40 protein-coding genes, 2 pseudogenes and 1 riboswitch are annotated in these 52867 nt (G+C 64.3%); of the genes and pseudogenes, 34 read left to right on the top strand and 8 right to left on the bottom strand.

Going from position 1 to position 52867, the window contains the following annotated elements; all coding sequences use genetic code 11:
- Positions 1-426 precede the first annotated feature (426 nt).
- Both Q0K12_RS06200 and Q0K12_RS06195 read right to left on the bottom strand, forming a co-directional pair.
- The gene (locus Q0K12_RS06200; RefSeq protein WP_297261080.1) at positions 427-2913 is read right to left on the bottom strand and encodes a hypothetical protein; all 2487 of its coding nucleotides are present in this window, start codon (positions 2911-2913) and stop codon (positions 427-429) included.
- A 95-nt stretch (positions 2914-3008) separates the two neighbouring features.
- On the bottom strand, positions 3009-3296 hold the full coding sequence (locus tag Q0K12_RS06195; RefSeq protein ID WP_297261078.1) for a hypothetical protein: 288 nt from the start codon (positions 3294-3296) through the stop codon (positions 3009-3011).
- 173 nt (positions 3297-3469) lie between these two features.
- Here Q0K12_RS06195 and Q0K12_RS06190 point away from each other — a divergent pair, with 173 nt between their 5' ends.
- From Q0K12_RS06190 to Q0K12_RS06075, 24 genes are all read left to right on the top strand, one after another.
- Positions 3470-4345, top strand: coding sequence for a hypothetical protein (locus Q0K12_RS06190; protein ID WP_297261076.1), 876 nt, complete (start codon positions 3470-3472; stop codon positions 4343-4345).
- 547 nt (positions 4346-4892) lie between these two features.
- Positions 4893-6935, top strand: a complete 2043-nt coding sequence (fusA, locus tag Q0K12_RS06185) for an elongation factor G (protein WP_297261073.1) — start codon at positions 4893-4895, stop codon at positions 6933-6935.
- 23 nt (positions 6936-6958) lie between these two features.
- Positions 6959-7771 (top strand): 16S rRNA (adenine(1518)-N(6)/adenine(1519)-N(6))-dimethyltransferase RsmA, encoded by an 813-nt coding sequence (gene rsmA, locus Q0K12_RS06180; protein WP_297261070.1) that lies wholly within the window; start codon positions 6959-6961, stop codon positions 7769-7771.
- Positions 7772-7889: 118 nt separating this feature from the next.
- Positions 7890-8165 carry an HU family DNA-binding protein gene (locus Q0K12_RS06175; protein WP_297261068.1) on the top strand — a complete coding sequence of 92 codons (276 nt, stop codon included), beginning with the start codon at positions 7890-7892 and terminating at the stop codon, positions 8163-8165.
- Positions 8166-8467: 302 nt separating this feature from the next.
- On the top strand, positions 8468-8671 hold the full coding sequence (gene rpsU, locus Q0K12_RS06170; protein WP_296305852.1) for a 30S ribosomal protein S21: 204 nt from the start codon (positions 8468-8470) through the stop codon (positions 8669-8671).
- Positions 8672-8784: 113 nt separating this feature from the next.
- Positions 8785-9243 carry a GatB/YqeY domain-containing protein gene (locus Q0K12_RS06165; protein WP_297261066.1) on the top strand — a complete coding sequence of 153 codons (459 nt, stop codon included), beginning with the start codon at positions 8785-8787 and terminating at the stop codon, positions 9241-9243.
- A gap of 117 nt (positions 9244-9360) precedes the next feature.
- The gene (locus Q0K12_RS06160; protein ID WP_297261063.1) at positions 9361-11778 is read left to right on the top strand and encodes a Smr/MutS family protein; all 2418 of its coding nucleotides are present in this window, start codon (positions 9361-9363) and stop codon (positions 11776-11778) included.
- Between the two features lie 131 nt (positions 11779-11909).
- Positions 11910-13550: a sigma 54-interacting transcriptional regulator gene (locus tag Q0K12_RS06155; protein ID WP_297261061.1), complete on the top strand. Its 1641-nt coding sequence runs from the start codon at positions 11910-11912 to the stop codon at positions 13548-13550.
- Positions 13537-14457, top strand: a complete 921-nt coding sequence (locus Q0K12_RS06150; RefSeq protein WP_297261059.1) for a helix-turn-helix domain-containing protein — start codon at positions 13537-13539, stop codon at positions 14455-14457. The genes Q0K12_RS06155 and Q0K12_RS06150 overlap by 14 nt, the downstream gene beginning before the upstream one ends.
- A 245-nt stretch (positions 14458-14702) precedes the next feature.
- Positions 14703-16013, top strand: a complete 1311-nt coding sequence (gene dsrA / locus Q0K12_RS06145) for a dissimilatory-type sulfite reductase subunit alpha (RefSeq protein ID WP_297261057.1) — start codon at positions 14703-14705, stop codon at positions 16011-16013.
- Positions 16014-16031: 18 nt separating this feature from the next.
- Positions 16032-17177, top strand: coding sequence for a dissimilatory-type sulfite reductase subunit beta (gene dsrB / locus Q0K12_RS06140; protein WP_297261055.1), 1146 nt, complete (start codon positions 16032-16034; stop codon positions 17175-17177).
- Positions 17178-17233: 56 nt separating this feature from the next.
- Complete coding sequence (locus tag Q0K12_RS06135; protein ID WP_297229766.1) at positions 17234-17467, top strand: dissimilatory sulfite reductase D family protein; 234 nt, start codon at positions 17234-17236, stop codon at positions 17465-17467.
- A gap of 707 nt (positions 17468-18174) precedes the next feature.
- A complete protein-coding gene (locus Q0K12_RS06130) occupies positions 18175-19638 on the top strand; it encodes a substrate-binding domain-containing protein (RefSeq protein WP_297261053.1) in 1464 nt (487 codons plus the stop codon).
- The gene (locus Q0K12_RS06125; protein WP_297261050.1) at positions 19635-20540 is read left to right on the top strand and encodes a hypothetical protein; all 906 of its coding nucleotides are present in this window, start codon (positions 19635-19637) and stop codon (positions 20538-20540) included. The genes Q0K12_RS06130 and Q0K12_RS06125 overlap by 4 nt, the downstream gene beginning before the upstream one ends.
- The gene (locus Q0K12_RS06120; RefSeq protein WP_297261048.1) at positions 20537-22585 is read left to right on the top strand and encodes a substrate-binding domain-containing protein; all 2049 of its coding nucleotides are present in this window, start codon (positions 20537-20539) and stop codon (positions 22583-22585) included. Before Q0K12_RS06125 ends, Q0K12_RS06120 begins: the two co-directional genes overlap by 4 nt.
- Positions 22582-24504, top strand: a complete 1923-nt coding sequence (locus Q0K12_RS06115; protein WP_297261046.1) for a substrate-binding domain-containing protein — start codon at positions 22582-22584, stop codon at positions 24502-24504. Before Q0K12_RS06120 ends, Q0K12_RS06115 begins: the two co-directional genes overlap by 4 nt.
- A gap of 291 nt (positions 24505-24795) precedes the next feature.
- Positions 24796-26478: a substrate-binding domain-containing protein gene (locus Q0K12_RS06110; protein ID WP_297261044.1), complete on the top strand. Its 1683-nt coding sequence runs from the start codon at positions 24796-24798 to the stop codon at positions 26476-26478.
- A gap of 30 nt (positions 26479-26508) precedes the next feature.
- Positions 26509-26835 (top strand): hypothetical protein, encoded by a 327-nt coding sequence (locus Q0K12_RS06105; protein ID WP_297261042.1) that lies wholly within the window; start codon positions 26509-26511, stop codon positions 26833-26835.
- Positions 26823-27350, top strand: coding sequence for a hypothetical protein (locus Q0K12_RS06100; RefSeq protein WP_297261040.1), 528 nt, complete (start codon positions 26823-26825; stop codon positions 27348-27350). Before Q0K12_RS06105 ends, Q0K12_RS06100 begins: the two co-directional genes overlap by 13 nt.
- A 295-nt stretch (positions 27351-27645) precedes the next feature.
- Positions 27646-29370 carry a DNA primase gene (dnaG, locus tag Q0K12_RS06095; protein WP_297261038.1) on the top strand — a complete coding sequence of 575 codons (1725 nt, stop codon included), beginning with the start codon at positions 27646-27648 and terminating at the stop codon, positions 29368-29370.
- Positions 29363-31123 carry an RNA polymerase sigma factor RpoD gene (rpoD, locus tag Q0K12_RS06090; RefSeq protein WP_297261035.1) on the top strand — a complete coding sequence of 587 codons (1761 nt, stop codon included), beginning with the start codon at positions 29363-29365 and terminating at the stop codon, positions 31121-31123. The genes dnaG and rpoD overlap by 8 nt, the downstream gene beginning before the upstream one ends.
- Positions 31124-31332: 209 nt before the next feature.
- Positions 31333-32142, top strand: coding sequence for a thermonuclease family protein (locus Q0K12_RS06085; protein ID WP_297261033.1), 810 nt, complete (start codon positions 31333-31335; stop codon positions 32140-32142).
- Positions 32142-32921: a 7-cyano-7-deazaguanine synthase QueC gene (queC, locus tag Q0K12_RS06080; protein ID WP_297261082.1), complete on the top strand. Its 780-nt coding sequence runs from the start codon at positions 32142-32144 to the stop codon at positions 32919-32921. The genes Q0K12_RS06085 and queC overlap by 1 nt, the downstream gene beginning before the upstream one ends.
- Positions 32914-33480, top strand: a complete 567-nt coding sequence (locus Q0K12_RS06075; protein ID WP_297261031.1) for a serine/threonine protein kinase — start codon at positions 32914-32916, stop codon at positions 33478-33480. The genes queC and Q0K12_RS06075 overlap by 8 nt, the downstream gene beginning before the upstream one ends.
- A 498-nt stretch (positions 33481-33978) precedes the next feature.
- Here Q0K12_RS06075 and Q0K12_RS06070 read toward each other — a convergent pair.
- Both Q0K12_RS06070 and Q0K12_RS06065 read right to left on the bottom strand, forming a co-directional pair.
- Positions 33979-34287: pseudogene (locus Q0K12_RS06070) on the bottom strand (flagellin); the annotation flags it as partial.
- Between the two features lie 1770 nt (positions 34288-36057).
- Positions 36058-36629 (bottom strand): annotated as a pseudogene (locus Q0K12_RS06065) (flagellin); the annotation flags it as partial.
- Positions 36630-37301: 672 nt separating this feature from the next.
- On the opposite strand from Q0K12_RS06065, the gene Q0K12_RS06060 reads away from it, so the two are divergent.
- On the top strand, positions 37302-39401 hold the full coding sequence (locus Q0K12_RS06060; RefSeq protein ID WP_297261029.1) for a methyl-accepting chemotaxis protein: 2100 nt from the start codon (positions 37302-37304) through the stop codon (positions 39399-39401).
- A 386-nt stretch (positions 39402-39787) separates the two neighbouring features.
- On the opposite strand, the gene Q0K12_RS06055 is transcribed toward Q0K12_RS06060, so the two are convergent.
- Positions 39788-40483 (bottom strand): GntR family transcriptional regulator, encoded by a 696-nt coding sequence (locus Q0K12_RS06055; RefSeq protein ID WP_297261027.1) that lies wholly within the window; start codon positions 40481-40483, stop codon positions 39788-39790.
- Between the two features lie 134 nt (positions 40484-40617).
- A riboswitch (cobalamin riboswitch) is annotated at positions 40618-40806 on the top strand.
- 51 nt (positions 40807-40857) lie between these two features.
- On the opposite strand from Q0K12_RS06055, the gene Q0K12_RS06050 reads away from it, so the two are divergent.
- Positions 40858-41577 carry a GntR family transcriptional regulator gene (locus Q0K12_RS06050; RefSeq protein ID WP_297261025.1) on the top strand — a complete coding sequence of 240 codons (720 nt, stop codon included), beginning with the start codon at positions 40858-40860 and terminating at the stop codon, positions 41575-41577.
- Between the two features lie 208 nt (positions 41578-41785).
- Here Q0K12_RS06050 and Q0K12_RS06045 read toward each other — a convergent pair whose 3' ends face one another.
- From Q0K12_RS06045 to Q0K12_RS06035, 3 genes are all read right to left on the bottom strand, one after another.
- Positions 41786-42487, bottom strand: coding sequence for a hypothetical protein (locus tag Q0K12_RS06045; RefSeq protein WP_297261023.1), 702 nt, complete (start codon positions 42485-42487; stop codon positions 41786-41788).
- 11 nt (positions 42488-42498) lie between these two features.
- Complete coding sequence (locus tag Q0K12_RS06040; protein ID WP_297261021.1) at positions 42499-43743, bottom strand: hypothetical protein; 1245 nt, start codon at positions 43741-43743, stop codon at positions 42499-42501.
- Positions 43744-44079: 336 nt separating this feature from the next.
- The gene (locus tag Q0K12_RS06035) at positions 44080-44964 is read right to left on the bottom strand and encodes an ornithine carbamoyltransferase (RefSeq protein ID WP_297261019.1); all 885 of its coding nucleotides are present in this window, start codon (positions 44962-44964) and stop codon (positions 44080-44082) included.
- Between the two features lie 182 nt (positions 44965-45146).
- Between Q0K12_RS06035 and Q0K12_RS06030 the strand changes: the two genes are divergently transcribed.
- The 8 genes from Q0K12_RS06030 to Q0K12_RS05995 all read left to right on the top strand — a co-directional run bounded on the left by Q0K12_RS06030 (position 45147) and on the right by Q0K12_RS05995 (position 52743).
- On the top strand, positions 45147-45818 hold the full coding sequence (locus tag Q0K12_RS06030) for an HAD family hydrolase (protein ID WP_297261017.1): 672 nt from the start codon (positions 45147-45149) through the stop codon (positions 45816-45818).
- 14 nt (positions 45819-45832) lie between these two features.
- Entirely contained in the window at positions 45833-46546 is a 714-nt protein-coding gene (locus Q0K12_RS06025) for a ferredoxin (RefSeq protein WP_297261014.1), read from the top strand.
- 76 nt (positions 46547-46622) lie between these two features.
- Positions 46623-47552 (top strand): homoserine O-succinyltransferase, encoded by a 930-nt coding sequence (gene metA / locus Q0K12_RS06020; RefSeq protein WP_297261012.1) that lies wholly within the window; start codon positions 46623-46625, stop codon positions 47550-47552.
- Positions 47553-47563: 11 nt separating this feature from the next.
- Positions 47564-47977 carry an Rrf2 family transcriptional regulator gene (locus Q0K12_RS06015; protein WP_297261010.1) on the top strand — a complete coding sequence of 138 codons (414 nt, stop codon included), beginning with the start codon at positions 47564-47566 and terminating at the stop codon, positions 47975-47977.
- Positions 47978-48112: 135 nt separating this feature from the next.
- The gene (gene nifU, locus Q0K12_RS06010; protein WP_297261008.1) at positions 48113-48949 is read left to right on the top strand and encodes a Fe-S cluster assembly protein NifU; all 837 of its coding nucleotides are present in this window, start codon (positions 48113-48115) and stop codon (positions 48947-48949) included.
- A gap of 2 nt (positions 48950-48951) precedes the next feature.
- Positions 48952-50106, top strand: coding sequence for a cysteine desulfurase NifS (nifS, locus tag Q0K12_RS06005; RefSeq protein WP_297261006.1), 1155 nt, complete (start codon positions 48952-48954; stop codon positions 50104-50106).
- 387 nt (positions 50107-50493) lie between these two features.
- Entirely contained in the window at positions 50494-50769 is a 276-nt protein-coding gene (locus tag Q0K12_RS06000; protein WP_297261003.1) for a metal-sensing transcriptional repressor, read from the top strand.
- Positions 50770-50868: 99 nt separating this feature from the next.
- Positions 50869-52743: a cation-translocating P-type ATPase gene (locus Q0K12_RS05995; protein ID WP_297261001.1), complete on the top strand. Its 1875-nt coding sequence runs from the start codon at positions 50869-50871 to the stop codon at positions 52741-52743.
- Positions 52744-52867: the final 124 nt, after the last annotated feature.

Raw genomic sequence — 52867 nt, 5'->3', positions numbered from 1 at the left:
AAAATGCTCTACGGAGCGGGCGGGGTGTTTTTTTGCGGGGGGAAAGGAGGGAGCTTTTTGCAAAAAGCCCCCTCCTTTCCCCCCTGCACCCCCCTTTCCTCCCGCAAAAACGTTTACCGGGGAGGGTGACAAGAAGACTTTTCCCGGCAGGCTCCCCCTCGACCGCAGGTCTCCCGGCTGCATACCGGCAAGGGACTGTCCTGCCCCCCCTCCTCCCTCCTGCTGGAGCCTTTTGCCTTTGAAAAAGGGAAAGCGTAAAGCGGCGGCGCCGGATATCCTCCAGATGCGGCTTCCCCGGCATCATGGCAGGAAAAACGGCGCTTCCCCAGGCGGGAAAGCGCCGTTGTACGTTTCTGGCAGGGATGGAGGACCTGCCCGCGGGCGCAGGGGATATCAAGAGCGGCGGTAACGCGACATGATCGCGGCTCAGTGTGCGGCGCTCACCCTGCTGGTGGCGGGAAGTGCGAGCGTCTTGCTGCCGGCCGGGGGAGAGAGCTTGCCGGCCCGGTAGACGGCGTGCCCCTTGTCCACGATCGTGCCCGCGCCGAGCCAGGTTGCGAGCGCGTCCGAGCTCAGCGTCGCCGTCTCGCCAAAGTCCAGGGTGGCGACGTTCTGTTCCTGCCCCGCAAGGATGATGTTGCCTTCATAAACCGTCAGGGCATCGATCTGCCCCACGTCGAGCCGGAGCGTCCCGCCGCCGTTGACCGTCGTGTAGAGCGTTCCCCTCATTTCGGCAGCCGCTGCGCTCAGGTCCAGCCTGGCGGCTTCCAGCACGAATTTGCCGAGCAAGACAGACAGATGCGACAGGCGTAGCGCCGAGCCGTCGTTCAGATGCAGACTGCCGCCATTTAAAGAGACGCTGCCGCCCTCCCCTTTCACTTTCGCCGCCAGCGTACTCGAGAGACTCAGCTTGCCGCCCTCCTCCAGCATGAGCGTCTTGCTCCCGGACTGTGTCCATTCGCAGGACACCTGCATCACGCCGCTGACGACACGGATGTCCGTCTCCAGCCTGCCGCCTGGAGAAGTGGCGTGCTCGCCGCCCAGCAGCAGCTGGGCTGTTGCGTTCCGGTTGGCGCTTTGGCTATCGTCAAGCGTCAGCCTGTCACCCAGCAACCTGGGCGTCTCCCCCTTCTTGCCTTTGAACTCGAGCATCCCTGATGCGAGCGTGACGGGCGAGCCGTTATTGTCCAACGTCAGCATGTCGGCCTCCACGCGGCAGTCAAAGTCAAAGCTCTCGCCCTTCAGGGTCAGATTACCGGTCCTGCAGGTAAGATAGTCACTCTTGATCCTGTCGTTGGAGCGCCAGCGCCTGACCATGTCCGCCGTCAGCGTCACGGTCTCACCAAGATCCAGGGTGGCTCCGGTCAGCGTCAGCTTCCCGCCGGCCGCCGTCAGGGCCTCTACCTGCTCCGGGTCGAGCCGGAGCGTCCCCTCATCTATCCTCGTGGCAAGAGCACCGTTCATGACGATCTTTGCCTTCCTCACATCAAGCCTGCCCTTGTACAGCTGGAACTCGCCGGCCCCGGACGCCTCCAGACGGGACAGGCTCGCCCTGGTTTTGGAAAGCAGGCGCATGTGGCCGCCGCCGAACCGCAGGACTCCGCCCTCGCCGCGCAACCCAGCCGTGAGTTTGCCATCACGCATGTCCACCATGCCGCCCTCACCAAGCGTGAGCAGCGCCTCAAAGGAATAAGGGCTGGCCAAATACCAGTCACCGCCATCCACGATGATCGAACCGTTGAAGACGGTGACGGGCAGAGGCAGCTTGCCGCCGTTCCCGCTCAGGCGCAGCACGGCAGCCGCCCCTTCCCCTTTGCTGTCAAGCGTGAGTCCCTGCCCATCAATCAGCGCAGGCTCGTCCCCCGTGCCAGTGAGACAGATCTCTCCCGAGGCAAGGGTAATCTTGTTCATCACTATCAGATTGTTGCACACCAGGCGGCTGCTGGGGTGAAAGCTGAGGCTGCTGCCGTTCAGCAGCAGCTTATCCGCCTTGTAGACGGCGTGGCCCTTGTCGGTCACGCGCTCAAGGCTCGCTGTCTTCACCCCCGTCGATCCCATATCCAGCGTGGCGGGAGCAGCGGCCGACCCGGCAAGGGATATATTGCCGCCGTGCATCATGGAGTCCGCTATCCTCTCGTCAAGGACAAGACTTCCGCCGGGCTGGACGGCATAGGATGCCGCCTGCTCCGCTATCGCAGGGGATGCCGCCCGCCCCCCTGCCACGTGCTTCACTGTGCCCCGAACCTCGATATGCGCCCCGGACACCTTGTCGTAGATGAACGATACGTCCATATCCGGCGCGACCGTCAGCGTGGCCCCGGTCAGCTCGCGGACCTCGCAGCGGGCCGTCTGACCGGGGGTTGCGCTTTGCAGGGTCAGGGCGCCGTCCCCTTCGATGCGCCCGGTAAGGCCCCTGTCGCTCGCGAGGATGTTTTCCTTGCCTCGCACCGAAAGGGTGCCGATCTGCGCCGCTCCGGCAACGGACAACCGGCCGCCGTCCAGCGTGATGCGGGACGTGTCGCCATCCGCGACCGTGCAGGACCGGACGTCCACCGTGGCGTTGCGCACGATCAATTCGCCCTCGCAAACAAACGAGAGCGCAGCGCCGGAAAGCATGCCCCCGTCGATCGTCATGCGCGCCCCCTTCTGGATGAGGATCCAGGTCGTTTCGACCTGCTCATGACGTTCGCCGGACAGCGTCCAGTGCTCGCCGGGCTCCAGGCTGACCGGCGCGGAAGAGTTCCACCACTCGCCGCCGGGGATCTCGGCCAGTGCGACGCCCGCTCCCCCCATGAGCAGCATGGCGGCCACGGAAAGAATGCCGAAAACAGAGGACAGACGGCGCTTGCGCGACACGGCCGGACGGGCGGCGCCGGCGTTGTCGAAAACTGATGCAGTGTTGCGTCCGATCATGTGACATCTCCCAAACAGGACGGCTGAACAAGAGATATGGACAGAAAGCGCCCGCGCAAACAGACGCGGGACCACCCCGCACCTGCACAGGCTGCTTAGAGCGTTTTGCCTTTGAAAAAGGTAAAACGCGAGGCGGCAGCACAGCGCCGCCCGGCCAAAAGTGAGCGGAAAAACCGCGCTTTTTCCGCGAAACGCCAGGCCGTATGGTTTGAAGCGCGAAGCGTTTCAAACGGAAAATGCTCTAGTGAAAACGGCGTTTTTCGCGAACCACGTTTTTGTAGCAAAAAGGAAGGCGGAACAACAGCTTTTTCCGTCAGAGCCGGAGAAGCCGCCGCGTCGCGGTGTGCTTTTTTCAAAGGCAAAACGCTCTTGCGCGCCGGCATGCCGGACGCATGCGGCAAGAAGGGACGCGCTGCGCTGCCGCTGCGGGGCGGATGCCCCGCCTCTGGCGCATGCGGCGCACTTTTGCTATATTGTCGTCCGACACATTGTCCTGCATGGCGGCAGTCCCGCTTTCCGCCGCCCCCTGCCGTACCCGCCAGACGAGAGAGGCCGTATGACTACTTGCAGCACCCTCCCCGACATTTTCGCTGACCCAGAGAGCTGTTGGCCGCAATGGCTGGATGCCTGCCGCGTGGGCGACGACGCCAGCGCCGCCGCCTATGAAGCCGCTCCGCCCGCCCAGCGGGCCGCCCTGAAAACCGGTCTGGCCCTCATGGCCCAGTATTTCGGCCGCCCCACCGCCCAGCAAAGCGGCGGCTGGCGCGACCCCTTCAGCGGTTTCTGGCAGGAAGAGCATCGTTGCCCCGCCCCGTGGGCCGTGGTGGCCTTTACCCCGGCCTATGCGGCGGCGGCCCGCCTCACCGCGGCCTGCCTGCCCGCCCTCCTGGCGCAAGTCCCCCTGCTTGGGGCCGTCTGCGTGGGCTCGCAGGGCCAGACGCCCACGCCGCAAGCCCTGCTGGCTCTGGAGCTGGCAGGCGTCGAGGACGTGTTCAGTCTGGATGAAGCCGCGCTCTGCCGCCTGCTGGAAGAGACCCAGCCCGGCCCCGGCCGCCTCGTGCTGCTGCACAAGGGCGAACTGGACATTGCCGCACAGACGGCGCGCCACCTCCATATCCCCTGTTACGAGGAGCGCTATGCCCCGGCGCTGGCCCTGCCGCAGCCCGATCTCTTCGATATGGAAGCCCTTGTGCTGGCCCACGGCGAAGGCTGCGTCAAACGGGCCCGTACCGCCGCTCTGCCCGAAAGCCCGGCAGCCATCTACACTACGCCGGAGGCCGCCCGCGCGCATTGCCACCTGAGCGCGGACCGTCCTTTCGGACGCGGCGCCGCCCCGCTGGCCCTGACGCCCGGCTGTGAAGGCTTCTGGCTGCACGACGGCCTGACGCCGGATTTCTTCGCTCTCCGGCGCGCGGCCTTCGGCCTGCTGTAGGGACGTTCAGGCAAATTTTACGCGGGGATCCGTCCCCGCGTCCCTTTTCCCGTATCACCGGGAGACCGGCGGACGAAGGGACGGTTTTTGTGTCGCGCCACCCGCCTCTCTTCCCCAAAAAACACACACTGGAGAGGAGGCGGACGGCAGGGGACGACAGCCTGGCGCGTCCTTCCCTGCATCCCTTTTCCGTATCGCCGGGGGACCGAAAGACGAGGGGACGGCCTGCGTGCCACTTTTCCCCTTCCATCCTCCCCAGTAAAAGCGCGCTGGGGAGGGGTTGGGGGGCCTGGGGGGAAGGGGGACCCCTCCCGCGCCGGCGGAGGGGTCCCCCTTCCCCCCAGACGGGCCATGTCCGTCGGACCTTCGGTCTTACGGGCATCGACAGCAGAGCGCGACCGAAAGGCGGCCGCAGGCCGTGCCCGTTAGGCGACGCAGGAGCCTTACGGGCATCGACAGCAGAGCGAGGGGGCCCCTTCCCCCAGACGACGACCACCCGTACCGGAGCATTTTGGCGGGAAATTTGAACCATCGTACAGGACAGCCCATGCAGGACATTCGCAATATCGGCATCATCGCCCACATCGACGCGGGCAAGACGACGCTTTCCGAGCGTATGCTCTTTTACAGCCACAAGATCCACCGCCTGGGCGAGGTCCATGACGGTACGGCCACCATGGATTATCTGCCGGAAGAGCAGGAACGGGGCATCACCATCACCTCGGCCTGTACGTCCTGTCAGTGGTCGGGGCACACCATCAACCTCATCGACACGCCGGGGCATGTGGATTTCACCATCGAGGTGGAGCGTTCGCTGCGGGTGCTGGACGGCGCTGTGGGGGTCTTTTGCGCGGTGGCCGGGGTGGAGCCGCAGTCGGAGACCGTCTGGCGGCAGTCCGAGCATTTTGCCGTGCCCAAGCTGGCGTTCATCAACAAGATAGACCGGCTGGGCGCGGACTTTGAGTCCGTGCTCATCGCGCTGCGGGAGCGGCTTGGGGCCAATCCCCTGCCGCTGACCGTCCCGGTGGGACAGGGGGAGGAATTCCAGGGGCTGGTGGATCTGCTGGCCGAGGAGTACCTGACGTTTTCGGCGGAAGATCAGGGCCGCACGGTGGAGCGCCGTCCCGTGGCGGAGGCCGGGACGCAGGCGGCGGAGTTGTGCGCCACCTGGCGGGAACATCTGCTGGAAAAGCTGGCCGAGGCCGACGACGATTTTCTGGAGAGCTACCTTGGCGGCGGCTACGGGCCGGAGGACATCAGCGCGGCCTTGCGCCGGGCGACGCTGGCGCGTGCGGTCACGCCCGTGTACTGCGGTTCCGCTCTGCGCAACAGCGGCGTGCAGCCGCTGCTGGACGGCGTTTGCGCCTGGCTGCCCTCGCCGCTGGACGTGCCCGCGCCCACGGGGACGGATGAGGAGGGGGAACAGGTCGTCATCCCCGCCGATCCGGCGGCCCCGGTGGCGGCGCTGGTCTTCAAGGTGCTCATGGAGAATGGCCGCAAGCTGAGTTTTTTGCGCCTGTACGCCGGGACGCTGCATGAAGGCGACAGCCTGCGCAACGTGAACCAGCATTGCGACGAGCGCGTAGGACGCATCTACCGCATGCACGCCGACCGCCGCGAACAACTCGAAAGCGCCGCCGCGGGCGACATCGTCAGCATCATCGGCCTGCGTTCGGCCCATACCGGGGAGACGTTCACGGGCCGGGAGCGGCAAGTGCGCCTGGAAGCCATCGAAAGTTACGCGCCGGTCATCACGCTTGCGCTGGAACCGCGCAATGCCGACGAGGGCAAGGTGCTGGACGAGGCGCTGGAGCGCTATGCCGCCGAAGATCCCACCCTGCTGGTGCGGCAGGATGAGGAATCCGGCTGCCGCATGGTCTCCGGCATGGGTGAGCTGCATTTGGACATCCTGCTGGAACGCATCCGGCGCGAGTACGGCATAAGCCCCCGGGCCGGGCATCCGCAGGTCATCCTGCGCGAATGCGTACGCAAGAGCGGCGAGGCCGACGTGACCTTTGAACGGGACCTCGGCAAGGAGCACCATCAGGGCCATGTGCGTCTTACGGTCGCTCCGCGTGAGCGCGGCACGGGAAATGCGGTCACGGTGGGCGACTTTTTGCCCGCCGACCCGCAGGAAGCGGCGCGGCTGCTGCCTCGTGCCCTGCTGGAGGCCGCCCTGTCCGGCGTGCGGGATGCCCTGCAGAGCGGCGAGCGTACCGGCTATCCGCTGGAAGATGTGGCCGTGCGGCTGGAACTGGTGGAACGCACGGAGGGGCTGACCACCGTACCGGGCACGCATCTTGCGGCCGGGCAGGCCCTGCGTGAGGCCGTGTCCGCCGCCTCGCCGGTGACGCTGGAACCCATCATGACCGTCAAGATCAGCGTACCGGACGATTTTCTGGGCGCGACCATCAGCCTGCTTGGCGCTTGCGGCGGCAAGGTGGACGATCTGCAGGACCGGGCGGGTCTCAAGCAGGTGCAGGCCACGGCTCCCCTGCGCAAGCTTTTCGGCTTTTCCACTCAGCTCCGTTCGGCCACACAGGGTCGGGCCGGGCTCATGCTTTCCTTTGACCGCTTCGACCTGCCCTGACGGGCGCACACGGGAGACAGAGCATGTCACGCCATCCCGGCGGCGCATCCGCCCAGCCCGCCGCCAAGAAAAGCCTTGGTCAGCATTTTCTGAAGCATGAACATATCTGCCGGCGCATCGCCGCCCTGCTGCTGCCGCAGCCGGAAGACCGCGTCCTGGAGATCGGCCCCGGGCCGGGCGCGCTGACCCGCGCGCTGGAGGAGCAGCCGCACGCCTGCTTGCTGCTGCTGGAAAAGGACGATCACTGGGCGGCGGAACGGCAGCGGCTGGCCGGAGCCCGCACGCAGGCCGTGCTGACGGACGCGCTGCGCTTCGACTGGTCGCGCATCACGCCCGCCTATCCCTGGAAGATCGCGGGCAACCTGCCCTACAACGTGGCCTCCCCCATGCTCTGGGACATGGTGGCGCAGGCACGCGGCCTGCAGCGCGGCGTCTTCATGGTACAGAAGGAAGTGGGACAGCGGCTGGCCGCCCGGCCGGGCACGTCGCACTACGGCGCGTTGTCGGTCTGGGTGCAGAGTTTCGTGCGCCCCCGGCTGGAATTCATCGTGGGGCCGGGCGCGTTCAGCCCGCCGCCCAAGGTGGACTCCGCCGTCCTGACCTTTGAGCCCCTGCCGGAAGCGGCACGCCCGCCACATGCGGCCGAACTTTCGCGCCTGCTGAAGATCTGCTTCCAGCAGCGGCGCAAGCAGATCGGCGGCATTTTTCGTCGTTGCGGGGATGCGGCCCTGCTCACCCTGCCGGAAGAGGCGGGACTTGCGCCGCAGCTGCGCCCGGAACAGCTTTCCGTGGCGGATTTTCACCGTTTGAGCGCTCTTTTGGCCGCCAAAGCTTGACAAGATTCCTGAAAAATTGTTCCCCTTTTCACGTACGGTCCCTTGCTTGCTTCCTTTTTTGCCTGCCGTACAAGAAACCTGGCCGGGGGGGCCGGGATATGTGTAGGAGGATAGTTTCATGACCAAGGCAGACTTTATCGAAAAAATCGCGGCCAAATCCAATCTGACCAAGGCCGCCGCCGAGCGTGTGCTCAACGCCTTTCTTGCCTCCGTGGAAGAAAGTCTCGTGGAAGAGGGCAAGTTGACGCTCACCGGTTTCGGCACCTTCAGTGTGGAGACCCGTCAGGCCCGGCAGGGACGCAATCCCCGTACCGGCGAGACGCTCACCATCGCCGAAGGCAAGATGATCAAATTCCGTCCCGGCAAGATGCTCAAGGACGCCCTCGAAGACTAGAGCGTTTTATCTTTAAAGATAAAACGCGAGGCGGCGGCACGCCAAGCGAAAAAACCGCGTTTTTACCGCGAAACGACAGACCGTATAGTGTGCAACGTAAAACGATTCACACGGAAAATGCTCCTGGAGACGGTGGGTGGCCTTGTGCTTTTTTTGCCCGCCGCCCTCCCTCTGGAGAAAAAAGACTTGCCTTGCGGGGAAAAACGGTATATAGACGCTTTTCGTTCGCTTTGGAACGACGGCGGCTACGGTCGCCGAGTGCCCGGCCACGGCCGGAGCCCTGAAAAAAGGGGGTGATGTCTGTGCCCGGTGTATTCCTGAACGAAGACGATTACAACTTTGATATCGCGCTCCGCCGCTTCAAGAAGCAGGTGGAAAAGGCCGGTGTGCTGTCCGAAATGAAGAAGCGTCAGCACTACGAAAAGCCCAGCGTGATGCGCAAGAAGAAGAAGGCCGCTGCCCGTAAGCGCCTGATGAAGAAGATGCGCAAGATGAACGCGGCGTAATGTCGCGCCCGCGTCCCTTGGGGCGCAAGCGACGCTGTCCGTTTGCGGGAGGCCCTGCCTTGGGCTTCCCGCTTTTTGATTTTTTCCGGGTCCCGGCCCGTGAGGATATCGACATGAGCCTGTTTGAACAGATTGATAAAGACTATGTGCAGGCCTACAAGGCCAAGGACGCCGTGCGCCTGTCCGTGCTGCGTCTGCTCAAGACCGCCGTCAAGAACCGGCTGGTGGAGCTGCGCCGCCCCGGCGGCACGCTGAGCGATGAAGAGATGCTGGACGTCATCATCAAGGAAGGCAAGCAGCGTCAGGACTCCATCGAGCAGTACACCGCCGCCAATCGTCCCGATCTGGCCCAGAAGGAAGCCGAGGAGCTGGCCGTCATCCAGGAATACCTGCCCCAGCCCCTGAGCGCGGAAGAACTCGGCCGCCTCATCGAGGAGACCATCACCGCCGTGGGCGCGGCCTCGCCCCGCGACATGGGCAAGGTCATCTCCGCCATCATGGCCACGCACAAGGGCCGTGTGGACGGCAAGCAGCTTTCCGAAGCCGTCAAGCAGCGCCTGACGCCCCAATAAGTCCCGCAACAGGAGGCCGTGCCGCTGCGCGGCCTTTTTTTCGTTTTTCGCCTGCCCCGCTCACGGGGAGGTCATCCCGCTCACCTTCAGTCGGCCTCCCGGCCACCCCCTTGCCCCATGATTCACGCGCGAACCCTTGCCGCTCTGGAATTTGACGCCGTCATCGCCCATCTGGCCGGGCATTGCACCTCCGGCGTCGGACGCGAACACGCCCTGCGTGTCGCGCCTCTTGCCGATGCCGATGCCGTCACGCGGGAAGCCCGCCTTTTTGACGAGTCCCGCGTCTGGGCGGCCCGTCCGCTGGGCAACGGCGGTTTCATGCTGACCTCCTTCCCCGACGTGAGCGGCCTGCTGCGTGCGGTGGAGCGTCCGCACGCCCAGCCGGATACGGATGCCTTCTGGGCCCTGCGGGAGGTACTGCGTCTGGCGCAGGCCGCCGTGGAATCCATCGCCGTGCCCGAAGCCGAGACGCAATGGCCGTACCTGCTGGACTTTGCCCGCCGCTCGCCTCTGCCGGTGCAGCTCACCGCCGCCCTCAACCGCTGCCTTTCCGATGACGGCTACATCCGCGACGAGAGCTCGCCGGAACTGCATCAGGTCCGCAGCGAGCTGCGCCGCCTGCATCAAAACTGCATGCGCAAGGTCAAGGACTACGCCGTGCAGTACAATATGCTGCCCTATCTGCAGGACGAATTCATGACCCTTTCGTCCGACCGCTATGTGCTGCCGCTCAAGGCCAATTTCAAGGGGCGCATGCAGGGCATCATCCATGACTGGTCGCAGACCGGCGAGACCTGCTATTTCGAGCCCATGTTCCTGGTGGAGATCAACAACCGCCTCCAGGAACTCAAGCGGGAAGAGCGCGAGGAAGAGCAGAAGATCCTTGCCTATCTGCGCTCCCTGCTGCTGGCCGAGCTGCCCGGCGCGCGGGCCGCCCTCGACCTGCTGGCCGGGCTGGACGTCCTGCAGGCCAAACGCCGTCTGGCTGAAAGCTATGACGGCCGCTGCGTGCCCCTGACCCCGGCGGCGGAAGGCATCTGCCTGCTGGAGGCCCGGCATCCGCTCCTGCTGCTGGGCCGGGCGGAGGAGACCCGCCAGACGCCGCCGGAGCGCGAGCGGCGCAACGCCCGCGACGCGGCCGAAGCCCGCGAGGCGGCCCGGCGGCGCGTGCGGCCGCTGGACATCGTGCTGCGCCCCGGCGAACGCGCGCTCATCATCACCGGCGGCAATGCGGGCGGAAAGACCGTCTGCCTCAAGACGCTGGGCCTCATGGCCGCCATGACCCTGAGCGCCCTGCCCGTCCCGGCGGGCGCGGGTTCGCATCTGCCGTGGTTCGGCCGGGTGGACGCCTTCATCGGCGACGAGCAGAGCCTTGCGGACAACGTCTCCACCTTCACGGCCCAGATCCAGCATCTGGGCAAGGCCTGGAAGCATCTGGACGCCGAGGCCCTCGTGCTGCTGGACGAATTCGGCGCGGGCACCGACCCGGCGCAGGGGGCGGCGCTGGCCCAGGCCGTGCTGGACGAACTGCTGGAAAAGCGGACGTACACTCTCGCGGCCACGCACTTCCCGGCCCTCAAGAGCTACGCCCTCACCCGCGAAGGCGCGCGGGCGGCTTCGGTGCTCTTTGACCCGCAGAGCAAGAAACCCCTCTTCCGGCTGGCCTACGATCAGGTGGGGGCCAGTCAGGCGCTGGACGTGGCCCGTGAGCACGGCCTGCCGGACAGCATCCTGCGCCGGGCGGAACAGTATCTTTTGCAGGACGGGCAGGAGACGGGACAGGTGCTCCAGCGCCTCAACGACCTTGCCGCCCGCCGTGAGGAAGAACTGCGCGATCTGAAGAAGGCGCAGGACAAGGCCCGGCGGGAGGCCGAACACGCCCGCGAAAAATTCGAGAAGGAGCGCCTGCGCCTGCATGACGAGGTACGCGCGCAGGCGCAGGAGCTCATGCGCGCCTGGAAGGAAGGCCGCGCCACCCAGAAGCAGGCCCTGCGGGAGATGTCCCGCCTGCGGGCCTCGCTGGCCGCCGCCCCGCAGCAGGAGGAAGCCCCCGCCGCCGCCCTGCCCGTGGCGGAGACCTTCCGCGTGGGACAGGAAGTGCTGCATACCGCCTTCAACAAGCGCGGCCGCATTACCGACATCGACGAGCGCCGCAACCGCCTGCGCCTTGACCTCAACGGCGTGAGTCTCTGGGCCGCGGTGAAGGACGTGCGCCTGCCAGCGGCCGCCGCCCCCGCGGCCGCCCCCTCGGCGGTGGGCCGGGCCGTGCGTGCGCAGACGGACGACAGCGCCCCGGCCCTCAAGCTCGATCTGCGCGGCATGCGCGCGGATCAGGCCCTGGCCGAAGTGGAACGCTTCCTCGACAAGGCCCTGCTGGCGGGCTTCCATGAGCTGGAAGTGGTACACGGACGCGGCACCGGCGCGCTGCGCCGGCAGATACACGATTTCCTGCGCGGCTTCCCGGCCGTGGAACACTTTGCCCTTGCCCCCGAAGACCGCGGCGGCGACGGCATGACCATCGTCCAGTTGCGCTGAGATGATGCGGGGGAGAGGGACCTTTGCAAAGGTCCCCCCCGCGCTCCCTCCCCTCGAAACTCTTGCCGGGGTCCCTCACCGTGCGGGTGACGCCGCAGTCCCCCGCCGTGGCCCCGGTCCCCGGACAGCCTATGCAGGAAACCAACGCTCACCTGTCGGAGGAGACCAGTCTCCGGGATATGGCCGCCGTCCACGGGCTCCTTTTGCGGATGGCCCAGTGCCACGACCTTGATCAGCTTTTTGCGCTGGTCACGGATCATCTCGGCCGCCTGCACGATACGGCGCTCTGCCGCATCTGGCTCATGGAGCAGGCGGATCCCCAACGCTGCGCCGCCTGTCGTCACTTCTACGACTGCCCGGAGCATCGCCGCTGCCTGCGCCTTGCGGCCGGGTACGGGCAGTCCCGCGTCAGCGGCGAGACCTGGACGGCGCTGGACGGCAGGCATCAGCGCTTCCCGCTGGGGCGCGGCAAGGTGGGCCTCATCGCGGCTTCCGGCGAGGCGTTCCATGTGGATGCCGTCTCCCCAGACATGCCGTGGGTGAGCGACCCGGACTGGATCGCCCGTGAAGGCATCAGCACCTTCCTCGGCCAGCCGCTGACCCACAAGGGGGAGGTGCTCGGCGTGCTGGCCTTGTTCAGCCGCAGCCGTCATGACGGTCTGGCGCTGGACAGGCTGCGGCTCATCGCCGATTATCTTGCCGTCTCGCTGGCCAATGCCCAGCAGTTTGAGGAGCTGACGCGCCTCAAGCGGCGTCTGGAGATCGAGAATTCCTATCTGCAGCGGGACAGCGCCGATCCCGGCCCTTTCTTGGTAGGCGACAGTCAGGCCATCCGTGGCCTGAAGGAGAACATCCGCCGCGTGGCCTTTTCGGCCGCGCCCGTGCTGATAACCGGCGAGGTGGGCACGGGCAAGGGCGCGGTGGCCGCCGAGCTGCACCGGCAGAGCGCCGTCGCCGCCGGGCCGCTGGTCAAGGTGGACTGCGCGGCCATCTCACCGGGGCAGTTCGAGCGGGAATTCCTCGGAGAGCGACAGGACGACGCGGTGCATGTGGGCTTTCTTGAGGCCGCCGCTCACGGAACGCTCTTTCTTGAAAATGTCGATGACATCCCGCTGGATGTGCAGGGCAAGCTGCTGGGCATCATCCATTCGGGATCGTTCCTGCGTCCCGGCGACAAAGCGCGCCGCCCGGTGCGGATCCGCATTCTTGCCGCCACGCACGCGGATCTTTTCCAGCAGGTGCGGCAGGGGAAGTTTCGGGAGGACCTCTATTACCAGCTCAATGTCCTTGCGCTGGACGTGCCTCCCCTGCGGGAGCGCAAGGAGGACATCCCCCTGCTGGCCGGGCACTTCCTGTCCGCCTTTGCCGCGCAGCTGCACCGCCCCGCTTCGGCGCTGCCCACGGATGTCCTGCCCGTGCTTACGGCATACGACTGGCCCGGCAATGTCCGGGAGCTGCGCAATATCCTGCTGCGGGCCGTCATCACCGCGCCGGACGGCCGACTCGACGCCGGGCAGCTTGCCGCGAGCCTGCGCGCCTGCGCCCCGCCGCCGGACAGGGCGGAGCGTGTCTATACGGAGACGGAGATGGACAGCCTGTTCCGTGACAATCTGGTCCGCGCGCTGGACCAGTGCGGCCGCAAGATCTACGGCCCTGACGGCGCGGCGGCCCTGCTGGGCATCAGTCCCACCACGCTCTGCTCTCGCCTGAAGAAATACGGCATATCCCGCCGTGACGGACGCCCGGAGAACGGCCGCCATGCCCGGACGTGACGGACGCCGCCTTTCGCCGGAGACCCTGCACATCATGCGCCGCAAGGCGGTGGAAGCCATCCAGGCCGGAGAGCTGAACCAGACCGAAGCCGCGGCGGTGTTCGGCGTCAGCCGCTCCACGGTGGCGGCCTGGATGAAGGCCTTTCGGGGCGGCGGCGCGGCGGCCCTGCGCGGCGGTCGGAAAGGACGGCCCACAGGCCGGACCATCGAGCGGGGCATGGACGGCGATCTGGCCCGTTTCGTCATGGAGAACCTGCCGTCCGACCCAGACACCGGCGGACCGCTTCTGTGGACGCGGGACCGCCTGACCGCCGCCGTGCAGGCCCAGTGCGGCATCTGCCCTTCCCGCTGGACGGTGCAACGGCTTCTCCAGCAATGGGGACTGACGCTGCCGCCGGAAAGGCGCGAGGCGCTTGCCCGTCTCCGGCAGGAATGCACCCGCCTCCTGTCCGCCGCAACTCCCGGTACGCGGCATGGCCTGCCCGCGCCGCCGTTCTTCCTCCTGCGCTGTCTGCCGCATCCTGTCCGGGCCGCGTCGGGCCGTCCCCCGCTTGGCGGCCACTGGCTGGCGGCCCTTGCTCCGCGCGGTACGGCACTTTTTTGCGGACTGCCGGACGGCCGGTCCGCCGGTGAGGCCATCCCGGCCTTTCTGGATCGTCTTGCCCGGCACGGCGGGCCGGGGCCGCTCCTGCTGCTGCCGGAGGCGGACAGCGCGTTCCGGCGCGTCATGCTGACGTGGCTGCGGCGGCACTGCCGCTGCCTGCCCTTGCTGCAGGCGGAGCAGGATGTCGTGTATTTATTGCACCAAATTAACGTCTTTTCACCCGCCCCCTTCCTCTACTCTCCTCCCAAAAAAACGAAAAAAAGTTGTATAAACCCTATTTATTCTTTTTTCTGCACTTTTTGACATCATTTACAACTAAATTTCGTTGTATAACATTCACCCACCATCTGTAGACGCCGTGCCAAGAAACGGTGCAGATTCAGGACATCCACCTTATTCATGTAGAGTATTTACTTTTTTTCGCGCAGAGTATTGAGAAAATGATTTTCCGTTGCTAGTGTTGCTCCACCAACGGCACATGCCGGTTCCGGCAAGCGCCAGCAAGTATTTAACGAAAAATCGTTGTCATGTAATGTGGAGGTACGGCAATGGCAAAACACGCAACTCCCCTTCTGGACCAGCTGGAAAGCGGCCCCTGGCCGAGCTTCGTGTCCGACATCAAGCAGGAAGCGGCGCACCGTGCGGCCAATCCCGATAATCTGGACTACCAGATCCCGGTGGACGCCCCGGAAGATCTGCTCGGCGTCCTTGAGCTCTCCTACGAGGAAAAGGAGACCCACTGGAAGCACGGCGGCATCGTGGGCGTGTTCGGCTACGGCGGCGGCGTCATCGGCCGCTACTGCGATCAGCCCGAAAAATTTCCCGGCGTGGCGCATTTCCACACCATCCGTGTGGCCCAGCCTTCCGGCAAATACTACAATACGGAATTCCTGCGCGGCCTGTGCAACATCTGGGATCTGCGCGGTTCCGGCCTGACCAACATGCACGGCTCCACCGGCGACATCGTGCTGCTCGGCACCCAGACCCCGCAGCTGGAAGAGATCTTCCACGAGCTGACCCACAACCTGCGTAACGACCTCGGCGGCTCCGGCTCCAACCTGCGCACCCCGGCCGCCTGTCTCGGTCAGTCCCGCTGTGAATATGCCTGCTACAACACGCAGGACATGTGCTATCAGCTTACCATGGACTATCAGGACGAGCTGCACCGCCCGGCCTTCCCTTACAAGTTCAAATTCAAGTTCGACGGCTGTCCCAACGGCTGCGTCTGCGCCATGGCCCGCTCCGACTTTGCCGTCGTCGGCACCTGGAAGGACGACATCAAGATCGATCAGGACGCCGTGAAAGCCTATGTGGGCGGCGAATTCGCCCCCAACGCCGGCGCGCATTCCGGCCGCGACTGGGGCAAGTTCGACATCCAGAAGGAAGTCATCGACCTCTGCCCCTCCAAGTGCATGAGCTGGGACGGCAACAAGATCTCCATCAAGACCGCCGACTGCGTGCGCTGCATGCACTGCATCAACACCATGCCCCGCGCCCTGCATATCGGCGACGAGCGCGGCGCCAGCATCCTTGTGGGCGCCAAGGCCCCGGTGGTGGACGGCGCGCAGATGGGTTCCCTGCTCGTGCCCTTCATCTCCTGTGAAGCGCCCTACACCGAAGTCAAGGAAGTCATCGAAAAGATCTGGGACTGGTGGATGGAGGAAGGCAAGAACCGCGAGCGCGTGGGCGAGACCATGAAGCGCCTGTCCTTCCAGAAGCTGCTGGAAGTCACCGACATCGAGGCCGCCGCCTGCCACGTCAAGGAACCCCGCTCCAACCCCTACATCTTCTTCAAGGAAGAAGTGCCCGGCGGCTGGGACCGCGATCTCGCCGCCTACCGCAGCCGTCATCAACGCTAGTTCAAGGGAGAGACGATCATGGCTTTTATTTCTTCCGGATACAATCCCGACAAACCGATGGAAGGCCGCATCACCGACATCGGCCCCCGCAAGTATGACGAATTCTTTCCGCCGGTCATCAAGAAGAACTTCGGCAAGTGGCTCTATCACGAGATCCTTGAGCCCGGCGTGCTGATGCATGTGGCCGAGAGCGGCGACAAGGTGTACACCGTCCGCGTGGGCGGCACCCGCACCATGTCCATCACCCATATCCGCGAGATCTGCGACATCGCGGACAAATACTGCGGCGGCTATGTGCGCTGGACCACCCGCAGCAACATCGAGTTCATGGTGGAGGACGAAGCCACCATGAAGGCCCTGCGCGACGACCTGAACTCCCGCACCTTTGCCGGCGGCTCCCACAAGTTCCCCGTGGGCGGCACCGGCGCGGGCGTGAGCAACATGATCCACACCCAGGGCTGGGTCCATTGTCACACCCCGGCCACCGACGCCTCCGGCCCGGTGAAATGCGTGATGGACACCGTGTTCGAGGAATTCAAGAACATGCGCCTGCCCGCCCCGGTGCGCATCTCCCTGGCTTGCTGCATCAACATGTGCGGCGCGGTGCACTGTTCCGACATCGGCCTCGTGGGCATCCACCGCAAGCCGCCCATGATCGACCATCAGTGGGCCGACAAGCTGTGCGAGATCCCGCTGGCCGTGGCCGCCTGCCCCACCGCCGCCGTGCGTCCCACCAAGGCGGAATGGAACGGCCAGAAGGTGAATTCCGTGGCCATCAAGCAGGATCGTTGCATGTACTGCGGCAACTGCTACACCATGTGCCCCGCCCTGCCCATTGCCGACAGCGAAGGCGACGGCATCGCCATCATGGTCGGCGGCAAGGTGTCCAACCGCATCACCATGCCCAAGTTCTCCAAGGTGGTCGTGGGCTACATCCCCAACGAACCGCCGCGCTGGCCCACCCTCACCAAGACCGTCAAGCACATCCTTGACGTCTACGCCGCTCATGCCAACAAGTACGAGCGGCTCGGCGACTGGGCCAACCGCATCGGCTGGGAATCCTTCTTCAAGCTCACCGGCCTGAAGTTCACCCACCACCTCATCGACGATTTCCGCGATCCCGCCTACTACACCTGGCGGCAGAGCACCCAGTTCAAGTTCTAACCCCGGTTCGACGCGACCCCGGCGGCGCATACGCGCCGCCGGGACAGGAGACGAAAATGGCCGACAAAGATGTGATCATCGACTTCCTCAAGGGCAAATCCGCCGCCAAGTCCAAATTCTATTTCAAGGACTTCACCGATCTTTTCCCCGACAAAGGCCCCCGCGAAGTGAAAAAGCTGCTCACCCAGCTGGTCAATGAAGAAGTGCTGGAATTCTGGTCCTCCGGCTCCACCACCATGTACGGCCTCAAGGGCGCGGGCAAGCAGTCCCACGCCGAAGGCGAGGACTAGCCGCTCTCCCAGCCCCGGGATACTTTTTTGCCACACCTTGCGTCAGCATCCGTTTCCACGCCGTGCTGACCTCCACAAAACCGGCGGAATGTGCCTTCCCGCCGGTTTTTTGCCATTGGAGCTGATGGCGATGGCGTATGCGGGGGAGGGGGACCTTTGCAAAGGCCCCCCTCCCCTCGAAACTCTTGCCGGGGTCACTCATAGTCCGGGTGACGCCGTAGTCCCGACTGCGTTTCCCGGTCCCCCGGCGGCACGACGAAAAGGCAAGGCCTGGCCGGCCGTCACCGTTCGCTGTCACGTCACCACGCCCGCGCCCCAGAGCATATCAACACATCGTCCACCATACGCCACCTCCTTTTTTGGGGGAGTAGGGTCACCTTGTGCCGTTGTCTCTCTCGGTAAAAGCGCGCTGGGGAAGGGAAGGGGGCCTGGGGGGAAGAATGGCGGGAACGCCTTTTCTCGCTTCGCTACGGCGGCGACCGAAAGGCGGCCCGCAGGGCCGTGCCTGTTAGGCGACGAAGAGGCCTTACGGGCATCGACAGCAGCGCGAGGGGTTCCTCTTCCCCCCAGGCGGACGTCAAGAGTATCATCGCAGCCGTTGCCGCTGTTGGACTTGCTTCGGGGTGGCTATGTCTTGTATCGTGCCGGGGATGTGCTGTACGGAAGGCGGCATGCCAGCGCAGTCGGGCGAAGCAAGGGGACTGCTGATGAGGACGGGGGAAAAGCTGCGTTACATGGTCACGGCCTTTGCCGTGAGCTTTCTGTTTCCGCTGCCGCTGTTGCCGTATCTCCTCATGGACAACGGTCTGATGATCGGCCTTGCTCGTCTGGCCTGCTCGCTCCTCACGGTGCCGGGCGTGCTGGCGTTGTGCGTCATCCTGCCCCTTGTCTGCGGCTGGCTGCTGGCGGCACGGGCGCATTTCCCGCCCACCTTCGCCGCCAAGTTCCTGCCCCTGCTGCTGCCGCCCTGCATCTACCTTTTTTTGCTGGGCCGCCATCTGCGCGTCCTCCCCACCACCTTTGCGGATCTTGCGGACGGCGTGCGTTTTCTGCTGCTGCCCCAGTACGGTCTTTTTTTTCTTGCCTTCCTTGTCAGGAACCGCAAGCGGGAATCGACGCGGGAGCGCCGCAGGGGTCTTGCCTGCCTGCTGCTGACGGCGGCCGCCTGCTGCGCCGCCGTGGGCGTCGATCTGTATGCCGTGCGGCGCGTCACCTTCTTTGACGATGCGCAACGCATGCGGCCGTACAGTCTCGACGATTTCACGGGCATCGTTCTCCCGGCCGGGCCGCCCTCGCTGTGCCTTGCGCAAAACCAGCCCCTTCTGGACGGCACGCTGGCCGCCCTGCCGCTCTACGCCGCCGCATCCTGGGCCGTGGACGGCGAACGTCTCACCGCCGCCGAACGGCGGGAACGCCGTATGCCGCCCCTGGTGGAGTGCAACGGCCTGCACGGCTGGGAACGGCTGACCGCCGGGGAGATAACCTTCTTTTTCGGGCCGCCGCCGTCAATGCGGCAGCTTGACGAGCTGCGCGCCCGGGGACTGACGCCCGACGTGCGGCCGCTGGCCCGCGAGGCCCTCGTCTTTTTCGTCCGCAAGGACGATCCCGTTACCGGTCTGACCAGCGAACAGCTCCGGCGCATCTACACCGGGGAGATCACCAACTGGCAGGACGTGGGCGGTCGGGACGAACGTATTTTCCCCTTCCAGTATGAAGAAGGGGACGAGAACCAGTTCCTGCTGGAACAGCTCGTCCTGCGCGGGGAGGCTCCCACCACCCCGTTGCAGGAGGAAAGCCGGCTCGATCCCTGTGACAGCGGCCCCGTCCGCCGCGTGGCCGCCTACCGCAACAGGCCGGGCGCGCTGGGCTTCGGCCTGCGGAGCTACCTGGACAAGTGGTTCCCGAACGGGGATGTCCGCCCGCTGGCCGTGGACGGCGTGCCGCCCACGGACGAGACCCTGCGCGACGGCAGCTATCCGCTCAGCCTCCCCCTCTGCATGGCGAGCTGCCGCCCGCTCAGCGCCGAAAGCCGCGCCTTCCGGGACTGGCTGCTCGGCCCCGAAGGCCGCGACCTCATCCGCCGGGCGGGCTATCTGCCGTGGGACGGCGGGAACGACAGCGGAAGCGACGACACAAAGGAACGCAAGGATACGAAGGAGAACGCCCAATGATGACGCGGGGATATCTTCGCTATGCGCTCATGGCCACGGCCCTGGGCTTCGGGGTCCTCATCATGATCGTGGGCGGCCTGTTGATCCTCCCCTACCTTTTTATCTCCCCTTTCCGCTTTCTTCCCGACAACTTTTTCATCACCTTGCTGGCGATCTGCTGCGGCTTCATAGGCGGCCCCTACTGTCTCCTCCTCGCCGTTACGAAGCTGGGCTCCTGGCTGGCCGCCAAAACGCCCCTGTCGTACTCCGTATCCGCCGGACTGCTCCCCCTGCTGATCGCGACCCCCGCCCTTGCCTTCCTGCCTGCCGGGCTGGGCGTGCTGCCGAGCCGTTTGCCCTTCACGTTTAAGGATCTGGACATGCTGGGTTTCCTGCTGTTATCAGCCTGCCTGCTGGCCTGCCTGCTGTACGCGCTGTTCCTGCTTGCCTTCTGTCTCTGCCACCGCGCACGGAAATGGACGGAAATGCACGGAGAGGGAGAGCGGTCCGCCGCCGCGAGCGACACAGGTACGATGGCGCGGGCCTATCGCCGCTATCTGGTCGCAGCCGTTGTCGTGAGCATCCTCTTCCTGCCGCTCTCCACGTTGCTGGGCATAGGCTTGTGGGATAGCTTCTCCATGCTGAGCATCGTTTTCTGGTCCTGCACCCCGGCGGCGTGCGGCTACTGGCTGGCAGCCCGCGCACAGCCCGTAGCCGCCTTCTTTCCCGGCTTCAAGCCGCTCCTGCTGCCGTCGCTGCTCTTCCTTTTCCTCTCGCTACCGAGCGGTTTTTTCTTCTCCAGCCTCCTCGTGCGCGATGCCGCTCAGTGGATGCTGGTTTTCCTGCTGACCTACGTCCTGTTCCTGTCGTTTTTTGCGGATAAACGAATAGCGTACAAACGAAGAAAGGAGAACATCCGATGACGCGGGCATATCTGCGCTATGCGCTCATGGCCGCGCCTCTGGGCTTCTGGCTCCTGTTCGCGAGCATCGGCCTCGGCTGGGGCGGCATGCTGGGCATCTTTTACTTTCTGCGGCTTGTCCCCACGTGGGCGATCCTCCCTTGCCTGCTGGGCATCCTCGTGGGCGGCGCCTGCATTCCCCTGATCGCCGTGACGGCCCTGACTCGCCGCATGGCCGCCGAGGCGCCCCTGTCGTGCTCCGCATTCGCCGGACTTTTCCCCTTGCTGTCGCCGCTCCCCGTCCTTGCCGTCATACTTTCCAACCGGGATTATCTTGTATTCCTGGAAGAGCTGCTGCCGCTGCTTGCCGCCGGCCTGCTGTATGTGCTGTTCCTGCTTGCCTTCCACCGCCATAGTCGTGCACGGAAAACGGCGGCGAAGCACGGGGAGCAGCCGCCCACTTCCACGAACGGCAAGAGCACGGCGGCACAGGGCTATCCGCGCTATCTGGGCACGGTCGTTGCCGCAAGCGTTTTCTTTCTGCCGCTTTGCACGCTGCTGAACATGTTCGTTGTGAACGGCGTTCTTTTCACCCTCACCGACAGCTATCTGTTCTTCTTCAATAACGGTGCGCCGTTCCACCTGAACCGCGCTCTTGTTTCGAGGTTGGGAAGTGGGCTTATCGTCGCTCCGTATCTCTGCAACGCGGCCATCGCCTGCTGCAGCCTCACCGTACCGGCGGCCTGCGGCGGCTGGCTGGCGTCCCGCGCGCAGGCGGCATCCACCTTCAGCGCCAGATATCTGCCGCTTCTCCTGCCGCCGCTGATCTTTCTTTCCATCCTGCTCCTGCACGTTCGTGCGTCCTTCGGCTCTGTCTCCGTCTACCTGCTGGCAATGCTGGCCTTTCTGCTGACCTACGGACTGTTTCTGTGCGCCTTCCGCCTGTGGAGCCGTTCCTGTGCGCCTACGCGGGGCCGCCGCGTGGGCGTGGTCTGTCTGCTGCTTGCGCTTGTCCCGTTCTGCGCGGGTCTTGCCGTCAGTCTGTCCGCCGCGCACGACACCCTGATCACGGGAGATCACGATGCCGTCGGCACAGGGGACAACTGGGACTTCCGGAAGAGATTTTCCCCTGACACGCCGGGCAATGCTCTGGCGCTGCCCGCCGCGCCGCCCTCGCTGCGCCTTGGCGAAAACCTGCCCACGCTGAGTGGCGTGAAGTCCTCCAGGCCCCTGTACGCCGCCGCCTTCCAGGCCGTGGCCTGCCTTGGCGAGGACGGTCGCCTCCTCTCCGAGGAGATCCTGTCCCGGCGCGTGAAGCAGGCCCGTCTCTCATCCAGGATGGATACGCCGGACTCCGTAGACATTTTTTTCGGGCCGCCGCCGTCAAAATATCAGCTTGACGAGCTGCGCGCCCAGGGGCTGACGCCCGATGTGCGGCCCGTGGCCCACGAGGCCCTCGTCTTTTTCGTCCACAAGGACAATCCCGTAAGAAACCTGAGCAGCGAACAGCTCCGGCGCATCTACACCGGGGAGATCACCAACTGGAAGGAAGTCGGCGGCCGGGACGAGCGCATCCTCCCCTTCCAGCATGAAAAATGGGGGGAAAACCAGCGTCTGCTGAAACGGCTCGTCCTGCGCGGCGAGGAGGCCGCACCGCCCCTGCGCGAACGAGGCTCAATGGGGCCATCCCGTGATGTGGCCCGCTACCGCAAGCGGAGCGGCGCGCTGGGCTTCGGCCTGCGCTGGTATCTGGGCCAGTGGTTCCCGGACGGCGACGTCCGCCCGCTGGCCGTGGACGGCGTGACGCCCACGGACGCGAGCCTGCGCGACGGCAGCTATCCGCTCATCGTGCCGCTCTGCCTGATCGCCTGCCGTCCGCTCGACGACGACAGCCGCGCTTTCCGGGACTGGCTGCTCGGCCCCGAAGGCCGCGACCTCATCCGCCGGGCGGGCTATCTGCCGTGGGACGAGGAAAACGATGGGACTGCCGAAAACGGCGGCGACACGGCGGCCCACGAGAGCCGCGGGAGCCGCGGGGACAACGAGGACGCGGAGGAAGAACGATGATGGAAACGAGATCTTTTTCCTATATCCCCATGAGCATCGGCTGTGCTCTTCTGGCACTGTTCGCGGGATTCGCCATCTCTTTCGCCCATGACCTGCTGCGCTATGACGTGTTCGCGCCGCACGTCCTGGCGTCCTTCTGTCCTTTCTTCTTCGTGCCGATATATGCCGGTCGCCTGCTCCGAGCCAAGGCCCCCCTCGCGCTCCCGGCAAGACTGCTCCCTCCGCTGGCGCCGCTGCTGATGCCGCTGCTGTATCTCCTGGTGGCGCTTCCTTTCCTGACGGCTTCCCTGTTCGCGGGGGAGGACGTGATCGGCGTGCAGACGCTGCTGTTCGTTTTGCCGTACGGACTGTTCCTGCTTGGCCTTTTCACCGGCCCCGCGCCGCGGCGACCGGAAAAGGCGGGAAGGGACCTCGTCCGCTATCTGGTCATGGCGGTCGCCGCGACCGTCCCGCTGGCCCTGAGTCTGGGCTGCATGACCGCGCCGCTGCTCCTTTTCCTCGGTCGGGAAGTATACGGCCTGTCCGACGGCACGTCATGGCTGCGCTCCTCCTCGTCGCTCTCCCTCCTGGGCTTTGCCGTCGCGCTGGACTACGGTCGCTGGCTGGCTTCCGGGGCGCCTTTTCGCGCCACCTTCGCCGCGCGCTATCTGCCCCACCTGCTGCCGCCGCTGCTGTTTCTTTCCCTCAGTCTTTATTTCATGCGCACGGACCACTCCGTGCCCCTGCTCCTGTACCAGTCCACGGGGATAGCCTCCCTGCTGATCTACAGCCTGTTTCTTTTCGGCTTCGGCTGCGAGGCCCGCACCTTGGGACAGGAGCCGACGCGGGGACGCCGCGTGGGCGTGGCCTGCCTGCTGCTCGTGCTCGTCCCGCCTTGTGCGGCCTATACGGTCAACATGGTCTCGCTGACGCGGGGGAACTACAACAGCGTGCATGATGTCATCCCCTCGCTGAACTGGGAGTTCGCCCAAAAGTATTTCCCCCGTGAGGAAGATAACGCCCTCACGCTGCCGTCCGCGCCGCCCTCCCTGCGCCTCGGCGCAAGTCCGAGCCGTCTGGACGGCACGCTGGCCGCTCTGCCGCTCTACGCTTCCGCCCTGCAGGCCCTGACCTGCCTTGACGAGGACGGCCGCCTCCTCTCCTGGAGGGAACGGAACGAGCGGCTGACGCGGGAACGTGTGGAATACAGCAAGCGCTATGAGCAGCAGCGGCTGGCCGCCGTATCGACCGACATCTTTTTCGGCCCGCCGCCTTCACGGCGGCAGCTTGACGAGCTGCGCGCACAGGGGATCACGCCCGATATGTGGCCTGTGGCCCGTGAGGCCCTCATCTTCTTCGTCCAGAAGGACAATCCAATCAGCAGCCTGAGCAGCGAACAGCTCCGGCGCATCTACACCGGGGAGATCACCAACTGGAAGGAAGTCGGCGGCCGGGACGAACGTATCCTCCCCTTCCAGCATGAGGCGGAGGACGAGAACCAGCTCCTGCTGGAAGAGCTCGTCCTGCGCGGCGAGGCCGCCGCTCCCCCCTTGCGGGAAGACTATTTGCCGTTTTCGTCCAGCGATCTCCCTTCCGCTCGCGTGGCCCGCTACCGCAAGCGGGCGGGGGCGCTGGGCTTCGGCCTGCGCTGGTATCTGGGCCAGTGGTTCCCGGACGGCGACGTTCGCCCGCTGGCCGTGGACGGCGTGACGCCCACGGACGCGAGACTGCGCGACGGCAGCTATCCGCTCATCGTGCCGCTCTGCCTGATCGCCTGCCGTCCGCTCGACGACGACAGCCGCGCTTTCCGGGACTGGCTGCTCGGCCCCGAAGGCCGCGACCTCATCCGTCGGGCGGGCTATCTGCCCTGGGACGGCGGGAACGACAGCGGAAGCGACGACACAAAGGAACGCAAGGATACGAAGGAGAACGCCCAATGATGACGCGGGGATATCTTCGCTATGCGCTCATGGCCACGGCCCTGGGCTTCTGGCTCCTCTGCGTGAGCATAGGCGGCGTCTGGGGCGGCCTGGAAGTGGGGGTGAACTGCCTTTTCAATCTTTTCGGCGTGTCGATCTGGTTTCCCCTGGTGTACGTGGAGGTGTTCGGCCTGTTCATCCTCTACACCAGCATCTCCTTCGTGGCGGCCCTGGGCCGCGGGCTGGCCGCCGAAGCGCCCCGGGGATGCTCCGTATCCGCCTTGCTCCTCCCCCCCGCTGTTGCCGCTCCTCATGCTTGCTTTCATCCCCCCGGCCACGGAGAAGCTCCGCTCCCTGCTCCAACCCCCGTGGGCAAGACCCTTCGATCTGTTGCTGCTGCTTGCCATCGCCCTGCTGTATGCGGGGTTCCTGCTTGCCTTCTGCTTCCACAGCCACGCACGGAAAAGGGCGGAAGGGCACGACGGAGAAGAGCGGCCCGCCGGCGACGGGACGAGGACAGTGTGGTATCAGATCGCGGCCGTTACCGTGAGCGTGTTTATCCTGCCGCTCTGCACCCTCCTGAACCTGTTCATCCTGGACGAAGCGTTTTTCGTCCTGAAAGGCGGCTCTCTCCTCATCCAGAATAGCGGCATCCCCCTCGAGCTTGCGTCTGAACTTCGCTGCCCGCCCGGTGAGTATCCCCTCCTCGCGGCGGTCGTCTGTTTCAGCCTCACCGTACCGATGGCCTGCGGCGCATGGCTGGCGGGCCACGCACGGACGAGATCCACGTTCAACGCCAGATATCTGCCGCTCCTGCTGCCGTTGCCGCTGTTTCTCGTCTTCGTGTTCGTATGCGCCCGCATCCACTTCGGCCCCGCCCACCTCTACGGCCTGCTGACGGCGTCCTTTCTGCTGACCTACGGCCTGTTCCTGCTTGCCTTCCGCCTCGGGATCCGCGCCTGTCCCCCCGTGCGAGGCCGCCGCGTGGTGGTGATCAGCCAGTTGCTTGTCTTCGTCCTGTGCTGTGCGGCCGTTGCCGTCGATCTGCATACCATGTTGCGGGATACCGTCAGCGGCAAGGACGATGCCCTCGACAAAACGGTGTTGTTGCAGTTCTGGGAGAGATTTTCCCCCGAACGTGCGGGCAACACGCTGGAGCTGCCCGCCGCGCCGCCCTCGCTGCGCCTTGGCGAAAACCTGCCCACGCTGAGCGGCGTGAAGTCCTCCAGGCCCCTGTACGCCGCCGCCTTCCAGGCCGTGGCCTGCCTTGACGAGGACGGACGCCTCCTCTCCGAGGAGGTCCGATCCCGGCGCGTGAAGCAGGCCCGTCTCTCATCCAGGATGGATACGCCGGACTCCGTGGACATTTTTTTCGGGCCGCCGCCGTCAAAATATCAGCTTGACGAGCTGCGCGCCCAGGGGCTGACGCCCGATGTGCGGCCCGTGGCCCACGAGGCCCTCGTCTTTTTCGTCCACAAGGACAATCCCGTAAGAAACCTGAGCAGCGAACAGCTCCGGCGCATCTACACCGGGGAGATCACCAACTGGAAGGAAGTCGGCTGCCGGGACGAGCGCATCCTCCCCTTCCAGCATGAAGGATGGGACGAGAACCAGCACGCGCTGGAAGAGCTCGTCCTGCGCGACGAGGAGGCCGCCCCTCCCCTGCTGGAACAACCCTCGATGGGGCTGGCCCGTGACGTGGCCCGCTACCGCAAGCGGGCGGGGGCGCTGGGCTTCGGCCTGCGCTGGTATCTGGACAAGTGGTTCCCGGACGGAGATTTCCGCCCGCTGGCCGTGGACGGCGTACCGCCCACGGACGCGACCGTACGCGACGGCAGCTATCCGCTCAGCCTCCCCCTCTGCATGATCTCCTGCCGCCCGCTCAACGCCGAAAGCCGCGCTTTCCGGGACTGGCTGCTCGGCCCCGAAGGCCGCGACCTCATCCGCCGGGCGGGCTATCTGCCGTGGGACAGAGAAAGTCCGCAGCAGCCGTAATCCATACTTCGCAACCAGGAGAAAAATTTTATGCAGGCACTCAAATACCTTTGCTATGCGCTCATGGCCGCCGCGCTGGGTTTCATTTCCCAAGTCATGCCACTAGCCGCATGGCTGATGACGAGGTTTTTCAGAAAGAATATTTTTTTTACCGACGCCCAACTTGCCCTGCTCGCCGCGGCAATCTTTGCCGTTTCCCTCGGTCTGCCGATATTTTATGGCAAACGGCTGGCCACATGGGCTCCGCGTCCCAGCTCGCGCACGGCAAGGCTCTTTCCCCTGCTGTTGCCCCTGCTCTTTTTTTCAACGTCGTTATCGAGTTCGGCCGGCCGGATAAGCTGCTTTTGGTCTATCTGACGCCGTATGCTCTGCTCCTCTTTACCTTTTGCCTCAGTTACCGGCGGGAACAGCGCAAAGAGAAGGCCGCATCCTGCCGCGACACGAGCCCGGAACAGGAAAAACAGACATATCCCCACTATCCGCTCATGACGGTGAAGATGACCTTCTTTCTGCTGCTGAGTCTGGCCTTCCTGCTCCCGGCGCTGTTTTTTGTCTGTGGTGTGGCCCCTTCGGAAAACAGCTCCCCCTGGTGGCATTCGATAATCATGCCGCCGTTCACCCTGGCCGGCATCGCCATCCCGCTGCTTTGCGGTCACTGGCTGGCGTCCGAAGCCCCTTTCCCCTCCACCTTCAGCGCACGCTATCTGCCCTTCCTGCTGCCGCCGCTGCTGTATGCCGCCTTTGCCCTGTACGGCCTGTTCTTCATGGATTTTTTCAAGCCGTTTCTGCAGTACAAGGCGACGGGAATGAGCTTTCTGTTGGTCTACTGTCTGTTCATTCTGGCCTTCTGCTGCTCAAAACGCACACGGTAGCCCGTCGGGAAGGCCGCAAAGCAGGGGAACGTCCGGTGCGGCCCTCTGCATGATCCCCTGCCGCCGGCTCGATGCGGAAAGCCGCGCCTTCCGGGACTGACTGCCCGAACCGACGGCCGCGACCGCATCCGCCGGGCGGGCTATCCGCCGTGGGACGGCGAGAACGGCGGCGGGCGCGGCGATAAAAAAATTTTTTCGCCGGAGCCTTAACAAGTCCGGTGGCGGACTTATCATACTGAGACCGGGTGCGGCACGGCGCACCGTCGTGTTTTCGCCCAGGGGGAGCTTCAGCCGTATGCAGTCGCGGGATGCCATTCGCGCCATCAAGGAACGGCTCAACATCGTGGATATGGTGCGCCGTTATGTGGAGCTCAAACGCAACGGCCCGCGCTGGGTCGCGCCGTGTCCCTTCCATCAGGAGACCAAGCCGTCCTTCTCCGTCAATGAGGAACAGGGGCTGTTCTATTGTTTCGGCTGTCAGGCCTCGGGCGATCTGTTCGATTTTTATGGCCGCATCAACGGCCTCGATTTCCGTGAGACGCTGGAACAGCTTGCCGCCGAAGCCGGCGTGACGCTGGAGCGCGGCCCGGCGGATGCCGGACGCCGGCAGCGGGACCGGCAGGAACGTTCCGCCCGGCAGCAGATGCTGCGCATGTCCGAGATGGCGGCGGCCCACTTCGCTGCGGCCCTCAAGGGCAAGGACGGCGAGGAATGCCGCGCCTATATGGAACGGCGCGGCCTGTCGCCGGACATCGTGGAGCGTTTCGGTCTGGGCTGGGCCCGACGGGACTGGCAGTCCCTGGCCGGGGCCCTGCAACGCGGCGGCTTCTCGGAAAAACTCGCCGTGGAGTGCGGCCTGCTGGGTCAGTCGGACAGAGGACGGGCCTATGACCGCTTCCGCGGGCGGCTCATGTTCCCCATCAAGAACCTGTCCAACCAGATCATCGCCTTCGGCGGCCGCATCATCGCCGACGAGGACGAGGCCAAGTACATCAACAGCGCGGATACGCCCATCTACAAGAAGGGGGACCACCTCTACGGTCTGGCGCAGGCCCGCAAGGGCATCACCACTAAAGGAAAGGCGCTTCTGACCGAAGGATATATGGACGTCCTCACGCTGCATCAGTTCGGTTACGACAATGCCGTGGGCGTGCTGGGCACGGCGCTCACCCCGGAGCAGATCAAACGCCTTTCCGGCTTCACCTCCCGCCTGGTGCTGCTCTTTGACGGCGACCGCGCCGGACGCAAGGCGGCCCTGCGTTCCTGCGAGATGCTGCTGACGCGGGGGCTGGCCTGTACGGTGGTGCTCATGCCCGACGGCGAAGACATCGACAGCCTGCTGCGCACGCAGGGGCCGAAGGCCTTCGAGGCCCTGTTGGACAAGGCCCCGGACGGCCTGCGCTTTTGCGTGGACGTGCTGCGCACGCTGGCCCCGCGCGAGACCGTGGAATGGGCGCGCCATTTCCTCGCGCAGGTGGAAGTGCCGGAGCTGCTCAGCCAGTACGCTTCGCGGCTGGCCACCCATCTGCAGCTTTCGGAGGAGCTGCTGCGCGAGGGCCTTGCCCTGCGCCGCCCCACCGGGCAGCCGCCCGTCGCCCGTCCGGCGGAACGGCAGCGGCGGAACATGCGCGACGTGCAGATCATGCTGTTTGCCGTGCGCTACCCGCAGCGCCTCAACGACCTGCGGAACATCGGCGCGGACCTGGCCCTGCAATCGGCATCGGCCCGCGAATTTTGGGACACCATTGAGCAGTGGGGGCCGGAAGAGGCTCCCTATCATCTCAGCGAACGACAAAGGAAATTCTGGTTCGAACAGCGCGAAGGCCCGCACGCCGCCCCGCTGGATTCGGGCGATAACGAATTCCAGTGTCTGAAAGATCATTTGGACGCCTATTACGCTTCTGCGCAAAAGTCCTCTGTTTCCGCGGCCTTACAAAAAAATGCCGGCACAGGTGACTTTGCGGCGGATTTGGAGTATCTTCGCGCGTTGCAGGAAACTAGGGAGAAGCGGAATGAATAATCTTAAAGAAATCCAGCAGATACAATCCCTCATTGCCAAGGGCAAGGATTCGGGCTTCCTGACCTTCGACGAGGTCACCAAGGCCCTGCCCGTGGAAATGAATATCCGCTTCGAGGAGATCATCGGCATCTTCGAAGAGCTGGAGATCGTCATCGTCGATTCGGAGAAGGAAGGCAAGAAGATCGCCGCCACGCCGACCGAAGTGGATGACGATGAAGTGGGCAACCTCGACCTCGTGGAAGACGAGGAATCCGCGGACTACTCCTCCCGCAGCACCGACCCCGTGCGCATGTACCTGCGCGAAATGGGCGCCGTGCCCCTGCTTGACCGTGACGGTGAGGTGGTCATCGCCAAGAAGATCGAACTGGGCGAACAGGACGTGCTCTACGCGCTGGTGGAAGTGCCGGTGGCTGTGGAAGAGCTCATCAACGTGGGCGAAGACCTGCGCCAGAACCGCATCAAGCTCAAGGACGTGGTGAAGACCATCGAGGAAGACGACCCCAGCGAAGACGAGATGAACCAGCGCTCGCGCGTCATCCTCCTCCTGGACGAGATCAAGGCCGTCTACAAGAAAAAACGCAAGATCTACAAGAAGCTGGACGACTGCAACACCCTTGAGCGCCGCGTGACCTCCACCCAGAAGGAGATTATCAGCTACAAGGAGGAGATCGTCACCCGCCTGCGGGACATCAAGCTGGAAAAGACCCTCATCGACCGCATCATCGAAACGGTGGAGGACTACGTCCGCCAGATGCACAACTGCCAGCGCGACCTTTCCGCCTATATCCTCTCCACCGGCCGCACCCAGCAGGAGATCCAGGCCATGTTCGACGGTCTGGAAAAGCGCGAAGTCAATCCCAACGACGCCGCGCGCGACCTCGGCCTTTCCGTGGACGAGCTTTTCTCCTTCAAGGAAATGATCCTCGGCAAGATCGAGATACTCAAGCGCCTGCAGGAAAAGTGCTGCCACAACGTCACGGATCTTGAAGAAGTGCTCTGGCGCATCAAGCGCGGCAACACGGCCGCCATGCGCGCCAAGCAGGAGCTCATCCGCTCCAACCTGCGTCTGGTGGTCTCCATCGCCAAGAAGTACACCAACCGCGGCCTGCAGTTCCTCGACCTCATCCAGGAAGGCAACATCGGCCTCATGAAGGCCGTGGACAAATTCGAGTACCAGCGCGGCTACAAGTTCTCCACCTACGCCACCTGGTGGATACGGCAGGCCATCACCCGCGCCATCGCGGATCAGGCCCGCACCATCCGTATCCCGGTGCACATGATCGAGACCATCAACAAACTCATCCGCACCTCCCGCTACCTCGTGCAGGAGCTGGGCCGCGACCCCACGCCGGAAGAGATCGCCGAACGCATGGAATATCCAGTGGAGAAGGTCAAGAAGGTGCTCAAGATCGCCAAGGAACCCATTTCGCTGGAAACGCCCATCGGCGACGAGGAAGATTCCAGTCTCGGCGATTTCATCGAGGACAAGAAGGCCGTGGCCCCGGCCGAAGAGGTCATCAACACCAAGCTCAGCGAGCAGCTCGCCGCCGTGCTGGCCGACCTCACGCCCCGCGAGGAGCAAGTGCTGCGCAAGCGCTTCGGCATCGCCGAGAAGAGCGACCATACCCTTGAGGAAGTGGGCCGCCTCTTCAACGTGACCCGCGAGCGTATCCGGCAGATCGAGGCCAAGGCCCTGCGCAAGCTGCGTCATCCCGTGCGCAGCCAGACCCTGCGCACCTATTACGACAACTGATACGCCTTCGGCGCGTGTCCGTCCCGGCAAAAGCCCTGCGTGCGACGCCGCGAGACGGATACGCGCCGTCAGCAGGATGTGCCCCGGCTGTCGACGGCTGCCGCCGGGCCATACTTCCCGGGACCTGCCCCCGCAGCCATGCGCCCGGCAGACAGGTTTGCGGTATGCCGCCGTACCGGAACAGCGTTTTTCAACCTCCAGAGGCTGTCATGTCCGTTTCCTCCCTCCTGCTCGGACGCCTGATGCGTCATCTGCCGTTGTCGTTCCTCGTCGTCGCCCTGCTCTGCGCCGCTCCCGTCATGGCGCGGGACCAGGCCCCGCCGCCCGGTACGGCGCTCGTTGCCGCCGCACAGGACGGCGCCGAGACCGGAGCCGAGGCCCCGGCCGTCCCCGCCGTGCAACGCCCCGCCCTGCCGCCCCTTGCCGCCTCACCGCAGGCGGCCGTGGCCGTCTGTCTGGACGGGGATACCCTCAAACTCACCAGCCGCCGCACGGTCCGGCTGGCGGGCATCGACACCCCGGAAATGGGCAAGCGCGACAAGAAGCCGCAATATTACGCCCGCGAGGCGCGGGAGATCCTCAACGAGCTTGCGCGCGGTCAGGACGTCACCCTTTACCAGCCTTCCAACAAGCAGCAGGACAAGTACGGCCGGCTCATCGCCGACGTCTGCCTGCCGGACGGACGCTCTCTCAATGCGCTGATGGTGGAAGCCGGGGCCGCGTTCTTCTATCCCCATGCCGACCTGGATCCGGCCTATCAGGACTGGCTCAAATCTCTTCAGGCGGACGCCATCCATGAGCGCCGCGGCATGTGGGCCTGGATCCTCACCCAGCCCCTGGCCCTCAAAAGCTATACCGGCAACAAGGAAAGCCGCCGCTTCTTCCCGGCCGCCTCGCAGGAAGCGCAAAGCATCAAGCCGCGCAACCGCGTGCATTTCGGCACGCTCATGGACGCCTTTCTGGCCGGCTACGCCCCGGCGCGCCGTACCAATCCCTGGCCGGACGCGGAGGAAAAATGATGCGGGAACAGTCTGACCGGCAGCCTCTTGCGCAGGAGACCGCGCTGGTGGTCTTTTCCGGCGGACAGGACTCCGCCACCTGCCTTGCCTGGAGCCTTGCGCGCTTTGGCCGCGTGCTGACCCTGGGCTTTGACTACGGCCAGCGACACCATGTGGAACTGGATTGCCGCCGCCGGGTCCGCGAGGCCCTTGCCGCCCTTTCGCCCCGCTGGGCCGAGCGTCTGGGCGAAGACGTGCTGCTGACGCTGGATACCTACCGGCAGTGCGGCGAAAACGCGCTGACCGCCACCGGCACGCCTGACGCCGCGCCTCTCGGCGCGACCGCCGCCGACGGCCTGCCCAATACCTTCGTGCCGGGCCGCAATCTGCTGTTCGGCCTTCAGGCGGCCATCTGGGCTTACGAGAAGAACATACGCCATCTGGTGCTGGGCGTCTGCCAGAGCGATTCCTCCGGGTATCCCGACTGCCGGGACGACAGCATCAAGGCGCTCCAGCTTGCCCTCAATCTGGGCATGGACACGCACTACGTCCTCCACACGCCGCTCATGTGGCTGGACAAATGCGGCGCCTGGCAGCTTGCCGAACAGCTCGGCGGCACGGCCCTTGTGGACGCCATCGTGGAAGAGAGCCATACCTGCTACGCCGGGGAGCGCGGTACGCGCCACGACTGGGGCTATGGCTGCGGACAATGCCCCGCCTGCCGTCTGCGAGCCCGGGGGTATGCCGCCTACAAGGCCGCCTGTGCGGATGCCCTGTCCCAGGGAACGCCCCATGCCTGAGCGCCGCCGCCTCAGCGCCGCCGAAGGCGTGCAGGCCGCCTGCATCCTCTTTGCCCTGAATACGGAAGAGGCCGCCATCCTGCGCATGCTGCGCCAGTGCGGCTTTCCCCCTGCCCTGCTGGAAGAGGAAAGCGCCGGCCTGTGTACGGAATGGCGGGCCTTCGTCCACGCCGCCGTCACGGCGGCCCTCATGCAGCATGCGCCTGCGGAGGTCGTGCTGAACTATCTGCGGCAGACTCATCAGCTCCTGCAGGGAGAAACGACTCCCGCCGGCCCTTCCCCCGCGAAGGATGGAACTGCCGGGGAGGAAGCCGGCACAACGGCGCTCACGGAAGCCCTGTCCCGCTTCGTGGACGGCCCCTTTTCCGCCTATATGCCCCTGCTGGCCCAAGCCGGCCCGCAGGGCTGCCCGGCCCTCTTCTACCGCCGTTCAGGCGCGGAACTCCCCCAGGCTGAGGCGCTGGCCGCGCAGGCCCGCCTTGCGGCCGTCATGGCCTTGCTCATCAGCACGCTCAACGACAAGCTCGACGCCTACGACATCCTGCCTGAAGCCAGGTAAGGCCCTGTTCACTCAATTTGCTATTTGTTTGGAGGGAAGGGGAAGCCCTCGCTCTGCTGTCGATGCCCGTAAGGCTCCTGCGTCGCCCAACGGGCACGGCCTACGGCCGCCATTCGGTCGCTCCCCTTCCCCCAAGCCCCTCATCCCTTCCCCAGCGCGCTTTTACCGGAAAAGGATCAGCGTCACGAGGCGACCCTGCCCCAAAAGCAAGCGGAGCGTGCAGAGTTTATTTTCCTTCTCTAGTGAAATTATTTGTAAAATTTATGTCACCACGCCCTAAGCCCCCGCCGCGGCTGCCGTCAGGCCGCCCCGCTGGAGCAGGCACATGCCGGGGACGGCGCGCAGTAGGCATTTTCCGTTTGGAACGCTTCGCGTTGCAAACCATACGGCCTAGCGTTTCGTGGAAAAAGCGCGGTCATCCCGCTTGGTTTGGGCAGGGCGGCCCCGACTTTGTCGCTGTGCTGCCGCGCATCGTATCTTTTTCAAAGAGAAAACGCTCTATTGTTCGAGGAGCTGCAGGATCATGTGCGGGAAGGCATTGGCCTGCGTGAGTATGGCGCTGGCGGAATGCATCAGCACCTGATTGCGCACGAAGACCGTCATCTCCTCAGCCACATCCACATCGGAAATGCGGGACTCCGCAGCCTGGAGGCTTTCGGCCTGCACATTGAGGTTGGTTATGGTGTTTTCCAGCCGGTTCTGCAGCGCCCCCAGATGCGCACGGATCCTGTCCTTGGACACGATGGCATTATCGATGGCCACCAGGGAGCGTTGCGCCGCCTCCTGCGTCGAGCTGGTGTAGCCCGCGGCGATGCCGCCGCGCCCCGCTCCCGTCACCCGCTCGATCCAGGTGGTCTCCACCCGGGTGGCGACCACCGGTTCAAGATTGTCGATGATGGCCTTGTCCGCGGGATCGGTAGGATCCAGGGCTGTGCCCGCGGGATTGTTGGGCTCGGTGACCAGCTCCGTGCCCATCTCGTCCGGGCTGTAATATATCTTGCCTGTCCGCGTGTCCCTGAAAAGGAAATATTTGTCGGGGATCTTCTGTTCCGAGATCTCCAGCACATGGTCCGGGATAGGCTCCAACCTGTCGATGATGGGCTTGTCGGCCGGGTTGCCGGCATCCAGCGCGACGTTGTGCGGGGCGAGCACATTGGTGATGAAGATGTCCTTTCCGCCGTCCGACAGCGTGTAGTACTTTTGCCCGGTGACCGGATCCCGGTAATTGTCGTAGGTCGTGTTCACCGGTTGCTGCGAGGGATCCGGCACCAGGCTGTTGATGATGGGCAGATCGGTGGGATCGTTCCTGTCCAGCGCAAGAACCTTTCCCTTCGTGTCCTTGTAGAAGGTCTGGCCGCCGTCGTGCGTATAGTAAAGGGTGCTCGTGGCCGGATCCTTCCATACGGCATAGGTCTTTGAGATGGTGGCCGTCATGTTGAGCTTCTGCAGCCTGGCAACCACGGTGGCGTAATCGGGGTCGCCGGCATCCAGACGGCTCCCCTTGGGGTCGGTGGGATCGTCAAAAAAGGTCGCGCCGCCGTCGTCGCTGTACCAGCGCCTGTTGCCGTTGCCGGTATCCTCGTACACGGAGCAGTCCACACTGCCGGACGTCAGGCGGCCGACGATCTCCAGATTGGCGATGGCCGCCGCATCCTTGGGGTCATCGGCGCTCAGGGCGATGTCATCGGGTTTTCTGACGTCGGTGATGAAGTTTTTCCCGTCGTCGGTGTAGTATTTTTTTCCTGTCGTCTTGTCCTCGTAGGTATCGTAGCCATGCGAGGTGGCCGTCCGTGTGGGGACGGCCACAAGCCGGGAAATGAGATCCTTGTCCGCCACGGGGTCAAGAGCCGTTGCGTTCGGCTTGGTGTGATCCGCGACGAAGGACTTCCCGCCGTCACGGGTATAGTACACTTCGCCGCTTTGCGGATCTTCGTACAGCTCCCAAACGGTCAGGACGGTCGGCTGGTAGACGAAGGCCGTCACCATGTCCGGCTTGAGGCTGTCGATGATGGCCCTGTCGTCAGGATCTTTGGGGTCCAGCGCGCCGCCGGCGGGATCGGACGTGCCGCTGGTGAACGTCTTGCCGTCATTATAGCTGAAATAGCTTTTGCCGTCGGGAGTCCGGTAGGCCTTCCAGCTGATGGTGAACTGCACCTTCGTGTTCGTGGACTCCAGACGGTCGATGATGGCCTTGTCGGCCGCCTTGTTCGGATCCAGCACCTTGCCGATGGGGTCAAGAGGATCCGAGGTGTACTTCCCATTGTTCGCGGGCCATGAGTTCCGAAAGTATTTTATCTGGGTGACCGGATCCCTGAGGACGATGTAGCTGATGTCCCGGACATATTCCGCCTGCTTTGTCTTCAGCCGCTCGATGATCTCCACATCCGTTTCCCAGTCCAGCGCACTGCCGCCGGGATCGCGCAGGTCGGTGAACCAGTAGTTGCCATCCGTATAATACTTGTTGCCGGTATCGGGATCCACATATTCGACGTAATCCGTCCCCTGCGGCGTGAACGTCTTGTGCTCCCGCGTGACGGTCTCCACCTTCTCGCGGGTGACGGTGGGCCCCGTAGGCTGCGCCGTATTGCCGCCCCCCAGGGCGGCCGCCGTGCAGTTGCCAATCGTGATGTAGTAATAGTCTTCCGCCGAGTCGTTGGCCGTGCCGAAGTGGACTTTCAAAGCGCCGCGGGATGTCAGGCCGCTCCCGTCATGCCTGCCGGAAAGACTGCCGTCCAGCAGCTTCACCCCATTGAAATCGGTGAAATTGGCGATGCGGTCGATCTCCGAAGCCATTGCCTGATATTCGGATTCGATCATCAGGCGCTGTATGGAGTCATAGGTGCCGGTCGCCGCCTGCTCGGCCAGCTCCTTCATGCGGATCAGCTTTTCGTCGATGATTTGCAGGGCCCCGTCCGCGACCTGGATCAGGGACACGGCGTCGCAGGCATTGCGCGCCCCTGCCCGAGCGTCTGGATGTCCGCCCGTATGAGCTCCCGGATGGCCAGTCCGGCGGCATCGTCCGCGGCCCGCTCCACGCGCAGGCCGCTGGAGAGGCGGCGGACGGAATCGTTCAGTCTGCCGTAATGCGCCCGCAGCTGACGGGAAACGCCGTTGGACATCACATTATGATTGGCCGAAAATGCGCCCATCCCGTCCCCCCTTCTCCCTCAGATCCGGCAGGCTGTCCTTGCGGCAAAAAAACTCTCCCCCGCCTGCCCTGACAGCCCGGATCTGCCGGCAGGCGCGCCCCCCGACTCACAGACGCTGCGCTGACCGCCTCCCGGACTGCATCCCTTCCTGTGGACGGCATCGTTCACGATGCCGCCGCCATGCCATCCCTTCCTGTATGCAAAATATCCGCAATACATCCAGTATGATACATTTTATTCGGTGCAATACACCTTAAAATAAGACATAAGACTCCATACAAAAATGAAGATACTGTTTTACTTACTCCTTTTCCTGCAAAATGTACAGATAAGCAAAAAAACTGTATCCATATAAAACATTTTGTTAACAAATCAGGAAGATTCCGGCATCAGCGTACGCCGTAGCACGCAGCGGCCTTCCTGCGTCCCCCTCTGCCGCAAAAGAGCACATCTCTTTATAACTGCTTGATATTCAAAAATATCCCTACAATTTACCAACTGAGAACCGTTGCTTCAAACATTACAAAAAAGTTCTTTTCTTTGACGGCGGCTTGGTATAGAATTACTCATGAAGTTTTCATGTTCAACAGCATGGCCTCATGGTATGGGGCACCGGCATGGAGTGTTTCCCCATACTGTTGAATCATTCAGGAAAATTGCGGGAGAGTTGTCGTGAAAATCGCATCTGTCAAAGCGCGTATTCTGCTGGGGCTCATCATTCCACTGCTTGTCATGGCGGGCGGCGTTGCCGGCGTCGCCATCTGGAAAATGCGTGATACCGCCCTCAGCGATTTTACCGCCAAATCCCAGCAGGAGCTGGAGCTCTTTGGATTTTACATCGATCAGATGCTCAGCAACGCCACCTTCACCGCCGAAGGGCTGGCGCGTTCGCCTGTGATCAAGAACAGCATGGGCAAGTTCCCCACCTTCCGGGACAGCAAGCAGGACACGCCCTACAAATTCGACGATCTTCCTCCGGATGCCAAGGCCATCGCCACCGAGCTGCGCAACATGCAGGAGAGCAATCCCAATTACCGGGAAGTCTTCATCGGCTACAAGGATGGCGGCTATGCCATGTCCTTTGCCGAGACCCTTGTCCCCGCCGGGACGGACATGTCCAAGCGTTCCTGGTACCTCTCCTGTACGGCCAACCCCAAGGATTCCTCCCTGGGCGAAGTCTATCAGAACATCAAGGGGGACATGGTCGTCTGCGCCACCACCAAAGTCAAGGACGACAAGGGCCAGCTCATCGGCGTGCTCGGCATCGACCTTGCGCTGACCAATCTGACCAAGACCATCGGCGCGATGCGGCTCGGCGACAGCGGTCGCTTTATCCTCATCGAGCACACGGGGCGGCTCATCTGCTCCCCCCAGACGCCTGACCTTGTGGGCAAGGTCATCGGCAAGGATTTTCGCCATGAGGCGCTCGAACGCCTGCAGAACAGCCCGGACGGTCTCTACCGCATCACCATCGGCAAGACCGATGTGATGGCCATGAGCATCACCACCCCCTTTGGCTGGAAAATGGCCTTCGTGGAAGATGTGGCCGAGATCTATTCCTCCGCTGACGAGGCCATGCTGACCATCGCCGTCGTCAGTCTCATCATCACGCTGGCCATGATCGTGCTGGGCCTTGTGCTCGTGCGCTCCATCACCCGGCCGCTGGATCTGCTCGTCGGCTATGCCAACGAAGTGGCGGGCGGCAGGCTTGAGGCCCAAGTGGACTCTCGTCACTTCTTCGGTGAGCTGGGCCGCCTCTACCACGCGCTGGAGGACATGCTCAACAACCTGCGCAAGTTCATCAGCGAATCCCGCCAGCAGACCGAAGAAGCGCAAAAGCAGACCGACATCGCCAAAAAGGCCGTGGAAGAAGCGGAAGAAGCCCGCAAGCGCGCGGAAAATGCCAAGCGGGAAGGCATGTTCAATGCCGCCAATCAGCTTGCCGGCGCCGTGGGCATCATTTCCAGCACCTCCACCCAGCTTGCCCGTCAGGTGGAGGAATCCACCAGCGGCGCCGAGCAGCAGGCCCACCGGGCCATGGAGACCGCTACGGCCATGAACGAAATGAACGCCACCGTGCTGGAAGTGGCCAAGAATGCCGGCGAAGCCGCGGAGATGTCCGCCAATATGCGCCATTGCGCCGATGAAGGCGCGGAAATCGTACGCCAGGTGGTCAAGGGCATCGAAGATGTCCAGTCCATTTCCCTGACGCTCAAGGAAGATATGGCCCAGCTCGGCGAAAATGCCCGCTCCATCACCCAGATCATGAGCGTCATTTCCGACATCGCCGACCAGACCAACCTGCTGGCCCTCAATGCCGCCATCGAGGCCGCCCGCGCCGGGGAGGCCGGGCGCGGCTTTGCCGTGGTGGCGGATGAAGTCCGCAAGCTGGCGGAAAAGACCATGGCCTCCACCAGCGAGGTGGGCAACGCCATCAACGCCATACGCAACAGTACGGAAAAGTCCATCCGTCAGGTGGATGTGGCCGTGGAAAGCATCGCCCGCGTTACCGAGCTTTCCAACCGCTCGGGGCAGGCTCTGGAACAGATCGTCAGCATGGCCGAACAGTCCGCCGACGAGGTGCGCGCCATCGCCACCGCCGGCGAGGAGCAATCCGCCACCAGCGAAGAGATCAACCGCTCCATTGCCGACATCAACAACATTGCCACCAGCACGTCCAAGGCCATGCAGCAGGCCGCGCAGGCCATCACCGAGCTGGCGCAGCAGGCACGGAACCTCGACAGCGTCATCGAGGATATGAAGCGGGCCTGATCGCCGCAGCCCCGGCCGCACGGATCGCTTCCTTCCCGCACGCAACAAAAAAAGCTCCTTCGGGAGCTTTTTTTGTTGCCGGTGGCGGACATGGAATCCATACGGCGGACGGTCAGACCGCCAACAGGCGCGGTTCGTCCGGCCGCATCCGGCATTTTTCGCGCATTTTCCAGGTCAGCCGCACGCGTCAGGCCGCGTGCCCCGGCACGATATATGTTGGAGAGGCTTTTCCCTTTTCCGCCGCTGACGGGCCGCCCGCGCCGGCAGCGACCGAAAGACGGCCATAGGGCCTGTCGACACGAGTTGCCGTCTGTTTGAGGGCCCCCCGCCAGTGGAGCGAAGAATTCCCTTTTCCAAAGAGAAGCAATGGCTAGCCTCAACAGGCCCTAGTCAAAGTCATAGTAGAGCTTGAAGAACTTCTTGTGCACATCGAAGGACCAGTGCTCGATGCGAAAAATGCTCATGGCGGCGGCCTTGTTGCCGTATCTCACGGAATCGATGAAACGACGGTGCGTCTCGAGGTTGAAGGCCTCCCACTCGTAGGAATAGCTGCGGCGGGGAAAATCGTACAAACGCCTGCGCAGATAGATCAGGGTCTGATCCAGCAGCGTGTTTGAGGAAAGATTAAGAAAGATATTGTGGAAACGTATGTTCTCCTCGTAGTATTCCACGTAATTCTCGTCCTTGAGCAGATTCCACTGCCGCTCGTTGGAGGCCTCGAATTCCTCGACATGGCGCGGCGTCAGTTTTTCAAACACTTCGTTGAGGCAATCCACCTCGATGGCGCCGATGATCTGGTAAGCGCTCCTGATGAACTCGGGCGTGATGGGGTTGATTTGTACGCCCTTGCGCGGAAGGATGGAGACGAAGCCCTCGGCCTCAAGTCGAATGAGGGCGTCACGCAGGGGGGTCTTGCTGACGTTGAGCCGCTCGCAAATGATGTCCTGATCCAGAAATTCGCCATACCGCAATGTTCCCTCGCTCATGGCGTCCTTGAGGTACTGATACACCTGTTCGCGCAGGGAATCCTGCCGGGGCGCGGGGGAGGCATCCTGCTGCCGGGGAGCATACGAGCGTTTCATGGATAAACTCCGTTGGATTATACTTGTAGCGTTGTCTTATATGTAGCATACGTGCTCTGCTTAGGGAATATGCAAAATTTTTCTTGCCATCAGATATATCTTTGACATAAGCTCTTTTCAAAGAAGGCTGAGGCCACTATTTTTGTATGGCGGGTGTCCGGGCTCTGCCCGGAAGAATTGGAAAGTTCGGTGCAAATCCGACGCTGGCCCGCAACCGTGAAAGGGGACGATCCCGCATCATGCCACTGTGACCGCCGTCACGGGAAGGCGCGGAGGAGGATGATCCTTGAGCCGGGAAGCCAGCCCGCCATTGCCCAACCCGGAAGGCGCTCCGCGCATCCGGCTTGTCCACGAGGTCTGGACAGGAGGTTATCATGTCGTTTTTCCCCTATTCAGCGGCTGGGAGCGACCACCCGTCTCTTCGGGATCGCGTCTACCAGCATCTTGCCGCGGTTCTGCAATCCCGTCCCCTGCATCAGGCCGTCTGCCTTGATCAGGACGCCATCTGTCAGGAACTCCGTATCAGCCGTACCCCCCTGCGGGATGCCCTGCTGCGCCTTGAGCAGGAGGGCATGCTCGAGATACGCCCGCGCCGCGGGGTCTTCCTGCGCCCCGTCAGCAGGGCGGAGCTGGCCGAGATCTGCCGCCTCCTCGGCCTGCTGGAGGCCGACGCCCTGGAGAGCGCCTTCCCGCTGCGGCACGACGTCATGCTCCCGGCCCTGGAGAGCAGCCTGCAGGAGCAACGCCATTTCGCGCAGGCACAGGACACGGCCGGTTTTCGCCGGGCGGAGAGGATGTTCCACAAAACGCTCCAGGAGACGTCCCGCAAGACATGGCGGGATGCCCTGACGGATCCTTTGTACCGCCGTCTCGACGTCCTGCCGTGCAGCCGGGATGTCGCCCTGCATCGCTGCACGTCCGTGCTGGCCGTGCATGAGCGCATCCTTGATTCCCTGTTGCGCGGCAACGTGGCGGCAGCCGCCAGCATCCTGCGCTACGAATACTGGGTCCCTGAATCGTTTGGCGCCGTCTTTGCCGGCCATGCCGGCGACGTGCGGCCTGCTTCCCAGCTTCCCGAGCCCACGGCCGCATAAGCCCGCGGCGGCCCGTCATTTTCACGAGCAGTACGCAAACATGGTATGCGTTGCAACGTGCTCTTCCCCCCATTGGCATCCAGGGGCAGCCGGATGCCAATGGGGGGAAGCCTTTTTGGAAGGTGGAAGACTCCGCGTCAGAGGCGCAGCCCGGCCGGCGGCACGTCGCCGTTCTGGGCCACGGCACGCATGATGTCGTCCATGATGATCATGTCGCGCATGCCGACGCCCTGCTGCCGGGCCTCGGCAAAGGTCCGCGCCGTACGTCGTCGTCCCCCACGGCCGCGGCAAGGTGCACGCAGGGCATGAGCAGGCGGGCATCCTGCCGGGCGAGTTCCCGGAAGGGCGGCAGCGCGTCGGCAAGCAGCGTGCGCGCCTCCTCCCCGCTGGAAAAGGACAGCCACAGGCCCATCACGGGCAGATGCAGCGCCCGGTAGCGCCCCGCATGCGGACGGCGTTCGTCCGCGTGCCGCAGCAGGGACTGCCCGATGGCCACGGCGGCGGCCGCAAGGGCCGTTCCCTGCCCGGCCGCCACACGCCGGGAAACGCCGTCCAGGATGGCGGCTCCCTGCTCCACGTTCCCTCGCTGCAGCCGCATGATCGCGGCGACGGCATGCTGCAGCGGCGGGGCCGACGCGTCAGGCAGACGGTCTTCCGGCAAGAGATCCGAAAAATTGAGAATGCCCGGCAAAAGCGGCATGGCGGGCGCGGCAAGCTCCAGGCAATGCCCTACCGCGGCGCGCAGCCCGGCCGCCAGATCGGGATGGTCGCCCTGGCAACGCTGCAGCGCATGCGCCGCCCACACGGCAGCCAGCGGATCGCGCGGATCGGCCCGGCGGCAATGTTGCAAAAAGGCGACGCTCCAGGCGGCGGGCATGCAGGCAAGGGCATGCTGCAGGCGAAAGATCATGGCATCCCGCGTTATGGGGCGGGTATAGTCGGCCCAGGAGCGCAGACCGGCGCGCAGGATGGCGAGGCATACCCGCGGATCCGCTCCGCGCAGCGTATCATGCCACTGCTGGACGGCAGACACGTTTTCGGGATGCCACTGGGAAAAGGGACGCCGCAGCAGGCGCAGCCACTCCCGGCATGTCGTGTAGGGACTGTCGCCCTTGTCGAGCACGATGGCGTCGGCCGCGGGCGGCTCGCCGCGCAGGATGCGCTGCACGGCATCGCACACATAGGGGATCGCCCGGCCGAAATTGAGGCTCTCCCTGTCGCGCAGGGCCCGGATGGCCCGCCGCATGTCCCCGTCGTCCGCCATCGCCTGCCGCATGGCCGCGATGGCCGCCTCCGGCGTGGAGGCTTTCCAGAAAACCTCTTCCCGCCGGCCGGAACGGCATCCCCATCCGGCTGAAAAAGCACGGCGGGCCGCAGCGTCGTGAAGGAATAGTTGCGCCAGACGCTGGAGTAGTCCGTCAGCAGCGCATCCGTCCGCAGCAGGCTGTCCAGTCCGTCGCTGCCGCAGTCCACGAGAAGGCGTTTTTCCAGCTTGCGGAAATGCTCGCGCACGAGCCGCACCTGCGGGGCGTCACGCTGGCTTTCCAGCGGCCGCAGGATGAACTCCCAGCCGGGGAATTCGCTGAAAAAGCGTTCGATGAGCTCGATCCAGAGCTCGCCCAGCGCTTCCGCCCTGATGCCGCGCGGCAGCTTCCAGTGCGGAAAAAAGCTGACCCGCCTGTAGGGCGCGGGCCCCAGACGGCGGGCGGAGGCGCAGAGCAGATCGTTCTTGAGATAGCCGGCCGGCAGCAGCGTAAGTGTCCTGCCCGCACAGTGCTTGCAGAAATTGGGGAAGGCGCCGTAGTCGAAGGGCGCGGCATCGCGTGTGGGGATGACCGGATAATCCGCCCAGTAGGAAAGCCGGTTCGGCATCCGCTCCGAAGGCGCATGCGGCAGGATCATGGTCTTGCCGCGAAAATCCGCGGGCTTGGACGTAAGGGTCAGCGTATTGGCGATGAGCAGGTCGGGGAAGGCGCTTTCCGCGAAGACATGCGGATTTTCCACCCGGAACAGCCCCTCGCGGCTTGCCGGGGGCAGCTGGCGGATCTGCCGGGGGAGCTGCTCCTTGCAGGTCAGAAAAAAGACGGTCCGCACGCCGCGCCGCTCCAGCGCCTCCCGCAGGAGCAGCAGCAACGCCGTATTGTCGTTGACAAGGGTCGTGGCCACAGCCCCACGACAGGCCCCTGCCCTGCCCCGCACAGGGCGTCCAGATCCTGCCGGGAATCGATCAGCGGAATGTCAGACGCTTTCATGACAAGCCCTTTTTGCCGAACGCCGGAGCGCCCCGGCGCGCAGAGCCTGTCCGGCCGCACCGCCACCGGCGGCACTCGGCGGCATGGCGTTTTTTCGATGGTCCTGACGCCGCCCCGGATGCGCGCCTGCCGCATGCCGGGGAGCTTGCGCGGCAGCGGAGAAAACCGGCCCCTCCGCCCGGCGGGGCCGGAACCGGTCTTCTCCGTGCCGTTCACGCACGGCCGGATGACAGACAAGGCGCCCGCCCGGCTAATTTTCCAGAAAGACCCAGTGCAGCAGCCGCTTGTGCACCCGCAGGCGGTTCTCCGCCTGCAACAGCAACAGCGAACGCGGACTGAGCGCCAGCCCGCTTTCCACGCCGATGGCGCGTATGGGCTGCGAGCCCAGCAGCACATGCGCTCCCGGGGCCGCCTTTTCCATGAGCTTTTCCGTGATGCGCCAGTGCGGCTCATCATGGACGTCCAGCTCGCTGCGGCAGCCGGCAAACAGATAGTCCACCCCTCCGGCCGCCTCTTCCGGCGTTTCCACGATATCCACCTTGACGCCGTAGCGGGCCGCGGCCCGCAGCACAGGCTCCCTGTCATTGCGCGGCGGCAGGGCGACCTGGAGACTGTAGGGGAAATACTGCATGCCCTCGATGAGGGAGAAAAGCGTGCCGTTGGTGCAGCCTATCCAGCCGACCCGCACTCCCGAAAGATTATCCTTGGAATACTTGAGCATGCAGGCGATGTCCGCCAGCGCATGCGCCGGATGCCCGTCCGGGCTGCCGGCATTGATGACCGGGAACTCCACCTCCACTTCCCGCTTTTCCCAGATGCGGGCGGGGAAGCCGTAGAGGTACATGCAGTCCACATAATAGTTGATGACGCCCATGAGCTGATGCTGATGCTGGTCCAGCTCTTCGCGCCACTCGCCGACGGTCCCCTGATAAAGGGTGGAACCGCCCATCTGCCGCACGGCGGCCGTGATGCAAAGCCGCTCCGGCAGGGATTCCTGCGCAAAGAGCAGCATGGCCATGCGCTCCGTCATGAAATCGGTATGTGAGCGGGCGTCCGGGATGCCGCGCGCCTGTTGCACCAGCAGCCAGCTTCCCGACTCTCCCAGATCCTGCAAGCTCAGAACATGTCGTGCCATAACACTCACCTCCATCGGAGTTGGCGACTCTTTACCATAGCAATGCCCGAGCATGCTGTCCAGTAACGAAAAAGATCCCGCTATTCCGCCTCCGTGTTCCGCCGGATTTCCCCGCACAGGGCGCACTTGTCGGCCAGGTCAAATCCTTATATAATACTAGGTCATTTTATTGCGGAGGAAGTATGCGCGCATTCATCTTCGACCTTGACGGCACCCTGCTGGATACCCTGCTGGACATCGGCCATGCCTGCAATGCCATGCTGGCGGCCCACGGCTACCCCGTGCATCAGCCGGAAGCCTACCGGCGGATGGTGGGCAACGGTTTCGGCAAACTGGTGCGGCGCGCCCTGCCCGCCGATGCGCTGGAGCGCCTGAGAGCGCAGGAGCCCGACGAGCGGGCCGTGGAGGCCCTGGTGGACGAGACCCGCACCGTGTACGCCGCCCATCTCAATGACGCCACCCGCCCGTATGAAGGCATGCCCGAAGCTCTGCGGGAACTGGCCGGACGCGGCATGGCGCTGGCCGTTTTTTCCAACAAGCCGGACGAATATACCCGCATCCTCATCGAAGCGCACTTCCCCGGCGTCTTTTCCGTGGTGCGCGGCGCTCGCCCGGACACCCCGCTCAAGCCGGACCCCGCCGGGGCCTTTGCCGTGGCGGCGGACCTCGGCACGGCCCCCGCACAGTGTTTTTATGTCGGAGACAGTGATGTGGACATGCTCACGGCCCGGCATGCCGGCATGGCCGGCGTCGGCGTGGCCTGGGGCTTCCGGGGACTGGAGGAAGTGCGCGCCGCCGGCGCCGCCCGCCTTGTCCGGCATCCTTCCGAACTGCCTTCCCTGCTTGCAAACTGATGGAGAGACGACGCATGCAACGCCCTATCATCGAGATCGACGAAGAAAAATGCGACGGCTGCGGCCAGTGCGTCCTGGACTGCGCTGAAGGCGCTCTGGCCGTCATCGACGGCAAGGCCCGCCTGATCAGCGATGTCTTTTGCGACGGGCTCGGGGCCTGCCTCAACTGCCCGCGCGGCGCGCTGCGCATCGTGACCCGCGAGGCCCCGGCCTTTGACGAGGAGGCCGCGCTTGCCGCCAAGGCCGCCCGGGAAGGACGGCCCGCCGGGACGGCCGGCGGGCACGGCTGCCCCGGCAGCGCCCCGCGCCGGCTGACGCCCCTCCTGTCCGAGCCGGGCGCGCTGGCCGCCCCCGCCGCGTCCCCGGATTCTCCCCTTGCCCATACGGCCACCTGGCCGCTGCAGCTGCGGCTGGTGACGCCGTCCGCCCCCTATCTGCGCGGGGCGCGCCTGCTGCTGGCCGCCCACTGCGCGGGATTCTGCCTGCCGGATCTGCACAGGGACTGGCTGCCGGGCCGCGTGGCGCTCATCGCCTGCCCCAAGCTGGACGACAGCGGCGAGTACCTGCGGAAGCTGACCGATATCCTGGCCGTCAGCGCCGTTCAGGACATCACCGTACTGCGCATGAGCGTCCCCTGCTGCGGCGGCCTGGATGCTCTGGCGCAAAAGGCCATGGCGGCCGCGGGCGTGCAGGTTCCCCTGCATAGCCATACGGTGCGTCTGGGCTAGTTCCCGCGGACGACTTGACAAAACATAGTTGATGACTATGTTTTGAAGGAAAGCACACATAACCAACGAGATTCCCATGCCCATCCAGATTCCTGCCGATCTTCCCGCCCGCCTTGCCCTGGAGAACGAAAACATTTTCGTCATGACCGAAGAGCGTGCCGAAAGCCAGGACATCCGTCCGCTGGAGATCGCCATCGTCAACCTGATGCCCACCAAGATCGCCACCGAGACGCAGCTCCTGCGGCTGCTGGGCAATTCGCCGCTGCAGGTGAACATCACCCTGCTGCGTACGGCGCAGCACGAATCCAAGAACACGCCCCTCATCCATCTGGAACGGTTTTACCGGACGTTTGACGAGATACGCCACCGCCGCTTCGACGGCATGGTGGTAACGGGCGCGCCGGTGGAGCATCTGCCCTTCGAGGCCGTGGACTACTGGCAGGAACTGCTGGAGATCATGCAGTACGCCGCGGACAACGTCTATTCCACGCTCTACATCTGCTGGGCGGCGCAGGCGGCGCTTTATCATTTTTACGGCGTGCCCAAGTACGATCTGCCGTCCAAGCGATTCGGCGTGTTTCGCCATCAGGTGCGGCAGACCTCCTGCCGCCTCTTCCGTGGCTTCGACGACGACTTCCCCGCGCCGCATTCCCGCCATACGGAAGTGCGCAGCGAAGACGTCCGCAAGATCCCCGATCTGCGCATCCTGGCCGAATCGGACGAGGCGGGGCTGACGCTGGTGGAGCGGGTGGACCATACGCAGGTCTTCATGACCGGCCACCTGGAATATGACCGCGGCACGCTGGATGCCGAATACCGGCGCGACCGCCTGCGCGGCATGGATACCCCGCCCCCGCTGCACTATTACCCGGACGAGGACCCGGACAGACTGCCGGTCATGACCTGGCGGGCCCATGCCCACCTCTTCTACAGCAACTGGCTCAACTACTACGTCTATCAGGGCACTCCCTTTGACTTCACCCGGGAAATCCCGAAGCAGGCCTAGAGGAGAACGACATGCGATTTTCCACCCGCACCCGCTACGGTCTGCGCTTCCTGCTGCGGCTTGCCCAGCAGCCTGACGGTTCTCTGGTACAGCTGGGGCAGGTCGCGCAGGAGGAAAACATTTCGTCAGGCTATCTGGAACAGATCGTGCGCGCCCTCAAGCCGCTCGACATCCTCTTTGCCGTACGCGGGTTGGGCGGAGGCTACCGGCTGGCCCGACCGGCTTCCCGCATCAATCTGGAAGAGGTGTTCGCCCGGCTGGAAGGCGAGATCTCGCCTGTTTCCTGCCTGTCGGGAGGCAAGCACTGCGAGCGGCAGGATACCTGCACCTCGCGGCAGTTCTGGCATGAACTGGATGAACATGTGAGGACCTTCCTGCGCAAGCGTACGCTGCAGGACATCCTCGACGCCGAAAAAACTGCCTAGCGCGTTTTGCCGGCGCAAAAGGCGAAACGCAAGGCGGCACAGCGCCGCCCGGCCCAACGTGAGCGGAAGGCCGCGTTTTTTTCCGCGAAACGACAGGCCAAACTGAAAATGCTCTAACGTTCGGAGGATATATCCATGTGGAACTATACCGACGCCGTCCATGATCACTTCCTGCATCCCCGCAATGCCGGCCCTCTGGCCGACGCCAACGCCATCGGCGAAGTGGGCAGCCTGGCCTGCGGCGACGCGCTCAAGCTCTATCTGCGCATCAACGACAAGGGCATCATCGAGGATGCCGGTTTTGAGACCTTCGGCTGTGCCAGCGCCATAGCGTCCAGCTCCGTGCTGACGGAACTGGTCAAGGGCATGCATGTGGACGAGGCCATCAAGCTGACCAACAAGGACATCGCCAACGCCCTCGGCGGCCTGCCCAAGGAAAAGATGCACTGCTCCGTCATGGGAGCCGAAGCCCTGGAGGCCGCCATCCGCCAGTGGAAGGGAGAACCCGCCGTGCCCCACGCCCATGAGGAGGGCAAGCTCATCTGCAAGTGCTTCGGCGTGACCGACGCTCAGATCCTGCGCGCCATCCGGGAAAACGGCCTCAAGACCGTGGAGGAGATCACCAATTACACCAAGGCCGGCGGCGCCTGCGGCGACTGCCTCGACCAGATCGCGGAGATCCTTGCCGACGAACTGCGCAGCCCCCGCCTTGTGGAGATCGCTCCCAAGCCCCGCCTGACCAACGTGCAGCGCATGCAGCGCGTCATGAAGGTCATCGACGAGGAGATCCGCCCCCAGCTCGAAGCCGACGGCGGCACCATCGAGCTGGTGGATGTGGACGGCAAGCGGGTGCTGGTCAGTCTGGGCGGCCGCTGCGCCCAGTGCCGGGCCAGTGCCGTCACCCTGCATGACCTTGTGCAGCGCACCCTGCGCGAACAGGTGGAAGACGACATCACGGTGGAGGAGGCCTAGCCATGAAGACCATCTATCTTGACAACAACGCCACGACCGCCGTGGCTCCCGAAGTGCGGGACGCCATGCTGCCCTATCTGGGCGAATTCTACGGCAATCCCTCCTCCATGCACAGCTTCGGCGGTCAGGTGGCCGGCGCCGTGGATGAGGCCCGGCAGCGCGTGGCCCGCCTGCTGGGCGCGCAGCCCGAGGAGATCATCTTCACCTCTTGCGGTTCGGAAAGCGACAATACCGCCTTCTGGAGCGCCCTGCAGACCCAGCCCGAAAAACGCCGCATCATCACCACCCGGGTGGAGCATCCGGCCATCCTCAATGTGGCCCAGTACTGGGAGCGGCAGGGTTACCACGTCACCTACCTTCCCGTGGACGACAAGTGCCGGCTCGACCTTGACGCCTACGCCGAGGCCCTGCGGGAAGATACCGCGCTGGTGAGCGTCATGTGCGCCAACAACGAGGTGGGGACCATCTATCCCGTGGAAAAGATGGCCCGCATGGCGGCGGAAAAGGGCGTGCTTTTCCATACCGACGCCGTACAGGCCGTGGGCAAGGCGCCGCTGAACCTGGGAGAATCCGCCATCGGCATGCTCTCCCTCTCCGGGCACAAGCTGCATGCCCCCAAGGGTATCGGCGTCCTCTACGTCCGCAAGGGCGTCCGCTTCCGTCCCCTGCTGCGCGGCGGGCATCAGGAACACGGCCGCCGCGCCGGAACGGAGAACGTCCCCTACATCATCGGCCTCGGCATGGCCGCGCATCTGGCCAGCGAGCACATGGAGCAGGAGCGTACCGGCGTCGCCCGACTGCGGGACAAGCTGGAGCAGGGCCTGCTGGCGGCCATCCCGGACTGCCGCGTCAACGGCGATACGGAGAACCGCCTGCCCAATACCAGCAACATTGCCTTCAAGAACGTGGAAGGCGAGGCCATCCTGCTCATGCTGGACCGGCTGGGCATCTGCGCCAGCTCCGGATCGGCCTGCACGTCCGGCAGCCTTGAGCCTTCGCATGTGCTGCGGGCCATGGGCGTGCCCTTCACCTTCGCTCACGGCTCGGTGCGCTTCTCCCTTTCGCGCTACACCACGGAAGAGGAAGTGGACTTCACGGTGCAGCATCTGCCGTCCGCCATCGAGACCCTGCGCAAGATCTCGCCCTTCAAGGGATAGGGGTGCTGTGCCGTAGTGGTTTATTGGGGGGGAAGGGAGCCCCTTCCCCCCAAGCCCCCCCATCCCTTCCCCAGCGTGCTTTTAGTGCGTTTGCTGTGAAAACGGCGAAACGCGAAGCGGCGGCACGGCGCCGTCCGGCCCAAACCAAGCGGGATGACCGTTTTTTTTCCGCGAAACGACAGATCGTATGGTTTGTAACGTGAAGCGTGCAAGCGAAGAATGCTTGAGAGGGAGGGACTGCGAATGAGGCCAACGTCCTCCCGCTCGAAACGCTTTGCCCAATTTGTGTTGTAACAACCGGCCCGCGCACGGCTCCCCCTGTCGTGAGGGACGGCTGACGCCGCCAGCCGACAGGACGCTCGCGGGCCTCTGCCACACGAGGACACCATGAAACAATGTATGGACGCCGAAAAGCTGCATCGCCGCATCGGCAAGCTCATCGGGCAACTCAAGGCCATCGACCAGATGATCGACCGGGATGTCCCCTGCGAGGACGTGCTCATGCAGATCAACGCCGTCAAGGGCGCCCTGCACAAAGTCGGCCAGATCATCCTTGAGGGACATCTGCAGCATTGCGTGCGTGACGGCATCGAGCATGGCGACGCCGAAGCGACCATTGCCGCTTTTGCCAAGGCTATCGATCATTTTTCCCGCCGCAGCTGACCCCCTCCTTTTTTTCGCTCGCGCTTGACTACCCATACCCCTATAGGTATAGTTCCTCCCGAATGAACTTGATTTTCAATTCTCTGCAAGGAGGACATCATGCTGACAGAGGTACGGCAATGGCTACGGGAGGAGCCACGGCAGGCGGCGGCGCTGGGCGCATCCGCATTGGCGCTGGCATTGAGTTTCCTGGACGTGCGCATCGGCTGGCTGGACCCGGCCTGGCTGGCGGTCTTGCTCTGCGGCGTACCCATCCTCCGGGAAGGGGCCGAAGGGCTTTTCACCCGCTTCGACATCCGGGCGGACGTGCTGGTGTCGCTGGCGTTGGTGGCCTCCGTCATCATCGGGGAGATCTTTGCCGCGGGCGAAGTAGCCTTCATCATGCAGCTGGGTGCGCTATTGGAGGAGCGCACGGTGGCGCGGGCGCGGGCCGGCATCGAGCGGCTCGTGCATCTCACCCCCCGCACGGCACGACGGTTGGCGGCGGACGGTACGGAAAACGTCATCCCCGCCGAAGCTGTCCAGGCGGGAGACACCTTGCGAGTTCTCCCCGGCGAGACCGTACCGGTGGACGGCGTCATCCTTGCCGGACAGACGTCCATCGACCAGTCGGTCATGACCGGCGAATCCCTGCCGGTGGACAAAGGCCCCGGCGATGAGGTCAGCAGCGGCACGGTCAACCAGTTCGGCGCGTTCGACATGCGCGCCGTCAAGGTCGGCGAGGACAGCGCCCTACAGCGCATGATCCGCCTCGTGCAGTCCGCTGATGCGGGCAAGGCCCGCATCGTGCGTCTGGCTGACCGCTGGGCCACCTGGATCGTGCTGACGGCCCTGCTGGCGGCGGCAGGCACCTGGATCGTCAGCGGCGAAGTGCTGCGGGCCGTGACCATCCTGGTGGTCTTTTGTCCCTGCGCGCTGGTGCTGGCCACGCCCACGGCCATCATGGCCGCCATCGGCAACGCCACCCGGCACGGGATGCTCGTCAAGGAAGGGGACGCGCTGGAACGGCTGGCCCGTGTACGCACCGTGGCCTTCGACAAAACCGGTACGCTCACCTTCGGCACGCCCGGCGTGGCCCGGGTGTACAGCGCCCTGCCCGACCTGGCCCCTGAGGGATTGCTGCGTCTGACCGCTGCGGCGGAACAACGCTCCGAGCATCCGCTCGGCAAGGCCATCGTGCGGCACTTTCGGGCAACGGGCGGAAAGGCCGCGCCGGTGGAAGATTTTCGCATGCTGCCCGGGCGTGGCGTAAGCGCTCGCTGCGACGGCAGGCAGGTGCTGGCGGGCAATGCCGCTCTACTGGCCGAGCAGGGCATCTCCCTACCGCCAGAGCTGGAAAAGGAAGCGCAGGCTGCCCAGCAGCAGGGGCAATCCCTCGTCTATGTGGCGCTGGACGGCAAGGCGGCCGGTCTGGTGGCGCTGGCCGACCAGCTGCGTCCCACGGCGGCGCAGACCCTTGCCGGACTCCGGCGCTGCGGCGTGGAGACCGTGTTGCTGACCGGCGACAGCGACGCCGCCGCCCAGAGCGTGGCCCGTCAGCTCCCTCTGGCGGATGTGCGCGCCCACTGCCTGCCCGAAGACAAACTGCACTGGATACGACGGCAGGAAGCGCAGGGACGGCCCGTCTGCATGATCGGCGACGGCGTCAACGACGCGCCGGCCCTCAAGACGGCGTTCGTGGGGGTGGCCATGGGCGGCGCGGGCAGCGATATTGCCGTGGATGCCGCGGACATGGCGCTGGTGCAGGACGATATCCGCGAGCTGCCGCACATCTTCGCCCTCGCCCGCCGCATGATGCGCACCATCACCTGCAATCTTGGCTTTTCCCTGCTGCTCAACTTTGCGGCCATCTTTCTGGCGATGGGGGGACTGCTCTCCCCTGTGAGCGGAGCGCTGGTGCATAATGCCGGGTCGGTGCTGGTCATCGTCAATTCCGCCCTGCTCCTGCATTGGCAGGCACGGGATAGGCGCTGAAGGCGTTGTTTTTTCTTTCTTACTTCCGTCGCGGGATGGCGGCTGTTGCCCGGCATCCGGGCTTGGTCGCCTGCGCGGCGGGTATATTTTTCTTTTCCTGTCGCTGGCTGGCGGCTTCAGCCCG

Origin of the sequence: uncultured Desulfovibrio sp., assembly GCF_944324525.1 — a bacterium.
GTDB lineage: Bacteria > Desulfobacterota > Desulfovibrionia > Desulfovibrionales > Desulfovibrionaceae > Desulfovibrio.
The sequence above is the reverse complement of the archived record's forward strand: the minus strand, read 5'-3'. Positions and strand labels throughout refer to the sequence as shown.

What these genes read in the sequence shown, in the direction of transcription:
- Q0K12_RS06160 (WP_297261063.1), top strand. Translation starts at nt 9,361, where the DNA reads ATGATTCACGCGCGAACCCTTGCCGCTCTGGAATTTGACGCCGTCATC.
- Q0K12_RS06120 (WP_297261048.1), top strand. Translation starts at nt 20,537, where the DNA reads ATGACGCGGGCATATCTGCGCTATGCGCTCATGGCCGCGCCTCTGGGC.
- Q0K12_RS06195 (WP_297261078.1), bottom strand. Translation starts at nt 3,296, where the DNA reads ATGCCGGCGCGCAAGAGCGTTTTGCCTTTGAAAAAAGCACACCGCGAC.
- Q0K12_RS06030 (WP_297261017.1), top strand. Translation starts at nt 45,147, where the DNA reads ATGCGCGCATTCATCTTCGACCTTGACGGCACCCTGCTGGATACCCTG.
- Q0K12_RS06105 (WP_297261042.1), top strand. Translation starts at nt 26,509, where the DNA reads ATGCAGGCACTCAAATACCTTTGCTATGCGCTCATGGCCGCCGCGCTG.
- Q0K12_RS06025 (WP_297261014.1), top strand. Translation starts at nt 45,833, where the DNA reads ATGCAACGCCCTATCATCGAGATCGACGAAGAAAAATGCGACGGCTGC.
- Q0K12_RS06045 (WP_297261023.1), bottom strand. Translation starts at nt 42,487, where the DNA reads ATGATCTTTCGCCTGCAGCATGCCCTTGCCTGCATGCCCGCCGCCTGG.
- Q0K12_RS06125 (WP_297261050.1), top strand. Translation starts at nt 19,635, where the DNA reads ATGATGACGCGGGGATATCTTCGCTATGCGCTCATGGCCACGGCCCTG.
- Q0K12_RS06075 (WP_297261031.1), top strand. Translation starts at nt 32,914, where the DNA reads ATGCCTGAGCGCCGCCGCCTCAGCGCCGCCGAAGGCGTGCAGGCCGCC.
- dsrB (WP_297261055.1), top strand. Translation starts at nt 16,032, where the DNA reads ATGGCTTTTATTTCTTCCGGATACAATCCCGACAAACCGATGGAAGGC.
- Q0K12_RS06200 (WP_297261080.1), bottom strand. Translation starts at nt 2,913, where the DNA reads ATGATCGGACGCAACACTGCATCAGTTTTCGACAACGCCGGCGCCGCC.
- fusA (WP_297261073.1), top strand. Translation starts at nt 4,893, where the DNA reads ATGCAGGACATTCGCAATATCGGCATCATCGCCCACATCGACGCGGGC.
- Q0K12_RS06015 (WP_297261010.1), top strand. Translation starts at nt 47,564, where the DNA reads ATGCGATTTTCCACCCGCACCCGCTACGGTCTGCGCTTCCTGCTGCGG.
- Q0K12_RS06155 (WP_297261061.1), top strand. Translation starts at nt 11,910, where the DNA reads ATGCAGGAAACCAACGCTCACCTGTCGGAGGAGACCAGTCTCCGGGAT.
- Q0K12_RS05995 (WP_297261001.1), top strand. Translation starts at nt 50,869, where the DNA reads ATGCTGACAGAGGTACGGCAATGGCTACGGGAGGAGCCACGGCAGGCG.
- Q0K12_RS06190 (WP_297261076.1), top strand. Translation starts at nt 3,470, where the DNA reads ATGACTACTTGCAGCACCCTCCCCGACATTTTCGCTGACCCAGAGAGC.
- Q0K12_RS06175 (WP_297261068.1), top strand. Translation starts at nt 7,890, where the DNA reads ATGACCAAGGCAGACTTTATCGAAAAAATCGCGGCCAAATCCAATCTG.
- Q0K12_RS06000 (WP_297261003.1), top strand. Translation starts at nt 50,494, where the DNA reads ATGAAACAATGTATGGACGCCGAAAAGCTGCATCGCCGCATCGGCAAG.
- Q0K12_RS06115 (WP_297261046.1), top strand. Translation starts at nt 22,582, where the DNA reads ATGATGGAAACGAGATCTTTTTCCTATATCCCCATGAGCATCGGCTGT.
- Q0K12_RS06050 (WP_297261025.1), top strand. Translation starts at nt 40,858, where the DNA reads ATGTCGTTTTTCCCCTATTCAGCGGCTGGGAGCGACCACCCGTCTCTT.
- Q0K12_RS06130 (WP_297261053.1), top strand. Translation starts at nt 18,175, where the DNA reads ATGAGGACGGGGGAAAAGCTGCGTTACATGGTCACGGCCTTTGCCGTG.
- nifU (WP_297261008.1), top strand. Translation starts at nt 48,113, where the DNA reads ATGTGGAACTATACCGACGCCGTCCATGATCACTTCCTGCATCCCCGC.
- Q0K12_RS06110 (WP_297261044.1), top strand. Translation starts at nt 24,796, where the DNA reads ATGCTTGCTTTCATCCCCCCGGCCACGGAGAAGCTCCGCTCCCTGCTC.
- metA (WP_297261012.1), top strand. Translation starts at nt 46,623, where the DNA reads ATGCCCATCCAGATTCCTGCCGATCTTCCCGCCCGCCTTGCCCTGGAG.
- dnaG (WP_297261038.1), top strand. Translation starts at nt 27,646, where the DNA reads ATGCAGTCGCGGGATGCCATTCGCGCCATCAAGGAACGGCTCAACATC.
- dsrA (WP_297261057.1), top strand. Translation starts at nt 14,703, where the DNA reads ATGGCAAAACACGCAACTCCCCTTCTGGACCAGCTGGAAAGCGGCCCC.
- nifS (WP_297261006.1), top strand. Translation starts at nt 48,952, where the DNA reads ATGAAGACCATCTATCTTGACAACAACGCCACGACCGCCGTGGCTCCC.
- rsmA (WP_297261070.1), top strand. Translation starts at nt 6,959, where the DNA reads ATGTCACGCCATCCCGGCGGCGCATCCGCCCAGCCCGCCGCCAAGAAA.
- Q0K12_RS06085 (WP_297261033.1), top strand. Translation starts at nt 31,333, where the DNA reads ATGTCCGTTTCCTCCCTCCTGCTCGGACGCCTGATGCGTCATCTGCCG.
- Q0K12_RS06165 (WP_297261066.1), top strand. Translation starts at nt 8,785, where the DNA reads ATGAGCCTGTTTGAACAGATTGATAAAGACTATGTGCAGGCCTACAAG.
- rpoD (WP_297261035.1), top strand. Translation starts at nt 29,363, where the DNA reads ATGAATAATCTTAAAGAAATCCAGCAGATACAATCCCTCATTGCCAAG.
- Q0K12_RS06035 (WP_297261019.1), bottom strand. Translation starts at nt 44,964, where the DNA reads ATGGCACGACATGTTCTGAGCTTGCAGGATCTGGGAGAGTCGGGAAGC.
- Q0K12_RS06150 (WP_297261059.1), top strand. Translation starts at nt 13,537, where the DNA reads ATGCCCGGACGTGACGGACGCCGCCTTTCGCCGGAGACCCTGCACATC.
- Q0K12_RS06055 (WP_297261027.1), bottom strand. Translation starts at nt 40,483, where the DNA reads ATGAAACGCTCGTATGCTCCCCGGCAGCAGGATGCCTCCCCCGCGCCC.
- Q0K12_RS06135 (WP_297229766.1), top strand. Translation starts at nt 17,234, where the DNA reads ATGGCCGACAAAGATGTGATCATCGACTTCCTCAAGGGCAAATCCGCC.
- queC (WP_297261082.1), top strand. Translation starts at nt 32,142, where the DNA reads ATGCGGGAACAGTCTGACCGGCAGCCTCTTGCGCAGGAGACCGCGCTG.